Origin of the sequence: uncultured Ferrimonas sp., from assembly GCF_947489035.1 — a bacterium.
Classification (GTDB): domain Bacteria; phylum Pseudomonadota; class Gammaproteobacteria; order Enterobacterales; family Shewanellaceae; genus Ferrimonas.
Genome location: NZ_CANLCI010000005.1, coordinates 112,623 through 167,961, shown reverse-complemented (window position 1 = coordinate 167,961; position 55,339 = coordinate 112,623). Strand labels below are relative to the sequence as shown.

The 55,339-nt window shown below is 55.9% G+C and carries 55 protein-coding genes and 1 riboswitch (2 of these 56 only partly in view); of the genes, 18 read left to right on the top strand and 37 right to left on the bottom strand.

Annotated features, from left to right (window positions below; translation table 11 throughout):
* Positions 1 to 262, bottom strand: the 5' end (the start) of a protein-coding gene (locus Q0796_RS05265; RefSeq protein ID WP_298440861.1) for a hypothetical protein. Its footprint begins 551 nt before the window's first position; only the first 262 of its 813 coding nucleotides appear in the window; the start codon lies at positions 260 to 262; the stop codon falls past the left edge of the window.
* Between the two features lie 6 nt (positions 263 to 268).
* Positions 269 to 1,426, bottom strand: coding sequence for an HD-GYP domain-containing protein (locus tag Q0796_RS05260; RefSeq protein WP_298440858.1), 1,158 nt, complete (start codon positions 1,424 to 1,426; stop codon positions 269 to 271).
* 114 nt (positions 1,427 to 1,540) lie between these two features.
* Here Q0796_RS05260 and Q0796_RS05255 point away from each other — a divergent pair, with 114 nt between their 5' ends.
* Together Q0796_RS05255 and Q0796_RS05250 are read left to right on the top strand one after the other, a co-directional pair.
* The gene (locus Q0796_RS05255; RefSeq protein ID WP_298440857.1) at positions 1,541 to 2,125 is read left to right on the top strand and encodes a YhgN family NAAT transporter; all 585 of its coding nucleotides are present in this window, start codon (positions 1,541 to 1,543) and stop codon (positions 2,123 to 2,125) included.
* 106 nt (positions 2,126 to 2,231) lie between these two features.
* Positions 2,232 to 3,155: a diguanylate cyclase gene (locus Q0796_RS05250; protein WP_298440855.1), complete on the top strand. Its 924-nt coding sequence runs from the start codon at positions 2,232 to 2,234 to the stop codon at positions 3,153 to 3,155.
* On the opposite strand, the gene Q0796_RS05245 is transcribed toward Q0796_RS05250, so the two are convergent.
* Positions 3,145 to 3,498 (bottom strand): DUF1145 domain-containing protein, encoded by a 354-nt coding sequence (locus tag Q0796_RS05245; RefSeq protein ID WP_298440853.1) that lies wholly within the window; start codon positions 3,496 to 3,498, stop codon positions 3,145 to 3,147. The two genes, Q0796_RS05250 and Q0796_RS05245, sit on opposite strands and share 11 nt — an antisense overlap.
* Positions 3,499 to 3,500: 2 nt before the next feature.
* Positions 3,501 to 4,106, bottom strand: coding sequence for a 16S rRNA (guanine(966)-N(2))-methyltransferase RsmD (rsmD, locus tag Q0796_RS05240; RefSeq protein ID WP_298440851.1), 606 nt, complete (start codon positions 4,104 to 4,106; stop codon positions 3,501 to 3,503).
* A 115-nt stretch (positions 4,107 to 4,221) separates the two neighbouring features.
* On the opposite strand from rsmD, the gene ftsY reads away from it, so the two are divergent.
* The 5 genes from ftsY to Q0796_RS05215 all read left to right on the top strand — a co-directional run bounded on the left by ftsY (position 4,222) and on the right by Q0796_RS05215 (position 8,756).
* The gene (ftsY, locus tag Q0796_RS05235; protein ID WP_298440850.1) at positions 4,222 to 5,793 is read left to right on the top strand and encodes a signal recognition particle-docking protein FtsY; all 1,572 of its coding nucleotides are present in this window, start codon (positions 4,222 to 4,224) and stop codon (positions 5,791 to 5,793) included.
* Positions 5,794 to 5,801: 8 nt separating this feature from the next.
* Positions 5,802 to 6,470 carry a cell division ATP-binding protein FtsE gene (gene ftsE, locus Q0796_RS05230; RefSeq protein WP_298440848.1) on the top strand — a complete coding sequence of 223 codons (669 nt, stop codon included), beginning with the start codon at positions 5,802 to 5,804 and terminating at the stop codon, positions 6,468 to 6,470.
* Positions 6,467 to 7,414: a permease-like cell division protein FtsX gene (ftsX, locus tag Q0796_RS05225; protein ID WP_298440847.1), complete on the top strand. Its 948-nt coding sequence runs from the start codon at positions 6,467 to 6,469 to the stop codon at positions 7,412 to 7,414. Before ftsE ends, ftsX begins: the two co-directional genes overlap by 4 nt.
* Positions 7,415 to 7,654: 240 nt before the next feature.
* Positions 7,655 to 8,518, top strand: a complete 864-nt coding sequence (gene rpoH / locus Q0796_RS05220; protein WP_298440845.1) for an RNA polymerase sigma factor RpoH — start codon at positions 7,655 to 7,657, stop codon at positions 8,516 to 8,518.
* Positions 8,519 to 8,522: 4 nt separating this feature from the next.
* Positions 8,523 to 8,756, top strand: coding sequence for a YkgJ family cysteine cluster protein (locus Q0796_RS05215; protein WP_298440843.1), 234 nt, complete (start codon positions 8,523 to 8,525; stop codon positions 8,754 to 8,756).
* A 4-nt stretch (positions 8,757 to 8,760) separates the two neighbouring features.
* Here Q0796_RS05215 and Q0796_RS05210 read toward each other — a convergent pair whose 3' ends face one another.
* Genes Q0796_RS05210 through gpmI form a run of 4 tightly spaced genes read right to left on the bottom strand, consistent with a single transcriptional unit; the run spans position 8,761 to position 13,423 of the window.
* Positions 8,761 to 9,453: a divergent polysaccharide deacetylase family protein gene (locus Q0796_RS05210; RefSeq protein ID WP_298440841.1), complete on the bottom strand. Its 693-nt coding sequence runs from the start codon at positions 9,451 to 9,453 to the stop codon at positions 8,761 to 8,763.
* Between the two features lie 58 nt (positions 9,454 to 9,511).
* Complete coding sequence (locus Q0796_RS05205) at positions 9,512 to 10,702, bottom strand: S41 family peptidase (RefSeq protein ID WP_298440840.1); 1,191 nt, start codon at positions 10,700 to 10,702, stop codon at positions 9,512 to 9,514.
* A gap of 37 nt (positions 10,703 to 10,739) precedes the next feature.
* Positions 10,740 to 11,888 (bottom strand): peptidoglycan DD-metalloendopeptidase family protein, encoded by a 1,149-nt coding sequence (locus Q0796_RS05200; protein ID WP_298440839.1) that lies wholly within the window; start codon positions 11,886 to 11,888, stop codon positions 10,740 to 10,742.
* On the bottom strand, positions 11,888 to 13,423 hold the full coding sequence (gene gpmI / locus Q0796_RS05195) for a 2,3-bisphosphoglycerate-independent phosphoglycerate mutase (RefSeq protein ID WP_298440838.1): 1,536 nt from the start codon (positions 13,421 to 13,423) through the stop codon (positions 11,888 to 11,890). Before gpmI ends, Q0796_RS05200 begins: the two co-directional genes overlap by 1 nt.
* A gap of 236 nt (positions 13,424 to 13,659) precedes the next feature.
* Here gpmI and Q0796_RS05190 point away from each other — a divergent pair, with 236 nt between their 5' ends.
* From Q0796_RS05190 to Q0796_RS05175, 4 genes are all read left to right on the top strand, one after another.
* Positions 13,660 to 14,094, top strand: coding sequence for a rhodanese-like domain-containing protein (locus tag Q0796_RS05190; RefSeq protein ID WP_298440836.1), 435 nt, complete (start codon positions 13,660 to 13,662; stop codon positions 14,092 to 14,094).
* Between the two features lie 136 nt (positions 14,095 to 14,230).
* Complete coding sequence (secB, locus tag Q0796_RS05185; RefSeq protein ID WP_298440834.1) at positions 14,231 to 14,704, top strand: protein-export chaperone SecB; 474 nt, start codon at positions 14,231 to 14,233, stop codon at positions 14,702 to 14,704.
* A gap of 17 nt (positions 14,705 to 14,721) precedes the next feature.
* Positions 14,722 to 15,726 (top strand): NAD(P)H-dependent glycerol-3-phosphate dehydrogenase, encoded by a 1,005-nt coding sequence (gpsA, locus tag Q0796_RS05180; RefSeq protein WP_298440832.1) that lies wholly within the window; start codon positions 14,722 to 14,724, stop codon positions 15,724 to 15,726.
* A gap of 178 nt (positions 15,727 to 15,904) precedes the next feature.
* Positions 15,905 to 17,086: an NAD(P)/FAD-dependent oxidoreductase gene (locus tag Q0796_RS05175; protein WP_298440830.1), complete on the top strand. Its 1,182-nt coding sequence runs from the start codon at positions 15,905 to 15,907 to the stop codon at positions 17,084 to 17,086.
* Positions 17,087 to 17,168: 82 nt separating this feature from the next.
* Here the strand turns inward: Q0796_RS05175 and Q0796_RS05170 are convergent, their stop codons facing one another.
* On the bottom strand, positions 17,169 to 18,095 hold the full coding sequence (locus tag Q0796_RS05170; RefSeq protein ID WP_298440828.1) for a hypothetical protein: 927 nt from the start codon (positions 18,093 to 18,095) through the stop codon (positions 17,169 to 17,171).
* A gap of 62 nt (positions 18,096 to 18,157) precedes the next feature.
* On the opposite strand from Q0796_RS05170, the gene Q0796_RS05165 reads away from it, so the two are divergent.
* Complete coding sequence (locus Q0796_RS05165; protein WP_298440827.1) at positions 18,158 to 20,650, top strand: GGDEF domain-containing phosphodiesterase; 2,493 nt, start codon at positions 18,158 to 18,160, stop codon at positions 20,648 to 20,650.
* On the opposite strand, the gene Q0796_RS05160 is transcribed toward Q0796_RS05165, so the two are convergent.
* From Q0796_RS05160 to Q0796_RS05125, 8 genes are all read right to left on the bottom strand, one after another.
* The gene (locus Q0796_RS05160; protein ID WP_298440825.1) at positions 20,562 to 21,530 is read right to left on the bottom strand and encodes an alpha/beta fold hydrolase; all 969 of its coding nucleotides are present in this window, start codon (positions 21,528 to 21,530) and stop codon (positions 20,562 to 20,564) included. The genes Q0796_RS05165 and Q0796_RS05160 overlap by 89 nt on opposite strands.
* The gene (locus tag Q0796_RS05155) at positions 21,530 to 21,832 is read right to left on the bottom strand and encodes a DUF1244 domain-containing protein (protein WP_298440823.1); all 303 of its coding nucleotides are present in this window, start codon (positions 21,830 to 21,832) and stop codon (positions 21,530 to 21,532) included. Before Q0796_RS05155 ends, Q0796_RS05160 begins: the two co-directional genes overlap by 1 nt.
* Positions 21,825 to 23,567 carry a DUF885 domain-containing protein gene (locus tag Q0796_RS05150; protein ID WP_298440821.1) on the bottom strand — a complete coding sequence of 581 codons (1,743 nt, stop codon included), beginning with the start codon at positions 23,565 to 23,567 and terminating at the stop codon, positions 21,825 to 21,827. Before Q0796_RS05150 ends, Q0796_RS05155 begins: the two co-directional genes overlap by 8 nt.
* Positions 23,568 to 23,719: 152 nt before the next feature.
* Positions 23,720 to 25,105, bottom strand: coding sequence for an oxygen-independent coproporphyrinogen III oxidase (gene hemN / locus Q0796_RS05145; protein ID WP_298440819.1), 1,386 nt, complete (start codon positions 25,103 to 25,105; stop codon positions 23,720 to 23,722).
* A gap of 150 nt (positions 25,106 to 25,255) precedes the next feature.
* Positions 25,256 to 25,723 carry a DUF2489 domain-containing protein gene (locus Q0796_RS05140; RefSeq protein WP_298440817.1) on the bottom strand — a complete coding sequence of 156 codons (468 nt, stop codon included), beginning with the start codon at positions 25,721 to 25,723 and terminating at the stop codon, positions 25,256 to 25,258.
* A 21-nt stretch (positions 25,724 to 25,744) separates the two neighbouring features.
* Positions 25,745 to 26,281 carry a Der GTPase-activating protein YihI gene (yihI, locus tag Q0796_RS05135; protein WP_298440815.1) on the bottom strand — a complete coding sequence of 179 codons (537 nt, stop codon included), beginning with the start codon at positions 26,279 to 26,281 and terminating at the stop codon, positions 25,745 to 25,747.
* Positions 26,282 to 26,319: 38 nt separating this feature from the next.
* Positions 26,320 to 26,955 carry a class I SAM-dependent methyltransferase gene (locus Q0796_RS05130; protein WP_298440814.1) on the bottom strand — a complete coding sequence of 212 codons (636 nt, stop codon included), beginning with the start codon at positions 26,953 to 26,955 and terminating at the stop codon, positions 26,320 to 26,322.
* Positions 26,956 to 27,700: 745 nt separating this feature from the next.
* On the bottom strand, positions 27,701 to 28,327 hold the full coding sequence (locus Q0796_RS05125) for a c-type cytochrome (protein ID WP_298440812.1): 627 nt from the start codon (positions 28,325 to 28,327) through the stop codon (positions 27,701 to 27,703).
* 175 nt (positions 28,328 to 28,502) lie between these two features.
* Here Q0796_RS05125 and yihA point away from each other — a divergent pair, with 175 nt between their 5' ends.
* Positions 28,503 to 29,138: a ribosome biogenesis GTP-binding protein YihA/YsxC gene (gene yihA / locus Q0796_RS05120; RefSeq protein ID WP_298440810.1), complete on the top strand. Its 636-nt coding sequence runs from the start codon at positions 28,503 to 28,505 to the stop codon at positions 29,136 to 29,138.
* Positions 29,139 to 29,599: 461 nt separating this feature from the next.
* Here the strand turns inward: yihA and polA are convergent, their stop codons facing one another.
* A complete protein-coding gene (gene polA, locus Q0796_RS05115; RefSeq protein WP_298440808.1) occupies positions 29,600 to 32,350 on the bottom strand; it encodes a DNA polymerase I in 2,751 nt (916 codons plus the stop codon).
* A 432-nt stretch (positions 32,351 to 32,782) separates the two neighbouring features.
* Between polA and elbB the strand changes: the two genes are divergently transcribed.
* A complete protein-coding gene (gene elbB, locus Q0796_RS05110; protein ID WP_298440806.1) occupies positions 32,783 to 33,433 on the top strand; it encodes an isoprenoid biosynthesis glyoxalase ElbB in 651 nt (216 codons plus the stop codon).
* Between the two features lie 609 nt (positions 33,434 to 34,042).
* Here elbB and Q0796_RS05105 read toward each other — a convergent pair.
* From Q0796_RS05105 to Q0796_RS05095, 3 genes are read right to left on the bottom strand one after another with little or no spacing between them, the layout of a single operon-like run.
* Positions 34,043 to 34,504 carry a GNAT family N-acetyltransferase gene (locus Q0796_RS05105; protein ID WP_298440804.1) on the bottom strand — a complete coding sequence of 154 codons (462 nt, stop codon included), beginning with the start codon at positions 34,502 to 34,504 and terminating at the stop codon, positions 34,043 to 34,045.
* A gap of 5 nt (positions 34,505 to 34,509) precedes the next feature.
* Positions 34,510 to 35,151: an HD domain-containing protein gene (locus Q0796_RS05100; protein WP_298440803.1), complete on the bottom strand. Its 642-nt coding sequence runs from the start codon at positions 35,149 to 35,151 to the stop codon at positions 34,510 to 34,512.
* A complete protein-coding gene (locus Q0796_RS05095; RefSeq protein ID WP_298440801.1) occupies positions 35,151 to 35,813 on the bottom strand; it encodes a 7-cyano-7-deazaguanine/7-aminomethyl-7-deazaguanine transporter in 663 nt (220 codons plus the stop codon). Before Q0796_RS05095 ends, Q0796_RS05100 begins: the two co-directional genes overlap by 1 nt.
* 287 nt (positions 35,814 to 36,100) lie before the next feature.
* On the opposite strand from Q0796_RS05095, the gene moeA reads away from it, so the two are divergent.
* From moeA to Q0796_RS05080, 3 genes are all read left to right on the top strand, one after another.
* Entirely contained in the window at positions 36,101 to 37,312 is a 1,212-nt protein-coding gene (gene moeA, locus Q0796_RS05090) for a molybdopterin molybdotransferase MoeA (RefSeq protein ID WP_298440876.1), read from the top strand.
* Positions 37,312 to 38,070: a molybdopterin-synthase adenylyltransferase MoeB gene (gene moeB / locus Q0796_RS05085; RefSeq protein WP_298440798.1), complete on the top strand. Its 759-nt coding sequence runs from the start codon at positions 37,312 to 37,314 to the stop codon at positions 38,068 to 38,070. The genes moeA and moeB overlap by 1 nt, the downstream gene beginning before the upstream one ends.
* Positions 38,071 to 38,307: 237 nt before the next feature.
* Positions 38,308 to 38,556, top strand: a complete 249-nt coding sequence (locus tag Q0796_RS05080) for a GlsB/YeaQ/YmgE family stress response membrane protein (RefSeq protein ID WP_298440797.1) — start codon at positions 38,308 to 38,310, stop codon at positions 38,554 to 38,556.
* Between the two features lie 12 nt (positions 38,557 to 38,568).
* Here Q0796_RS05080 and Q0796_RS05075 read toward each other — a convergent pair whose 3' ends face one another.
* The 7 genes from Q0796_RS05075 to moaA form a co-directional block, all read right to left on the bottom strand.
* On the bottom strand, positions 38,569 to 39,279 hold the full coding sequence (locus Q0796_RS05075) for a hypothetical protein (RefSeq protein ID WP_298440796.1): 711 nt from the start codon (positions 39,277 to 39,279) through the stop codon (positions 38,569 to 38,571).
* 45 nt (positions 39,280 to 39,324) lie between these two features.
* Positions 39,325 to 39,999, bottom strand: a complete 675-nt coding sequence (locus tag Q0796_RS05070) for a TIGR01621 family pseudouridine synthase (RefSeq protein ID WP_298440794.1) — start codon at positions 39,997 to 39,999, stop codon at positions 39,325 to 39,327.
* A gap of 117 nt (positions 40,000 to 40,116) precedes the next feature.
* Positions 40,117 to 40,563, bottom strand: coding sequence for a molybdopterin synthase catalytic subunit MoaE (gene moaE / locus Q0796_RS05065; RefSeq protein ID WP_298440792.1), 447 nt, complete (start codon positions 40,561 to 40,563; stop codon positions 40,117 to 40,119).
* Between the two features lies 1 nt (position 40,564).
* Positions 40,565 to 40,813, bottom strand: a complete 249-nt coding sequence (gene moaD, locus Q0796_RS05060) for a molybdopterin synthase sulfur carrier subunit (RefSeq protein ID WP_298440791.1) — start codon at positions 40,811 to 40,813, stop codon at positions 40,565 to 40,567.
* 3 nt (positions 40,814 to 40,816) lie between these two features.
* Positions 40,817 to 41,290, bottom strand: a complete 474-nt coding sequence (gene moaC / locus Q0796_RS05055) for a cyclic pyranopterin monophosphate synthase MoaC (protein WP_298440790.1) — start codon at positions 41,288 to 41,290, stop codon at positions 40,817 to 40,819.
* Positions 41,287 to 41,811: a molybdenum cofactor biosynthesis protein B gene (gene moaB, locus Q0796_RS05050; RefSeq protein WP_298440789.1), complete on the bottom strand. Its 525-nt coding sequence runs from the start codon at positions 41,809 to 41,811 to the stop codon at positions 41,287 to 41,289. Before moaB ends, moaC begins: the two co-directional genes overlap by 4 nt.
* A 29-nt stretch (positions 41,812 to 41,840) precedes the next feature.
* Complete coding sequence (moaA, locus tag Q0796_RS05045; protein WP_298440787.1) at positions 41,841 to 42,821, bottom strand: GTP 3',8-cyclase MoaA; 981 nt, start codon at positions 42,819 to 42,821, stop codon at positions 41,841 to 41,843.
* Positions 42,809 to 42,951, bottom strand: a riboswitch (molybdenum cofactor riboswitch). It overlaps the preceding gene by 13 nt.
* A 199-nt stretch (positions 42,952 to 43,150) precedes the next feature.
* Between moaA and Q0796_RS05040 the strand changes: the two genes are divergently transcribed.
* On the top strand, positions 43,151 to 44,788 hold the full coding sequence (locus tag Q0796_RS05040) for an electron transfer flavoprotein-ubiquinone oxidoreductase (protein ID WP_298440785.1): 1,638 nt from the start codon (positions 43,151 to 43,153) through the stop codon (positions 44,786 to 44,788).
* Between the two features lie 89 nt (positions 44,789 to 44,877).
* On the opposite strand, the gene Q0796_RS05035 is transcribed toward Q0796_RS05040, so the two are convergent.
* The 9 genes from Q0796_RS05035 to glnL all read right to left on the bottom strand — a co-directional run.
* Positions 44,878 to 45,867 carry a GGDEF domain-containing protein gene (locus tag Q0796_RS05035; protein ID WP_298440783.1) on the bottom strand — a complete coding sequence of 330 codons (990 nt, stop codon included), beginning with the start codon at positions 45,865 to 45,867 and terminating at the stop codon, positions 44,878 to 44,880.
* 34 nt (positions 45,868 to 45,901) lie between these two features.
* Positions 45,902 to 46,747: a PfkB family carbohydrate kinase gene (locus tag Q0796_RS05030; RefSeq protein WP_298440781.1), complete on the bottom strand. Its 846-nt coding sequence runs from the start codon at positions 46,745 to 46,747 to the stop codon at positions 45,902 to 45,904.
* A 100-nt stretch (positions 46,748 to 46,847) separates the two neighbouring features.
* Positions 46,848 to 48,200 (bottom strand): coproporphyrinogen III oxidase family protein, encoded by a 1,353-nt coding sequence (locus Q0796_RS05025; protein ID WP_298440779.1) that lies wholly within the window; start codon positions 48,198 to 48,200, stop codon positions 46,848 to 46,850.
* A gap of 378 nt (positions 48,201 to 48,578) precedes the next feature.
* Entirely contained in the window at positions 48,579 to 49,502 is a 924-nt protein-coding gene (locus Q0796_RS05020) for a formate dehydrogenase subunit gamma (RefSeq protein ID WP_298440875.1), read from the bottom strand.
* Between the two features lie 122 nt (positions 49,503 to 49,624).
* Positions 49,625 to 50,200, bottom strand: a complete 576-nt coding sequence (fdh3B, locus tag Q0796_RS05015; protein ID WP_298440778.1) for a formate dehydrogenase FDH3 subunit beta — start codon at positions 50,198 to 50,200, stop codon at positions 49,625 to 49,627.
* A gap of 22 nt (positions 50,201 to 50,222) precedes the next feature.
* Positions 50,223 to 53,087: a formate dehydrogenase subunit alpha gene (locus Q0796_RS05010; protein ID WP_298440776.1), complete on the bottom strand. Its 2,865-nt coding sequence runs from the start codon at positions 53,085 to 53,087 to the stop codon at positions 50,223 to 50,225.
* A gap of 15 nt (positions 53,088 to 53,102) precedes the next feature.
* Positions 53,103 to 53,297 carry a formate dehydrogenase gene (locus Q0796_RS05005; protein WP_298440774.1) on the bottom strand — a complete coding sequence of 65 codons (195 nt, stop codon included), beginning with the start codon at positions 53,295 to 53,297 and terminating at the stop codon, positions 53,103 to 53,105.
* A gap of 556 nt (positions 53,298 to 53,853) precedes the next feature.
* Positions 53,854 to 55,266 carry a nitrogen regulation protein NR(I) gene (gene glnG, locus Q0796_RS05000; RefSeq protein ID WP_298440773.1) on the bottom strand — a complete coding sequence of 471 codons (1,413 nt, stop codon included), beginning with the start codon at positions 55,264 to 55,266 and terminating at the stop codon, positions 53,854 to 53,856.
* On the bottom strand, positions 55,263 to 55,339 hold the 3' end of the coding sequence (gene glnL / locus Q0796_RS04995) for a nitrogen regulation protein NR(II) (protein ID WP_298440772.1). 970 nt of this gene lie beyond the right edge of the window; the window shows 77 of its 1,047 coding nt (coding positions 971–1,047); its start codon lies beyond the right edge, outside the window; it ends in the stop codon at positions 55,263 to 55,265. The genes glnG and glnL overlap by 4 nt, the downstream gene beginning before the upstream one ends.

Sequence of the window (55,339 nt, the reverse complement as noted above, 5' to 3'; positions counted from 1 at the left end):
TGACGTTGTGGGTGTAGTTCGACACCTTGCTGAACAGCTTTTCGGCAATGGTGGGACCGGCGATCCCCAGTAGCACGAACGGCACCATAGACCAGCCGGCTTCACGCCACAGCTCGGGCAGAATGTCGAACAGCACCAAGCCACCAAGGGCAACCAGTACAAAGGCACTGATCCCATGTAGAAAACGCGGGCGCTGACGCAAGCCGTGGTACAACAACGGCCCGCAAGCCAGCACTAAAATACTGGCGATTAAATAATGCATATTGGGTTACACGTAGTTTTTGGGATTGAGGCGAAACTCTTCCGGCTTAACGGCGCGGACAATTTTTTCGCTATTGCTGGAGCTGGACAGATCCAACTCCTCCACCATGATGTGGGTACCGATGTGGGTATTGTAGATAACCTTCACTAACGGCAACAATGGATTTGCTTTGGATTCCAGCACAATGGCAATCACGCCATTAGAGAGCTCGACAAAGCTGCCCGGTGGGTAAACCCCAATGCAGTTAATGAATTGGTGCAGCAGCTCGTTATCTAACTGGTGTGGCGCCATATCAAGCAAGCGTTTTAGCGCCTGCGGCCCGGTTAAGCCGCGGCGATACACCCGATCGGCGGTCATGGCGTCGTAGATGTCACAGATGGTGATCATGCGGCCATAACGGCTGATCTGATCCCCGCGCAGCCCCGAAGGGTAGCCACTGCCGTCGAGTTTTTCGTGGTGCTGGGCAGCCACGTCCAAACTGATTTTGTTGATCCCTGGGGTGGCTTTAATGATCTCACGGCTGTGCATCGCGTGGGATTTCATGATGGTGAACTCGGCATCGGTTAATTTGCCGGGCTTGTTGAGGATCTTTTCAGGGATCTTGATCTTGCCGATGTCGTGCAATAACGAGCCAACACACAGGTGGTGCAGCTCTTCGCCAGACAACCCCAAATGACGACCAAACATCACCATTAAAATGGCCACGCCGATGGAGTGTTCCAACAGGTAGTCGTCTTTGTCTTTAATCAGACGTAAACAACTTAAAGCGCTGTCGTTACGGAATACGCTGTCGATGAATTTATCGGCGGTGTCATCCACCTCTTCCAAGTCGATGGTGTCGCCTTGGTAGAGGCTTTCCATCGTTCGCTGTTGCAGCTGCCGCGCTTCATCGTAGAGCTTTTGCGCCCGGGGCAGTTCCTGTTTTATTGGCGCAGGTTTGATCTGGCGCTTAACCTTAGCTTTTTCTTCGGTTTTAGGGTGCAAACTCACGCTTGAACGGTCAAAATCCACCATCACCGATTCCACCCCCCGTTGCTGCATTACGCGCAAGATTTGGGGGTTACGAATAAGTCCTTGTTGACGAATGCCGAGTAGATCGTGGCCTGGAATGTCGACTATGTACATTCCTAGGGTGACTTGGCTGATCGGGATAGGCTTAATCATTTAACAATTCGGGTGGCAAAACTTCGGTAGTGACTGACCGTCATATGGTCGCGCATTTTCCGACATGAGCCAATCAAAACCTGCTTTAAACTCGATTCATTGGAGATTTTTTACATGGAAACCTTTTCAGCGGCAGTGATGTTGTTCTTGATCATGGATCCGCTGGGTAATTTGCCCATCTTTATGTCAGTGTTGCGTCACGTTGAACCCAAACGTCGCCGCAAAGTGCTGATCCGCGAGCTGGTGCTGGCATTGGTGATCATGTCGCTGTTCCTTTATACCGGCGAGTCTCTGCTGAGTTTCTTGAACCTGCGCGCCGAGAGCGTATCGATTGCCGGTGGCATCATTTTGTTCCTGATCGCCATTAAGATGATCTTCCCTAGCGAAGGCGGAGTGATGGGACACGATGGCGGCCAAGAGCCCTTCATTGTGCCCTTGGCCATCCCCCTGATCGCCGGACCCTCGGTCTTGGCGGCGTTATTGCTGTTATCCCACACCGATCCAACCCGGATGACCGATTGGAGCATCGCCCTGTTTGCTGCCTGGGCAGCCAGTTCGGCTATTTTGCTGTTCTCTGGCGTGTGCCACCGCATCTTGGGCGAGCGAGGCTTGATCGCCATCGAACGCCTGATGGGGATGATCTTGGTGATGTTGTCGGTGCAGATGTTCCTGGATGGGGTAGCCAAGTACCTTGCCTAAGGATCCCATCGGTTTAGGTCGCCCTTACTATACTCATACGTTAGTGAGCCAGCGGCACCGATAATCGGGTGTACTCGCCGTTGGTCAGACGGCGAGGAACACTTTCATGGATTCGTTTATCGCGCTAGAACAGCACGCCAGACAGTGGCAGCGGTTGTTGGATACCCTAGCGCTTGCCACTCGTATGCCCGGCGCCTATGTCGCCCGATGTTGCAGTGTCGAACTGCACGTACTTGCCACCAGCAGCGATTGCCCCGTTCATACCGACTGCGGCGCGCGCCTTCCTATTTTTAACCTCTATTGCGAACAGGTGATGCGCCAAGGGCAACCGGTGATCATCGAAGATGGCAGCACCGATCCCAATTGGTCTGGCAGCCGTGAACAGCAAGCGGGGATCTTCAGCTTTATTGGTTACCCAATCCACGCCCCCGATGGCAGCGTCTTTGGCACCTTGGGCTTGTACGATGCTCAGCCTCGGCGGGTCAAGTCCGCTTGGCGTGAGCTGATGCGGGCGGTGGTCACCATCATCGAACGAGAGCTCAAACAGTATGAAGACCGGCAACTGTTGTTGCTGGAAAACCGCACCGATGCCTTAACGGGGCTCAGCAACCAGCAAGGCTTACGCATGGCGCAGGAATCCTTGCGGATCTGGGGCCAAAGCTTGTGCGAGCACTTTGTCGAACGCAGTGCGATCGGGGTGGTGTGGCTGAAGGTTGAAGGGTTGAATCGCATTGCCGAACAATTTGAGCCGGGGCTCACCGACATTATCTTGCAGCACATCGCGTTGCAGCTGAAGCAGGGGATCCGCAAACACGATTTAGCCGTACGCTGGCGCGACGACCAATTTCTGCTATTGCTGCCCGCGATCAGCGCCAGCGAGCTGCAAAATCGAGGGGAAGGGGTGCGGCAACGGTTGCAAGAGCAAGCGGTGCAAACTCAGCAAGGGCCGCTGTTGTTGTCGTTATCCGTGGCCACCGCCGTATGGGATGGCCACGGCGAACTGCCGCTGACTTTAGCGGCTACCGGGTAAAGCGTTCGTGGTCGCTTGGGCTGCGGTTGTCGGCACTGGTGTCGCTATCGGCACGGTGCTCTGGCTTAGCCGCCGCTGCTGCCAACATTTTTTCCGTGTGATTCCAGCTTAAAATGGCAAACACGCCAAACAGCAACATGTCTTGGTACACCAGCCACGTTAACGGCTTACCTTGGCGGAAGCGAAAGCCGGCACAGCAGGCAATGTGGCCAACAACCGTGGCTTGAAACAGCAACTGCATCAGTTGTTCGTACGGATCGGGCCACGGCCAAATAAAGTTAGCCAGCAACACAAACCACACCACCGCCATGGTGGTTTTTAAGAGATAGAGCAGGGTTTTCATCGTTATCCTTTCCGATATAAACGGCTGATCACTTGGCCGCTTTTCTTTTCCCGGTGCAGTTGCCAATCGGCCGGCACCGCCAGTTCACTGAGCTCCGCCTCGGACTCAACGTAGATCCAGCATTGTGGTGCCAAATAGCCGTTGGTCGCTAAGGCAGCAATGGTGCTGTTATACAGATCTTGTCGAAACGGAGGATCGACAAACACCACATCATAAGCCGCAGTGGCGGTTTGGTTTAAAAAGGTCAGGGAATTGCCTTGGATCACCTCGGCGTGGGTTACCCCTAAGTCAGCCACATTACGCTTAAGCTGCTTTGCTGCTGCGCCATCAAGCTCAAGCAGGGTGGCGTGGGCGGCGTAGCGCGACAGCGCTTCTAAGCCGAGTGCGCCAGAGCCACTGAAACAATCCAACACGCGGGCGCCGTCAATGTCGTTCATTAGCCAGTTAAACAGGGTTTCACGAACCCGATCGGTAGTGGGACGCAGCCCCTCCACATTGGCCACCGGCAACTTACGACCCCGCCATTGGCCGGCAATAATGCGGATCTGGCCGCTGCCCTTGGTGGCAGCGGTAGCACTTTTGTTACTTGGACGGCGTACTCTCGCCATGATGACCTCGGATCCTGACCTATTTCTGGGTAGACTATGCCCCCAGAAAATCCGCTATTTTAGCAGGGCGAGGGCCAATGTGGGCAGCCTCGACCAAGGTTAAGGACTCAAAAACATGGCCAAGGGCTTCTTTTCTTGGTTCCGTCGCGACAAAAAAGGCGCGGAGCAACCGGCAGCAGCACCAGCTGAGGCAGAACAAACAGAACAATCGGTAGCGGCGCAACAGACCGAGACCGAATCAACCGATCCCGTGCAGGCTGAACAGCTTGACGCCCAGCGCATCGCCGAGGAAGCCGAAGCTAAGCGTATCGCCGCGGAAGCCGAAGCCGAGCGTATTGCCGCGGAAGCCGAAGCTAAGCGTATCGCCGAGGAAGCCGAAGCTAAGCGTATCGCCGAGGAAGCCGAAGCTAAGCGTATCGCCGCGGAAGCCGAAGCTAAGCGTATCGCCGCGGAAGCCGAAGCTAAGCGTATCGCCGAGGAAGCCGAAGCCAAGCGTATCGCCGAGGAAGCCGAAGCCAAGCGTATTGCCGAGGAAGCCAAAGCTAAGCGTATCGCCGCGGAAGCCGAAGCCAAGCGTATTGCCGCGGAAGCCGAAGCTAAGCGTATCGCCGAGGAAGCCGAAGCCGAGCGCATCGCCGCGGAAGCCGAAGCTAAGCGTATTGCCGAGGAAGCCGAAGCTAAGCGTATTGCCGCGGAAGCCGAAGCTAAGCGTATTGCCGCGGAAGCCGAAGCGGTTGATCAACACACCGCCGCGCGCCCAGAAAAGCAGGGTTTCTTTGCCCGCTTAAAGGCGGGGTTACGTCGCACCAGTGCCAACATTGGTGGTGGCTTTGTGGCGCTGTTCCGTGGCAAGCAGATTGATGAAGATCTGTTTGAAGAGCTGGAAACCCAATTGCTGATGGCCGATGTAGGGGTGGAAACCACCACACGGATCATCAACAGCCTGACCAAGCGCGCTGAGTTTGGCGAGCTGAAAGATTCTGATGCGCTGTTTAAGTACCTGCGTGAAGAGTTAGCGCAAACCTTGGCGCCGGTGGATAAGCCGCTGGTTATCGACAACGCCGATGGGCCGATGGTGATCCTGATGGTTGGCGTTAACGGCGTGGGCAAAACCACCACCATTGGTAAGTTAGCGAAGCAGTTCCAAGCCGAAGGCAAAAGCGTCATGTTGGCCGCGGGCGATACCTTCCGTGCCGCTGCAGTGGAGCAGCTGCAGGTGTGGGGCGAACGCAACGACATTAACGTGATCGCCCAGCATACCGGTGCCGACAGCGCTTCGGTGATCTTCGATGCCCTGCAAGCCGCCAAGGCGCGTAACGTTGATGTACTGATTGCCGATACCGCTGGCCGCTTACAAAACAAAGCGCACCTGATGGAAGAGCTGAAAAAGATCGTTCGAGTGATGAAAAAACTGGACGAAAACGCCCCCCATGAAGTGATGCTGACCTTAGACGCCAGCACCGGCCAAAACGCCATTAGCCAAGCGCAGCTGTTTAACGAAGCGGTGGGCTTAACCGGCCTGACTCTGACCAAACTGGACGGCACCGCCAAAGGGGGGGTGATCTTTGCCCTTGCCGACAAGTTCGACATTCCCGTACGTTACATTGGGGTGGGCGAAGGCATTGATGATCTGCGCCCGTTTGACGCCGATACCTTTATCGACGCCTTATTTAGCGAACAGGAATAGATGCGCCAATGATCCGGTTTGAGCAGGTCAGTAAAATTTACGCAGGGGGCCAAACGGCCCTCGATAACGTCGACTTTCATCTGCAACGGGGTGAAATGGCGTTTCTTACTGGCCACAGTGGTGCCGGTAAAAGCACCTTGCTCAAGCTGATCACCGCGATTGAGCGGCCGACCATGGGTCGAGTGGTGGTCAACGATGCCGACATCGGCAAGTTAAGCCGCAGCCAAGTGCCTTATCTGCGCCGCGACATCGGCATCATCTTTCAAGATCACAACCTGCTGATGGATCGCAGCGTGTTCGACAACGTGGCCTTGCCGCTGCAAATCGAAGGCTTTAGCGAGCGTGAGATCAACAAGCGGGTGCTGGCGGCGTTAGACATGGTCAATCTGGGCGATAAGGTTGAATTTGCGCCGATGCAGTTATCCGGTGGTGAACAACAGCGGGTGGGCATTGCGCGCGCGGTGGTGGCTCGGCCCGCCTTGTTGCTGGCGGACGAACCCACCGGCAACTTGGATCCGGCCTTGTCGATGGAGATCTTACGGCTGTTTGAAACCTTTAATCGCGCCGGCACCACGGTCTTGATTGCCACCCACGATTTGGGGCTGATTGCGCGGATGCGCTACCGCACCTTAACGTTGGGGCAGGGGCAACTGCTGAACTCTGAGGCGGTGGCATGAAACGCAGAAAACTTTCGGCCGGTCGCCGCTTTACGGGGTTCTTTGCCCAGCACGCGAAGCAATTGGTGGCCAGCCTCGGAGAGCTGTGGCGCACGCCGGTGACCTCGCTGATGACCATGCTGGTGCTGGGCTTCAGCTTAAGTTTGCCAACGCTGTTGCTGGCGTTGTCGAACAGCGCCGTTAAGGTTGAACAACAGTGGCAAAGCAGCGCCCAGATCAATCTGTTTTTGCAGATGGATCTGGTGGAAGCCAGCGAGCAACAGCTGCTGGGTACGCTGCGCGGCATGGCACAATTGAGCAGTGTGGAATACCAAAGTGCCGAGCAGGCGCTGCAGGAGTTTCAAGCCAACAGCCGCTTTGCTGGCGCCTTGCAATATTTAGACGATAACCCGCTGCCGGCGGTGATTAAGGTGGTGCCATCACGGCAGCACCGCAGTGGTCAGGCCGTGCGCGCCTTGCAGCAGCAGCTGCAAGCCTTGCCTCAAGTCAGCCTCGCCCGCTTGGACTTGGACTGGTTAGAGCGATTGCAGGCGTTATCCAATACTGCCCGCACCACGGGATCGGCGCTGAGCCTGTTGTTGATTTTGGCGGTGGTGCTGATCACCGCCAATACCATCCGCTTGGGGATCATGCAGCGTTTTCACGAGATTAAAGTGATGAAACTGGTGGGGGCGACCGAAGCCTTTATTCGGCGGCCGTTCCTGTACAGCGGCTTATGGCTGGGGCTGATGTCGTCTTTGTTGGCGTTGGTGCTGGTGAATGCGTTGCTGATTTGGCTGGATGGGGCGATGGCGCAACTGCTTAGCCTGTACGACAGCCAGCTGCGGTTAGACGGCTTAACCGGCAGCCAAGTGGCCACCATGATGTTCAGTGCCTGTGGCTTAGGCTGGTTGGGGGCGTATCTGTCGGTACGACGCCATCTGCGCGCCATCGAACCGCAATGATCCCATCTGGCCCCAGCATCTTGGTTGGGGCCTGATCTTTGTTTGGCTGTTTTGGTTCGGATCCACTTACTGATCCTGACGTTATTGCCGCCATTTGCCACACCTTTCCTTACCGCCAGCGCCATTCGCCGAGTGAACCTTCGTATCACAGCTGGGTCTATGGTTGTCCCAGCAGCGATAACATTAACTTGCAACAGGCAGTCTGCTAAACTGCGACCCTTGCAGACGTAGAGGTAGATAATGAGCGATCCCAAACCGAACATGGCACTTATGGTTGTCCCCCAGGGACACGGCAGCTTGGAGAGTTATATCCAAGCGGTCAATGCCATCCCCATGCTGTCGGTAGAGGAGGAGCAATACCTCGCACGCCAAGTGGTGGGTGGCGACATCGATTGCGCCAAGCAGTTGATCATGGCCCACCTGCGCTTTGTGGTGCACATCGCCCGGGGTTACTCAGGCTACGGTTTACCCCAAGCGGATCTGATCCAAGAGGGCAACATCGGCTTGATGAAGGCGGTAAAACGCTTTGATCCAGATGTAGGCGTGCGTTTGGTGTCGTTTGCGGTGCACTGGATCAAAGCCGAGATCCACGAATACGTCTTGAAGAACTGGCGCATTGTGAAGGTGGCCACCACCAAAGCGCAGCGCAAACTGTTCTTTAACCTACGCAAAGCCAAGAAACGCTTGGGTTGGTTCAGCCACGAAGAGGTGAACACCGTGGCGGAAGAGCTGGGTGTCTCTCCGAAAGAGGTGCTCGAGATGGAAGCGCGCTTGGCCGCCCAAGATGCCGCCTTTGATCTGGGCCCAGACAGCGACGACGATGAAGGCAGCAGCTATGCGCCAGCGTTGTTCCTGCAAGACGATAATTCCAACCACGCCGATGTGATTGAAGCCCAAGATTGGGAAGATCAATCCCAGCGCCGGTTGCTGGCGGCCATGAACACCTTGGACGATCGCTCCCGCGACATTCTTACCGCCCGTTGGTTGGATGAACCCAAGCAAACCCTGCATGAATTGGCTGCCCGTTACGGCGTTTCTGCCGAGCGCATTCGTCAGCTGGAAAAGAACGCCATCAAGAAACTTAAAATCGCGATGGAAGGCTAACGGCATGGAGTGCCGCTTAGGCTGCGGCGCTTGCTGCATCGCCCCCTCAATCAGCTCTCTCAATAAACCCGCCGGTGAGCGTTGTCGGCACCTGAATGCGGATAATCTGTGTGCGATTTTTGGTCAGCCAGAGCGACCTAAAGTGTGTGCGGATTTTAAGGCTTGCGCTTGGGTTTGCGGCAGCAGCAATGCGGTGGCGTTAACCAACCTGATTGAGTTAGAACAACTGACCAGCTAACGGCTTAGAGCCAATTCGATTTCGGCAGTGGGGTTGGCGCAAACGGCGCGCCGATCAACTGCGCTACCGGCACCACTTCCACCCCATCTTGTTGCTGCGCTAACTGCGGCAATTGCTGCTGCAAAAACGCCATAGTGTCAGGGTAGGGGTGACCGATCACCACCACCTTGCCATGCTTGCGGGCGATCCGCAGGGCTTGTTGCCACTGCTGTTGCAAGACGTCGATCCCCGGTGCCGGATCCAAAAATACATGCCGCTTGGCGCTGTGGATCCCATGGGCTTGAGCTTGCTGATGGGCTTGGCTGGAACTGATGGTCAGGCTATCAATAAAGAACAATGGTCGCTTCGCTAACTCCTCCATTACCCAGCCCATGCGTTCGCCATCGGGGGTAACCGCACTGCCCATATGATTATTGACCCCACTGACGAACGGAATGTCCGCTAACGCTTTCTTTACCCGATATTGCACCTGCCATTTGTCTAACTGGGTGTGGATGGCATAGGGGCCCGGGTTTTTGCTGCCAGCCGTGGCCATCGGCAGGTGCAACATCAGCTCGCGCTGCTGCTGCCACGCTTGCAGTGCCAAACGGCGGCCGTGCTTACTAAAGGGCAGAAATGAAAGGGTTACGTTGGTGGGCAAGGTTAAGGTGATGTCGTCGCCATTGCGTTCGCCCACATCGTCGATGATCAGCGCCATTTGTGCTGCGTTGGCGTTACCAAGCAGCGATAGTCCCAGCAGGGCTATCGCTGCGAAGTTACTGATTAAGCAGGTAATCGTATGCGGCAAACAGTTGCGGATCATCGGTCCATTGATTCGATAAACTCAGATTGGTCACTATATCGTCTTCTGTGGCCGCTGCCAAAGCCACGGGCAGATCGGGCTTAATGCCCTGTTGATCGATGAAGGTGCCGTTGGGGGTGGCGTACCGTGCGGTGGTGAGTTTTACGGCTCCGCCGTGGCCCATCAGTGGGATCAAACTTTGCACCGTGCCTTTGCCGTAAGAGCGTTCCCCCAGCAGTTTGGCTCGGCCTTGGTCCTGCAGCGCCCCCGCCACAATCTCGGCGGCGCTGGCGCTGCCTTGATTGATCAACACCACCACTGGCAGATCCCCAAACAGGTTGTATTCGGTGGCGTGGTAGTCGCTGTTGGCATCAAAAAAGCGGCCGTGGGTGGTGACAATGGTGCCTTGGCTTAAGAACATGTCGGCAATCTGCACCGCGCTGTCGAGTAAGCCTCCGGGGTTGTTACGCAGATCCAGCACCAACCCTTTTAGCTGCTGTTGTTGCAGCTGGCGGGCGGCTAGGCGCACTTCAAAGGCGGTGCGGCTGTTGAAGCTGGAGATTTTTAAGTAGCCAACCTCTTGCGCCAATAAGCGACTGGCGCTGGTGGCGATATCAATGGCGGAAGGGGCGACCTGAAACTGGATCGGCTCGGTGGCGTTGGGGCGTTGCAGCACCAGTTTTAATGAGCGGTCATTCAAGCTGGCTTGTTTGATGTAGGCGATCAAGGGATCCAAGTTATCGGCACTGGCGGTAAGTTCATCCACCTGCAGCAGCACATCGCCGGGCAGCACCCCAGCGGCAGCAGCAGAGGAGCCGTCCAGTGGGGTGATAATGCGAATTTGCCCCTCTTCTACCGCCACTTCTAAGCCGTAACCGTAATAGTGGCCGCGGTTGTTGTCGCGCAGTAACGCTAGGGTTTGAGGGCGTAGGTAACTGGAGTGGGGATCGAGCACTTCCAACATGCCTTTTAGGGCACCATCGAGCAGCTGCTGTTTATCTACCTCGTCGACGTAATAATCGTCCACCAGTTGTTGCACACTGCTGAGCAGTTGAAGGGTTTGCTCCGAAGTCGGCGCTGTCAATTCCGTCTGAAGGTCCTGCTCGGCCCACGCGAATGGGCTGAGGAACAGGATGCCGACCAGCAAGGTTGATAGGTGGCTCATGGCCCCTCCTTACTGATCACATGACGGGAGTCGGATCTTAGCTTTTTTTGAGGAAATGCTTGGGATCTACTGCGCGCCCCCGATGGCGTATTTCGAAGTATAGTCCGGGCTTATCAACGCCGCCGGAATTGCCGCTTAATGCCAACACTTCGCCGCTACTGACCGGTTCGCCAACGGATTTTAACAAGGCTTGGGCGTGGCCATAAAGGCTGAGGTACTCCTCGCCATGATCCACCACCACCACTAAGCCGAAGCCTCGCAGCCAATCGGCAAAAATCACCTGACCATCGCCAATCGCTTTCACTTCCCGGCCCGATGGGGCCGCCAACAACCAGCCATTCCACTTCAATTGGCCTTGGCGGTGGCTGCCAAATCCTTGCGCCAATCTGGCGGCCATTGGCCAAGGAAGCTGGCCTTTATCGGTTAAGCCAGGGTAACCGCTGGATTGGGTCAGCAGCTGCAGCGCTTGCTCGATGGCGGCGGCTAACACATCGCGGTTTTCCTGCATCCGGTTGAGTTGCTGTTGCTGTTGTTGCAGCTGGGCTTGCAGGTTTTTCAGGGCACGTTCGCGTTCGGCCAGATCTTTTTGCAACTGCTGTTGCTGGCGTTGGCGCTGTAGGTGCAGAGCCTCTTGTTGATCGCGCACCTGCTGTTGTTTAAGCGCCACTTGTGTGAGCTGTTGTTCGGTTACTTTAACCGCGTCGATGGCGTCAATGCGCGCCTGATTAAAGTATTGGTAGTAGACCATCATCCGCTCCAGTTGGGCGGGATCGTCGTTGCTCAGTAGCACCGCGGCACTGTCGTTGTTGCCGCTCATCCACGCGCTGCGAAGCTGCGTGGCAAGGGTGTCTTGTTGCGCTTGCCGGGTGCGTTCTAATTCGGTTTGTTGTTGCTGCAGTTTGCTGAGCTGTTGCTCTGCGGCGGCCAGCTTCGCGGCACTTTGGCGTAACGCCGAGGTGCTGCCGCCAACCGCTTTTTCTGAGCGACGCAGCGCCTTTAACTGCTTGTTCTTTTTCACCTGACCTTGAGACAGCGCCGTTTGTTGGCGCTGGATCTGTTTGGTCAGCTGCTGCAGTTGTTGCTGTTGCTGCTCAACGTTGTCGCTGGCGTAAGCCGGCAACGCCATAGGCAGCCACAGTGCCAATAAGGCACTGCAGCCAGCAGCAAAGGCGCGCTTAAGTCGCATCAGTTTTTCAGGCTAAGCAGTGATTGGCCGGTCATCTCTGCTGGGATCGGCGTGCCGATCAATTGCAGCATGGTTGGGGCGATATCAGACAGGGCACCGCCTTGGCGTACCTCGGCATCGCGGCCCACGTAGATGAACGGCACCGGCTCACTGGTGTGGGCGGTGTGTGCTTGGCCGGTGACGGCGTCTTGCATCTGTTCGGCGTTGCCGTGATCGGCGGTGATGATGCACTCGCCGCCGGTGCGCTGCAGCGCCGCAACCACTTCGCCAACACAACCATCAACCGCTTCACAGGCTTTCACCGCGGCATCAAAATCGCCGGTGTGGCCAACCATGTCGCCGTTCGGGTAGTTACAGATGATCACGTCGTATTCGCCGCCATCAATGGCGCCAATCAGCTTGCTGGTTAACTCGGCGCTGCTCATCTCTGGGGCCAGATCGTAGGTGGCAACTTTGGGTGAGTTGATCAGCTCGCGCTGTTCGCCGGCAAATTCCGCTTCGGTGCCGCCGTTGAAGAAAAACGTCACGTGGGCGTATTTTTCGGTTTCGCTGATCCGCAGTTGGGTTTTACCCGCGTTGGCCAGTACTTCCCCTAAGGTGTTGTTGAGCTCATTTGGCGGGAAGGCGCAGGCGGTGTCGATGTCCGCAGCGTATTGGGTCAGCATCACTACGCTGGCCAACGCTGGCGTTTTCGCGCGGGCAAAACCGGCAAAGTCTGCCTCGGTAAAGGCGCGGGTGATCTGGCGAGCGCGATCGGCGCGGAAGTTCATGAAGATCAGCGCATCGCCGTCGTTCATGGCCACACCATCACCAATAACCGATGGCGCAACGAATTCGTCGTTTTCATCACGCTGATAGGCCGCAGTCAGGGCCTCTTGGGCGCTGTTGTATTGCTGCTCGCCTTGGGCTTCGGTCAGCAGGCGGTAGGCTTTTTCTACTCGATCCCAGCGGTTGTCGCGATCCATGGCGTAGTAACGGCCAATGATGGAACCAAATTGACCGGCGCCCAGTTCGGCAAACAGCTGGTCAAACTCCGCGATGAAATCGGCGGCGCTGCGTGGTGGGGTGTCGCGGCCATCCAAGAAACCGTGCAGCACCACCTGCTTGGCGCCTTTGGCGACCGCCATTTTGATCATCGCTTTGATGTGATCTTGATGGCTGTGCACACCGCCGGGCGACAACAGCCCCATAATGTGTACCGCACCGTTGTTGGCGATGGCCGCATCAACCGCCGCCACTAGGGTTGGGTTGTGCTCAAATTCGCCGTCGTCGATGGCTTTACCAATGCGGGTGAGCTCTTGGTAGACCACGCGGCCAGCGCCGATGTTGATGTGGCCCACTTCAGAGTTGCCCATCTGCCCATCAGGCAGGCCCACATCCAAGCCAGAGCCGGAGATCAGGCCGCTGGCGGCGTTGTCCCACAGGGCATCGAGGTTCGGAGTATTGGCGGTTGTGATGGCGTTATCGGCGGTCGGTTCGCGGGAACCCCAACCATCGAGGATCAGCAGAGCGAGAGTTTTCTTGGCGGTGGTCATGGTAAGTCCTTGGGCAACATAGAAGTATCAACGGATACTTCGTTACAGGCGCAAAACCTTAGTGTATAACGAGCAAGCTCAGTTGAACCAGTTATCGACCAATCCATTAGTGTTACCCAAGTCGCAAAGTGAGTTTAAGTCGCGATGTGATGAGGATTTAACAGCAGTGGATCTGGGCATTGGGTATACTGACGCCCCTAATTCGCCCCAGTTTGACAGTAAAAACAGGCTTAATCATGCAAGAATTTATCGATTTTGTACTTCGTAACGCCCTGATGTGTGGCATCTGGTTGGCGCTACTGGTGATGGTAGTGATCTCTTTTGTTCAGGCCAAAATGAACAAGGTGGCCACCGTTACTCACGCTCAGGCCACCATGCTGATCAACCGTGAAGACGCCAAAGTGATCGACGTGCGCTCCCAAGACGAGTTCCGTAAGGGTCACATCGTTAACGCCATTCACACCGAATTGGCCGAGATTAAAAATAATCAGTTGGCTGCCGTTGAAAAGCTTAAGAACAGCCCCATTATTGTTGTGTGTAACGCTGGGATCAGTTCTAGCCAAGCTGCCAAGATGTTAGTGCAAGCTGGCTTTGACAAGGTGCATAACTTGCAGGGCGGCATGACCGAATGGAATGCTGCCAACTTGCCAACCGTACGCGGAAAACGTTAATTCCAGATTTATTTTTGTTTCGGTTTCGAGGTAGGGTATCTGCCTTGAAACAAGAGTCACCGCGGTTTTGGTCAACCTATGGACTAGATCGGCGACGGACTGCCCGAAAAACGACAACAATATTAAGGTTAAGACTATGTCTGAAGCAGCAACTAACGAACAAACCGCACCAGTTTTTCAAATTCAGCGCGTTTACACCAAAGACATCTCTTTCGAGACGCCTAACTCTCCGGCTATCTTCCAGAAGGAATGGAAGCCAGAAGTTAAACTGGATCTGGACACCCGCTCTAACAAGCTGGCTGACGATACCTACGAAGTGATCATTTCTATCACCGTAACGGTGAAGGTTGAAGAAGACACTGCGTTCCTGGCGGAAGTACAGCAGGCTGGTATCTTTACTGTAGCGAACCTGCCTGAGCCACAACTGGCCCACGCATTGGGTGCCGGTTGCCCGAACATCCTGTTCCCATACGCTCGCGAAGCCGTAGCAAGCCTGGTTAACCGTGGTACTTTCCCACCACTGAACCTGGCACCAGTAAACTTTGACGCCCTGTTTGCCCAGTACATGCAAAAGCGTCAAGCAGAAGCTGCTGAGCAAGCTGACGCATAATCAACCGGAGTTTTCCGTTGACTGAACAAGCCGAAATTACGGTTTTAGGGGCGGGGTCTTATGGCACCGCCCTTGCTATTTCATTAGCCCGCAATGGCCACCGCACTGTGCTGTGGGGTCATGAAGCGGATCATATGCAGCAGTTAGCTGCAGACCGTAGCAATGAACAATTTCTTCCTGGTGCTGCTTTCCCGGAACCGCTGGTTATTGAAGCGGATCTGAGCCAAGCGTTAGCGGCATCGAAAAACATTCTGGTGGTGGTGCCAAGCCATGTCTTTGGTGAGGTACTGAACCGCGCCAAGCCGCTGTTGCGTAACGACGCACGGTTGGTGTGGGCCACTAAAGGGCTAGAGCCAAAGACCGGCCGCTTACTGCAAGAAGTGGCGCGGGAAACCCTAGGGGATAACATTCCGCTGGCGGTCTTGTCTGGGCCAACCTTCGCTAAAGAGATGGCCGTAGGCATGCCAACCGCCATCTCTTTGGCCGCCACCGAGCAAGCCTTTGCCGATGACATCGCCAGCTTGCTGCATAACCCAAGCTGGATGCGGGTGTACATCAACCCCGATTTTGTCAGCATGCAGCTGGGCGGCGCGGTGAAAAACGTGATCGCCATTGCCGCGGGCATGTCCGATGGCATCGGGTTTGGTGCCAACGCCCGTACCGCTTTGATCACCCGTGGTTTGCAGGAGATGTGCCGTTTGGGCTGCTCCCTCGGCGCGGGCAAAGAGACCTTTATGGGCATGGCGGGGTTAGGGGATCTGGTGCTGACTTGCACCGACAACCAATCCCGCAACCGCCGTTTTGGCATGGCGTTGGGTCAGGGCAAGAACCCGGAACAAGCGATGGCTGACATTGGTCAGGTTGTTGAAGGCTTCCGTAACGCCGAAGAGGTGTTCCAATTGGCCGAGCGCCAAGGGGTGGAGATGCCAATTACCGAACAGCTGTATCAAGTGCTGTATCAAGGTAAGCCCGTAAAAGAAGCGGCGATGGCTTTGTTGGGCCGCGACATGAAACAGGAATGATGTTTCGAGCGATTATATTTCGAGTATAATGCTGGTCATATCAGGATAAAGGGGTGCTTCGGCACCCCTTTGTTGTTTTTGCTGGTTAAGCCATAGCCCTATTTTTTCGCGGCCATGAGCAAGGCTAACGCCGTGATCAAGCAATGTTTAGTAACACGAAATGAAAAGGTTAGGCGTAATGAAGTGCGATGTAGTGGTACTGGGTGCTGGCGCCGCTGGGCTGATGGCGGCGGCAACGGCCGCCCAGCGTGGCCGCAAAGTGGTGGTGCTGGATCACGCCAAACAGGCGGGTAAGAAGATCCTGATCAGCGGCGGTGGCCGCTGTAACTTCACCAATATGGAGGTGCTGCCAGGCAACTTCCTGTGCGCCAACCCGCATTTTGTTAAGTCGGCCTTAGCCCAGTACAGCAATTGGGATTTCATCTCGATGGTGTGCGAACACGGCATCGCCTACCACGAGCGCGATCACGGCCAACTGTTTTGTGATGATTCCGCCAAGGATATCGTCAAGATGTTGTTGAAAGAGTGCGATAAAGGCGGTGCCAGCGTGCGCTTACGCACCAGCATCAGCAGCGTCAGCCAAACCGACAGTGGCTTTGAAGTTGACACCAACGTTGGCGCTTTTGAGTGCCAATCGTTGATTGTTGCCACTGGGGGCTTATCAATGCCGAAGCTGGGGGCAAGCCCTTACGGCTATCAGTTGGCGCAACAGTTTGGTTTGTCGGTGCTGCCAACGCGTGCCGGTTTGGTGCCATTAACGCTGCAACCGGATGATAAAGCCCACTTCGAGCCATTGTCGGGCATTTCGTTAACCACCACCGTCAGCGCCCTGCAGGGGCCAAGTTTTACCGAGCAGCTGCTGTTTACTCACCGTGGTGTGTCTGGCCCTTCGGTGCTGCAAGCATCGAACTACCGCGGTGTTGGCGAAGCGGTGCGGGTTGATCTGCTGCCAAGCGATGACGCCATGGAAAAACTCACCCACGCCCGCGAGCAACATCCTAAGCGGTTGTTGCAAACGGTCTTGAGCGAATGGCTGCCCGCCCGCTTGGCCGAAGCGATGATCGCCAAGCAAGGTTGGGACAATGAGCAACTGTGTCAGTTGTCTAAACTGCGCATGGAGCAGATCGCCAGCACCCTCAATGGCTGGCAGTTAAAGCCCGCAGGGGATGAAGGCTACCGCACCGCGGAAGTGACCTTAGGCGGCGTTGATACCGATCAGATCTCGTCCAAAACCATGGAATGCAAAACCCTTCCTGGGCTCTACTTTGCTGGCGAAGTGATGGACGTTACCGGCTGGCTTGGGGGCTACAATTTTCAGTGGGCGTGGGCGTCTGGCTACGTAGCGGGCAGCAACGCATAAACTGCGTTGCACTGGGCGTAACCCCAAGCCGCAGACCGACAACACCGCAGCCATTGGTTGCGGTGTTGTTGTTTGGGCGGCATCACAACCGCAGTGGCAGCTGTTCATTGTGGTGGCTCAGCCGCACTTGCTCGCAGGGCATGGGCGAGATTTGGGGCTGATAGTGTTCGCCCAATACCAAGATGAGTTGCTGCTCGGCGTGGGCACGGGCAGCAAGGCGCGCGGCCGTATTAAAAAATTTACTCTCAAAACCGGAAAACTGCGGATGCTGCTGATGCAGTTGTTGCTGGCATTGGCGGCTGGCGGCCAGAGAGTTACTGAGGGTTTGTGCCCATTCCCGATCGATTAAGCTCGGCTGGTATTGGTTTACTTGCAGCAGATCGTGATAGAGGTAGCCGCTATTGAACCCGGCTTGGCGCAGTACTTCGGCTGGCCAAGTTAACAGTACGTGGGCTTCAAAATCATCGCGCAGGCCATTGTCGTTGCGGTCAACATCGACACTGCGGCTTTCGATGGGATCAACCAGCGGCAGCGAATACCCTAAGGCCGGGTGGTTGAACTGCCGCCACCGTGGGCTCTGCTCTGGTGCCGCCGTGGCTGCGGTGATCGGCTGGACAGCAACGTAATGCAGCCCCTGATATTGCACCACGGTGCCGAGCGGCTGCTGCTGAGGTTGCCATGGCACCGTGTGTTGCAGTGGCACCTGCAGCCAATCAAAGTTGTCTGCAGCGGGGGCTTGGCCCCAGGTTTCATCAATGGCAATCCACAGGTGTGCGTGCCAGCGCACCACGTTGCTGGGCTGGTACAGCTGCTGGGGATCGAAGCGGGGAAAGTGAGCCAAACTTTGGCTGTGGACGCAGGGGCAAAGCAAGAACAACACACAAGCAACCAAGGAACGCATGGGGCGAGATCTCATCGGATTGTAGGTGTTGCTGTAAACGGCAACGGCGCGGGTTTTGTCTAGCCGCGGTTGATTGTTGCCAGACACCTTATCCGCAATGCTGGTCACTCTTTTGGCGTTTGCTATATCAGGGTATGCTGTTGTACAGGAAGGATAATCAAGGTAAGTCTGTGCAAACAGGGATGAAAGCGATGATGCAGCGGTGGCAACCGTTGCCGAAAGTGTCGCTCATGGTGCTGCTACCGTTGTTGCTGCTGTTGTGCTTGTCATCAATGGTGGCGATGGACTTTGTGCAGGGGCGCGACATGATGCGCGATCACTTGCGTACAGCCCAACAGCACCTATTGCTGCAACGGGCGCGACAAGTGGAACAGCTGCTGGTGGCGTCGGGGCCGGCTCGAGCCGGTGAGGTTGCCGAGCAAAGCCTGCTGATGTGGGCGCAAGATGATGAGTTGTTGGAAGCGGCCATTATTGATCGAGAGCAGCGCATCTACTTTGGCTCCAGCTCGGCGTGGCGTGGTGGCCAAGCGCAAAATTTACTCGACGGTTATCAAACCGAACTCTCCCGCCAAGCGCTGTTGAGCGGCCATCACCTGATAGTGGCCAGCCCACAGCGAGCCAGCGTGCAAATTTACTACCCACTGGTGCAACTGAAACCCCATTTAGAGCCACGGCTGATCTACCTAGAACAAGACGTTACCGCGTTAAACGACATCAGCCAGGCGCTGTTTTTCCAGCGTCTGGGTCGAGTCTGGAGCTTGGGATTACTGTGGGTGGCCCTGCTGTGCTGGTGTGGCTATCGCACCTTATACCTGCCGCTGCGCCGTTTAACCGCCAGCACTCGTCGCTTTGGTGAGGCAGAGCTGAATAAGCCGGATCTCGGCCCCTTTAACGACATTGAACAGTTTTGGCGGCAGCTAGAGCAGAGCAACCAGCGGATACGGCAAGGCTATCTGCAGTTAGTGGAAAGCGAACAGCGCTGGCTGTACGCGATTGAAGGCATTAAAGCCGGGGTCTGGGATTGGCGCATCAACGACGGTCAGGTGTACCTGTCGCACCATTGGAAATCGATGCTGGGCTTTCGCGACGATGAATTGCTGTCCAGTTTCGATACTTGGGAGCAGCGGATCCACCCCGAAGACAAACCACGGATGATGGAGTTGATCCGGCAGCATCTGCAAGGCCACTCCGGCATCATGGAAAGCGTTGTGCGCTTGCGCCACCGCGATGGCCACTACGTGTGGGTGATGGATCGCGGCATGGTGGTGGACTGGGATGCTGACGGCAATGCCAGCCGCATGGTCGGCAGTCATCTGGACATCAGCGACGAGATGAACCGCAAGCTGCAAGGCGGCGACGACGGCCAAGCGCTGGCACGAATGGGGCTGTTGAACTGCCTTGTGCCCTTGGTGCAGAGCCGCGACAGCAGTGGTTACAGCGCCTTGTTCTACCTCGATTTGGATGATTTCAAACTGGTGAACGATGGCTACAGCCACAATGGCGGTGATCAGCTGTTGCGACAGGTGTTGGCGCGGTTGCAGAAACAGTTTCCGAAGGCGGATCTGATCCGCCGTGTCCATGGTGATGAATTTGCGGTGGTGATCAGCGGCATCGATCCCCATCAGCAGCCACTGCTGGCGCAGGTTGAGTACTTGGCGCAGCAGATGATGAAGTGCTTTGAACGCGCCTGGGTGATTGATGGGGTCGAGCTGCATGTGGGCAGCTGCATCGGCATCAGTTTGTTCCAGCCGGGGGTGCAGCTGCAAACCGAAACGCCGCTGTCGCAAGCGGAGTTGGCGGTGTATCAGTGCAAAGAAGAGGGGCGTGGCAGCTACCGCTTGTACAAAGCGGAGATGCAGAAAAAAACACGCCAACGCTACTGGCTGCGAGACGCGCTCAGTCGTGGCTTACAGCAGGGGGAATTAAGCCTGCACTACCAACCGGTGGTGGATAACAACGGCGAGATCCGCTCGGCGGAAGCGCTGCTGCGGTGGCGCCACCCCAGCCGCGGTGACATTGCCCCAGCGCATTTTCTGCCGGTGGCAGAGCGTTACGGTTTGGCCGAGCCCATTGCCGAACTGCAGCTGGCGGCAGCCTGTCGCGATCTGGCGGTGTTGCGCCGTTATGGCTTGAATGAGTTGATGATCAACGTGAGCCCACGGCAGCTGGCGTGGCCGCAATTCATGAGCCGCTTACAGCACCACCTTGAGGAGCAAGGGATCCCCAGCTCGATGTTGCTGTTGGAGCTGTCTGAACATTACTTGCCCCAGCTAACCCCAGAACTGCTGAGCGTACTGCAACAGCTGAATGGCATTGGTGTGCGGATCGCGCTGGATCACTTCGGCGCGGGTTATTTGATGCTGTCGCAACTGCAGCAGTTGCCGCTTTCCCGAATCAAGCTGGATGCCCGCTACCTGTGCCGCCAAGGGGATGCCAGTGGCGAGTCGCTGCTGCTGGCGCAGGCCAACATCGCGTCGGCGTTATCGCTCGAGTGGATGGCCAGTGGCGTAGACGACGAGAGTTGTTATCGACTGCTGCAGCAACACGGCTGCAGCAGCTTCCAAGGGTATCTGCTTAGTGCGCCACGCTCGCTGGACGATCTGCTGATGCAGTTGCGTCATCGTGGGCGTCAGGGGCAACAAACCACGCCATTAAACAATTAAGCAACGGCTGGCGGTAGTCGTCGTGCTCCATCAGCAGTTCGTGTCTGGCGCCAGCCACCTCTAACAGCGGGTGGTTACCGCGCTGGGCAAAGGCGCGGATCGCCTGATTATCAACGATGCTGTCGGCACCGGCTAACGCGATCTGCAGCGGGGTTTCGATGTTGACCTTGCTGAGCGTGTCGCAGGTGGCCAGCGCATGGCGGATCCAGTGCACGCTGGGGCTGCCCAGTTGCAGCTGTGGGGTTTGTTGATACAGCTGACGAAACTGCTGATATTGCTCGGCATCGTGGCTTAAATCGTTATCGGCAAAGGGGCGGTCTTGGTAATCGTGGCCACCCAGGGCGTAGCCGTTCGGGCGCAGCCGATGCCACAACGACAACAGCGGTTCAATCAGCCAGCGTGGCGCAGGCAGCTGCACCCCCAGCATGGGCGACGACAACAGCGCCCGATCAAACTGATTGGGGTATTGCTGTAAGTACAACGCGGCAATGGCCCCGCCCATGGAGTGCGCCAACAGATAGCGCTGCGGCGGGTTGGCTGGGTTGACGTAATCGCGCATGAAGGTGGCCATGTCGGCCACGTAATCCCGAAAGTGATGCACGTGGCCGATGTGGCGGTTAGCCAGCAACCGTCCGGACAACCCTTGCCCGCGGTGATCCCACAGATACAGATCGAAGCCACGTTGCTGCAGGTGCTGCACCAGCGGCCAGTATTTGAGGTAGCTTTCGATCCGGCCGCTGCACAACACTATGGCACCACGGTATGGCACCTGTGGGGCAGCTTTGACGATGCAGTAGTGGATCTCGACCCCTTTTACCCCAACAAAGTGGCCCTGTTGCGCCTGCTGCCATAAGGCAGTGCGAGTAACGCTGTTATCCATCATTGTTCGGTGCTGAGCTTATGCTGGCGGGCTTGGTACGCGGCCAACTGGGCCTCGGTCGCGTTGGGTTGGTGCTCGGCTTTCCACTGGCTGTAGGGCATGCGGTAGATCGCTTCCCGTGCGTCATCGTCGCTTAATTCCAGCCCGCGTTCATCGGCCTCGGCTTTGTACCACTTGGACAAACAGTTGCGGCAAAACCCCGCCAAGATCATCAGATCGATGTTTTGCACCTCTTTGTTGGCATCAAGGTGAGCCAGTAAACGGCGCAGTACTGCGGCTTCGACTTCGGTTTGCTTATCCATTGTGTGCTCCTAATTGCGCGGCAATCCACGCGTTAATTTGTTGCTCGAGCTGGCTCATCGGTAATGACCCGCCCTGCAAGACTTGGTCGTGAAACTGGCGCAGATCAAATTGCTGGCCCAGCGCCGATTGGGCTTCGGCACGTAAACGCCACAGGGTCAGTTCGCCAATTTTGTAGGACAGCGCCTGCCCCGGCCAACCGATGTAGCGGTCAATTTCGGTGGTGACGTTGTGCAGCGATAAGGCGGTGTTACTGGCAAGGTAATCAATCGCTTGTTGGCGGCTCCAACCCTTGGCGTGCATGCCGGTATCCACCACTAAGCGGCAGGCGCGCCACATCTCGTAAGTTAAGCGGCCAAAGTTGCTGTAGGGATCTTGGTAGAAGCCCCCTTCCAGCCCCAGCTTTTCACTGTACAGCCCCCAGCCTTCACCAAAGGCGCTGATGTAGTAGTTACGCCGCAGTGGGTGCAGATCCAGCTCTGACGCCAGTGCGATCTGCAAATGGTGGCCAGGCACCGCTTCGTGCAGGGTCAGCGCTTCCATCTCGTACAGCGGTCGTTTATCCAGCGCGTAGGTGTTGACCCAATAGTAGCCCGGCTTATCGTCACTGCTGCTGCCACTGTAACGGCCAGTGGTGTACTTTGGGGCGATCTCGGCCGGTACCGGTTTTACCCCATAGGGGGTGCGTGGCAGCAAACCAAAGAACAGCGGCAGCATCGCATCCGCTTGCTTCGAGAGGTGGGCGGCGTAGTACAGCAGTTCGTCGGCACTTTGGGGATAGAACTGGGGATCGCTGCGCAGAAAATGCAGAAACTCAGCGAAGCTGCCTTCGAACTTAAGCTGAGCAATCACCTGATCCATCTCGGCGCGGATCCGCGCGACTTCGGTTAAGCCCAGTTGATGCACCTGCTCGGCGGTCATCGGTAAGGTAGTGAAGTGACGCACGCGATTGGCGTAATAGCGTTGGCCATCGGCTAAGTCGCTGGCGCCAATGGTTTGCCGGGCTGCGGGATAGTACTGCTGCTGATAAAAATCGTAAAAGCGTTGGTAGCTTGGCAGCACCAATTCGGCCACCGCAGCCAATCCTTGCTGCTGCCAGCGTGCCTTATTTGGGAAGTCGGCGGCCAGATTGGCAAAGGGTTGGTAGTAAAGGCTGCTATCGGCGGGGGTGATAAAGGCGCTGATGCTGTCTTCAAAGCCGGTTAACACCGCTTGGGGCACGGTATTGCCGCTGTTTATTCCTTGCTGTAACCAATGGATTTGTTGCTCGAAGTAACGCGGTACCTGTTGTAAACGAGCCAAGTAGGCACGGGCGTCGGCTTCGGTTTTTAGGCTGTGGCCTCGGGCGATGCCGGCCAAATACGCATGAAAGCCGCCTTCGGCTGAAATGGGGCTGTAGTGTTCATGAAAGCGGTAGCTGTCGATGCCGTTTTGCAGCTGGTGACGCAAAATGGCCAGATCCGCCTGTTGGCTTAATGGCACAGTGGTGGCGTCGATGCCATTCACTTGGGCTAACAGCTGCGTTTGCGCTTGGTGGTGGGCGGCCAGTGCCGCGGGGCTAAGATCGGCTAATTCGCTGGCGGCGTTGCTGTCGCCATAATGCTGGGCAAGCTGCGGCTGGCTGCTCAGTTGCAGCTGCCAACTGGCGTCCATTAGCGTGCTGATTTGATTGCTGGGGGTAGGGGTGCTGACGCAGCCACTTAATAGGGCTGCCAGCAGAACAACGGCTGCTCTCATGTACCGGATCCTTGGCATGAAATGGAGATGTGCCAAGCAGTGTACGAAAGCGTTTCGCGGAACACAAAAGCGGTGCTGTTCGGCAGGCCGAACAGCAGAGACAACAACGGCGCCGATTAGGGCGCCGTTGTGGCAACAGAACGAAACGGCGTTTAGATCACGCGGCTAAATTGCTGCTGGCGGGCTTTTTCACGCATGTAGCGATCGAAGCACATGCAGATGTTGCGGATCAGCAGATTGCCTTGGGCGGTAACGCGGATGATGCTGCCATCCAGCTCAACCAGTTCGTCATCAACGAAGGTTTGCAGCAGCTTCAGATCGGCATCGAAATAGTCATCGAAATTGATGTCCCAATCGCGCTCGATCACGCTCTTGTCCATTTCGAAATGGCAGATCAGCTGTTTGATGACGGCGCGACGGATAAAGTCGTCCCGCTCCAGCGAGCAGCCTTTAACCAAGGCGGTGCCCTGTTCATCAATGGTGCTGTAGTAATCTTTTAGATCCACGGCGTTTTGCGCGTAGGCGTTGCCAATGCTCGAGATCGCAGAGGCGCCCAAGCCCAGCAGATCGGCGTCTGGTTGGGTGGTGTAGCCTTGGAAGTTGCGGTGCAACTTACCGGCGCGCTGCAGCTTGGCTAATTCGTCATCGGGCTTAGCAAAGTGATCCATGCCGATAAACTGGTAGCCGTCAGCCGTCAGGATGTTGATGCTGTTTTCCAACAGTTTCAGCTTCTGCTGTGGGGTTGGCAGATCTTCATCGTGGATCTTACGCTGGGCGGCAAAACGGTGCGGCAGGTGGGCGTAGTTGAATACGCTTAAGCGATCCGGTGCCAGCTCTTTAATCCGCTCCAAGGTTTCGTTGAAGCTTTCCGGCGTTTGATGCGGCAAGCCGTAGATCAGATCAACGTTGGTGGAGCTAAAGCCTTTCTCTTTGGCCGCTTTAAGCAGATCAAAGATAAATTGTTCGTCTTGCTCGCGGTTAACCGCTTGCTGCACTTTCTTATTGAAGTCCTGAACGCCGACCGAGATGCGGTTAAAGCCCACTTCCGCCAGTACGTCTAAGGTTGAGATCTCCACTTCACGAGGGTCAATCTCAATCGAAAATTCACCTTGCTCGGCAAAGTTAAATTCGTGCTTCAGTAACCCGGTTAAGCGGCGGATCTGAGCCGGGCTTAAGAAGGTCGGAGTGCCGCCGCCCCAGTGCATCTGGGTAACGGTTAAGTGCTTGAAGTGAGGGGCGCGGGCTTTGATTTCGCGCTCAAGGTAGTCCAGGTACTGATCCGCTTTGTGGGCGTGACGAGTAATGATCTTGTTGCAGCCGCAGTAGTAACACAGCTTGTGACAAAACGGCACATGGATGTAGAGCGACAGCGTCTCTTTATCAGAGCCGACAATGGCTTGCGCTAAATCTTGCTCGCTGAACTCTTTATGAAACTCTACCGCGGTTGGGTAGGAGGTGTAGCGTGGACCGGAGTAGTTATACTTCTCAATCAACGCTTGGTTCCAACTGATCTTGTCCTGCACTTGGGCTCTCCTCATGACTTCACGTTCGATTATGCCCCTTTTCGGAGGTATCGACACGCTTTGACGAAGGGGTTTGTTACCGTTCTTTACAAGGTGGGATCAAGCTCAACAAATCACAAGCCTAGCTGCGGCCTCGCCTTAAGCATCAGCTTGTGATTGGCGGAGTTATTGCTGTAACGACTTGGCGCTCCAGCTGGCGTCAGTCAGGATGGCCAGATCCGCTGCGATGGCGGGGCCTAACTTACTTTGCTGCAACTCAAGCTCGCGATCCAAGCGGCGACGCTCCTTTTTATCCAACGCTTTGCGCGCTTCCAAAATCGGTTGGTCGCTGATGGCATCGTACAGCGCGTGCAAGTGCGGAAACTGTGCGGCTAACTGTGCTTGCTCGGTGCCGGGAATGGCACGCAACAAATTGACTAAGCGCAAAGCCGCTTCGGCCGCTTGGCATTGTTCGGCTTCGGCCGCTTTGGCGATCTGCTGGATCTGATCCTGCAACAACAACTGACGCTCGCTGATTTTGGCGTCGCGTTGGCGCTGTTGCTCGGCCACTTGGCGCCACAGTTTGATGGCGTAGGCACTCAGGGCGGCAATGACGATCAGAGCCGCGAGCAGTAAACTTCCTTGTAGGGACATGATGGCCTCTCCTGCGCAGGCTTAGTCTTTAAATTGGTCGAGCAGATCGCTGCCTTGTTCGAACTGGTCAAACAGATCCTGTTCGCTGTCGGCCTTTGGTGCTGCTGCGGGGGCAGAGACTGGCTCTTGTGGCAGATCGTCGCTGATCCCCAAGATGTCCATCAACACCGCAATGCGCGCCAAGGTGCTATCCAGCCAGAATTGATCGGCTTGCGATAACAGTTCGCCGCCTTCCAATTTGTCCAGCAACTGGGTTAAGCGTGGGTTGCTTTCCAGTTGTGCCAGCTCTTTTTCTGGGCTCAGCTGTGGTTTGCTTGGTGCGGCTTGTGGCTTATCCACCACCAAGGCGATTGGCTTTTTGCTGCCTAAACGTGGGTCTTTCTTGATCACGTTGGCGCCAGTCACGGCATCTTGCACTTCTTTACCGCTGTAACGGCTGCCAGTGGCTTGGCCTTTGACGTTCTTTTTGCTCTTTTTAACATCGGCCTGCTTCTTTTCCCGAGGTGGGCGGGCAGGGCCGTTGGTGTTCACTTTTCGAGATCGTTTTGCTCGGGTCATGGGGGTCTGTCTCCGTTTGGGCGGGCGACTCTACCAGATTATGCTGATTTTTGCAGCAGAATGACGTCGCTACCGAGGATTTCTAGGCGCAAATCGTGTTGTTTGGCCAAATAGGCGAAGGTTGCTTCACTGAAGAAGCTGACGTGCGTTGGATCGTTCTTGTAATGCCAGCGGGCAAAGGCGTCTTTATTGCGGACCAATTTTGTCATGATCCCCAGATAACCCCCAGGCTGAAGTAACTGCAGTAACAGGTGCCATTCGCGTCTGGGCTGGTAAAAGTGCTCTATCGCTTCGGTGCAGGTGACAAAGTGGTACTGCTGCTTTAGCGGGCTGCGATCCGGTTGGAAGTAGGGATCGTACAGGGCCACCTCATGGCCAGCTTCCGCCATCATCAACGACAACGTTGGCCCAGGGCCACAACCAAAGTCTAAGCCCTGCTGCTGTAGCGGCAGTCGCTCTAACAGTGGCTCGGCTAAGCGATTTAAGAACTTACGGTAGCCTTGGTCGTCGGGATCATTTTGATGTTGGTCGTACACCTGCTTTTCGGCGCTGGCGGGCAGCAATGTGGCGGGATCAGCAAACACCAGCTGGCACTGTGGACATTGAAAATAATGGCGACGCTTATCTTGATGATAATGATGCGGTTTGGGGTGCTGGCACAGCGGGCAGAGCATGGACGTTCCTAGCAAGAGCGGTAGTAAGCCGAGTATATCAAGGAGCCAATAAAAAAGGCGACAGAATGCTCTGTCGCCTATTGGTGCCAAAAGACACTCCTCCAAATTTTTTACCAGGCATCCTTACCTGCTTAGAGACGTTCCCGGTCTTACATCCATTTATTGTTGTGTGCTTCCATGCAATAAATGTTGTTTTCGGTCATTCCTGACACTTTCTTATTCATCCTTAAGTGGATGTCGTCCTTTTCGTTACTCAGCCAGTCTGCGGCGAGCTCGTCATCCTGACGATAAACAAAACACTTCCGTGTTGTCCCAGTCCATGGGGGGCAGGCTCTTACGGCCTGTCTGTTGTCCTAACAGGTTGGCTTCCGGTGCTCACTTCCTGTGGGCCTGTCGCTTGCGCTTCAGTGTTGCCAACTCTTGTTTGAGCAACACTTTACCCACTTTGAACTGGATCGCAACTTTTTTTACACAGTGATTTAACTCACGAAAAATTGTTAAATATTCACCTTGTTGAAATGATTAGACTTTTGTCTAAACCCGGCCGCAAACAAATGCAAATGTCGTAACCTCAATGTGGTCGATCTCTTACAAAGCTAAAGCGATGTAAAAAGCATCAATTACCAAAGCTTGAGCAAAAACCTAGGCTTTACTTGGTGAATTTTGAACAATTCAGGTAAAACGCCTTGTTTGAAAAACAAAAAAGGAGGCCAATCGGCCTCCTTTTGCTGGCATTACAGTGCCATTATTTGGCGTTCAGGTACTGCGCTAATGCGGCGATGTCGTCGTCGCTCAGACGCTTAGATATGTCGCTCATCATGCCGTTCATGTCGTTGTTACGGGCACCGCTACGGAACTTCTGCAACTGACCTTTAATGTAGCCACCGTGTTGACCGGCTAAGGCTGGGTAGCCAGCCATCTCCATGCCTTGGCCCGTCACGCCGTGACAGGCGACACAAGCGGTAATCTGACGCTCTGGATCACCACCTAAGTAGAGTTTCTCACCTGCGGCGATAACCTCTGCATCGGCGGCGCTGCCAGCACTGACTTTTTGGCTAGCAAAGTACGCGGCGACGTCAGCCATGTCTTGCTCGGTTGCCAGCATCATTGCCATTGGGCTCATTACCGGATCATTACGACCCTCTTTGCCGCCGGTCATGGCTGCTTGTTTCAGATCTTTTAGCTGCTTCAGCAGGTAGCCTTCATGCTGGCCAGCCAGCTTTGGGTACAGATCGATAGGGCTGTTGCCATCGGCACCGTGACAGGCCACACAGGTGCCCGCTTTGGCTTGACCTGCGGCGGCATCGCCCGCGGCCATGGTTGGGGTGGAAAATGCCGCTGCTGCGGCCAGAACTACTGCAAACTTTTTCATAACGTTCCAACTTGTTGTATCGCGCGCGTTTGGATTCCCTGCTGCATCGCTCGCCTGATAAACTAGAGGGAGCATGCGCGGAGCATTTTACACAAAATTGGATCCAGATCGAATAGCCACGTAATTCTGAGACTTAGTTCCGGATTGGCTGAGATCTGGCTCATTGGAGAACACAGTGACTGATCAAATCGTTGATTTTCGCCGGGCGAGTTTCGTAACCAGCGCCCCTGATATTACCCATCTGCCTGAAGATGTGGGTATGGAGATCGCTTTTGCCGGTCGTTCTAATGCGGGTAAGTCCAGCGCATTAAATACCCTGACCGATCACAAAGGCTTGGCCCACACCAGTAAAACTCCGGGTCGTACCCAGCTGATTAACGTCTTTCGGTTGGACGATGAACGGCGCTTAATTGACCTGCCGGGATATGGCTTTGCCAAGGTGCCGCTGGAGATGAAACTGCAGTGGCAAGAGAAGCTGGCACAGTACTTAGAAGAGCGTCAGTGTCTGCGTGGCTTAGTGGTGATGATGGACGTGCGTCATCCACTGAAAGACTTAGATTCCAACATGATTGCTTGGGGGGTTGCGGCCGAAATGCCGGTACTGGTGCTGCTGACCAAAGCCGATAAACTGAAGCAGTCTGAAAAGAATAAAGTATTGAAAAAAGTAAAAGAAAACCTATCTGAGCTGGGTGGAGAGATCACCGTTCAGCTGTTTTCTTCTTTGAAAGGCACTGGCCGTGAACCGGCGTTGCGGGTGCTGAATGGTTGGTTCCAGCGTCACAGCGATATTGAAGCTGGGCTGGCGGAATAGGCAAAAAAAAGCCGGTGCTGAGAGTACTTAGCACCGGACCATTAAAAGCTAATATGGGGAGAAGCTTTCTAAAACGATAACAATATCAACCAACCCGAAGGGTGACTTGATGACGCTACTATAGCGCAACATTTCGTCGCTTTAAAGTTATTACTCTAAACCCGCACTGGCACTAATGGCTTTGCTTCGCTGTGGCAACCGCCGCGAAATTTAGGCACAAAAAAACCCCGATCTCCAATGGAGACCGGGGTGCCAATTCTTGGCGACCAACCCAAAGGGTCGATCAAAAACAGGTTTGAAAGATAGAACTGAAGTCCAAAGCGCGAACGCTCTTTGTTCAGTAATAGAACATCTTACCTCTGTACCCTACCCATCAAGCATAACGAAGCCCGCGTTGATGGGTAAAGTGGTTTCATTGGTGTATGAGTTGAAATGTGCTTTATCTCACAATCGAACCGGATTTAGTGGGCTTCGTCCCAATTGGCGCCAAGCCCGGCTTCCGCGATCAATGGCACCGCCAAATCGGCGGCCGCTTCCATCAATGCCACCAATTTAGGCTGATGTTTGGCCACCGCGGTTTCCTGCACTTCAAACACCAATTCATCGTGTACCTGCATCAGCAGTTTAATTTCAGCGGGATCTTGCTCGGCCAAATACTGGTGCACCGCTAACATCGCTTTCTTAATGATGTCGGCAGCGGTGCCCTGCATAGGGGCGTTAATGGCGGTTCGTTCTGCCGCTTGTTGGCGCATCTTATTGCGCGCGTTGATCTCCGGCAGGTGCAAACGACGGCCAAACAGGGTTTCCACGTATTGCTGAGCGTGGGCCTGTTCGCGCGTGTCGTCCATGTACTTCAATACGCCTGGGTATCGGGCAAAGTAGCGGTCGATATAATCCTGCGCTTCATAACGAGGAATGTTGAGCTGCTTGGCGAGGCCAAAGGCAGACATGCCGTAGATCAGGCCAAAGTTAACCGCTTTGGCTTTGCGGCGCATGTCGGTGGTGACGTCATCAAAGGCGGTATCAAACACTTCGGCTGCGGTGGCGCGGTGAATGTCTTTGCCTTGGGCAAAGGCGCTCAGCAAGCCATCATCGCCAGACAGGTGCGCCATGATCCGCAATTCGATTTGCGAGTAATCGATCGCCAGCAATTTGCAGCCCTCAGGGGCGATAAACGCTTGGCGAATACGGCGGCCCTCTTCGGTACGAATGGGGATGTTCTGCAAGTTTGGATCGCTGCTGGATAAGCGCCCAGTGGCGGTGACCGCTTGATGATAGCTGGTGTGGATGCGGCCACTTGGCTTGATCAGCTCCGGCAGCTTATCGGTGTAAGTGTTCTTCAGTTTGGCCAGCGAGCGATGCTCTAAGATGATTTTTGGCAGCGGATAATCCTGCGCCAATTCCTGCAGCACTTCCTCGGCGGTGGATGGCGCCCCTTTCGGGGTTTTCTTCAATACTGGGTACGCCAGTTTATCGAATAGGATCGCCTGCAACTGCTTGGGTGAGCTCAAGTTGAACACTTCACCGGCGATGTTGTGGGCGTCGCTTTCCAGTTCATCCAAGCGAACCGCGATGGCGCTGCTTTGTTGATGCAGCATATCGCCATCGACGATCACGCCGTTGCGTTCCATCGCTGACATGACCGTCACCAAGGGCAACTCGATGTCGTTGAACACCGCTTCGCAGCTTGGCTCGCTGGCCAGTAACGGCTGCAAGGTGTGGTGCAAGCGCAGGGTGATGTCGGCGTCTTCACTGGCGTAAGGGGCGGCTTGTTCCAGCTCAATCTGGTTGAAGGTTTTTTGCTTGGCGCCTTTGCCGGCAATCTCTTCAAATTTGATGGTCTTGTGGCCTAAGTATTTCAGCGCCAAGTCATCCATGTTGTGCTTGCCCGCCGTGGAGTTATAGCAGTAGCTCTCCAGCATGGTGTCGAAGGCGATCCCAGCTAAGGCGATGTCGTAATTGGCCAGCACCGACATGTCGTACTTCAGATTTTGACCGACTTTCTTCGGAGTGTGGTCTTCCAGCAATGGTTTTAACTTGGCCAAGGTGGTGGCCAGATCTAACTGCACTGGCGCGCCATCGTAATCGTGGCCCAAAGGCAGGTAAGCCGCTTCACCGGCTTTAACCGAGAACGACAAGCCCACCAATTTGGCGGTCATGTAATCGAGGCTGGTGGTTTCGGCATCGATGGCGTACAGCTCGGCGCCATTGAGCTTGGCTATCCATTGATCCAGCTGGGCTTCGGTCAAGATGGTGTGGTAGTCGGTGGCAATCGCCTCAACGGCGGCCACTTCGCCGGTGTGCACATCCACCTGTTGCGCGGCGGGGGCTGCCGCGCCACCTTCTAACACTTCCGCTAACAGGCGCCGGAACTCCATCTGCCCGTACAGCTCGGCCAGCTTGTCGTTGTCGGCGGCTTTGATGTTCAGATCGTCTGGTTTCTCGGTCAGCTCAACATCGATCTTAATGGTGGCCAGTTGGTACGACAGAAATGCCGCGTCTTTGTGCTCAGCCAGTTTCTTCGGCATGGTTTTGCTGCCACGGAAGCCCAGCGGCACCACGGCATCAATGTCTTGGTAGATGGTTGCTAAGCTGCCGATCCCTTGCAGCATCGCCAAGGCGGTTTTCTCGCCCACCCCTGGTAAGCCAGGAATGTTATCGACCTTATCGCCCATCATCGCCAGCAGATCGATGATCAGCTCTGGGCCAACCCCAAACTTCTCTTTTACGCCTGCGGGATCCAGCACCGTGTCGGTCATGGTGTTCACCAAGGTGATCTTGTCGGTCACCAGCTGCGCCATGTCCTTATCGCCGGTGCTGATCAACACATCGTAACCGGCGGCTTCGCCTTGACGAGCCAAGGTGCCAATCACGTCATCGGCTTCTACCCCGGATTCGACAATCATCGGCAAGCCCATCGCTTCAATGATGGCGTGCAGCGGCGCAATTTGGCTGCGCAAATCGTCGGGCATCGGTGGCCGCTGTGCCTTGTACTCTGAGTACATTTCGTCGCGGAAGGTTTTGCCTTTGGCGTCAAAAATCACCGCCATGTGGGTCGGCTTATATTGGCGCAACAGGCTGCGGAGCATGTTAACCACCCCGTATACCGCACCCGTTGGCTCGCCTTTGGAGTTGGTGAGATGCGGTGGCGCATGGAAGGCGCGATACAGATAGGAGGAGCCGTCGACGAGGATCAGAGGTTGGTCGGACATGGGGTCAGGACTGAGTTGATGAGTAAAGCGCTAGGATGCCACGACCACCGGATCCAAGCCAGTGATTGAACAGGCTTTACCGTTTCATCGTTTCCTGTGGATAACCTTGTGAACAGAGTCTGTGGATAACGATTTTTAAATTTGTGATCTGGATCGTCAGCCAGCATTGAAATCCAGTAACCACGGGGATTACCGGCGAAAACACTGAAATTTATGGCGTAAGGTAAAACGACAATGACAACTGTGGATATTGCTTGCCATCCGTGGCACATATGGACTAGCAAAAGGTGAAATTTCGCTGTTGTCCGTAAAGCTGGTGGCTAAGTTAGCACAAAAAAACAGCAGTTCCACCGTGGTTGTAACAAATCATTAAAACGATTTTTTCTAAGCACAGGGCAATGGCCTTTCTATCGGAATAACAAGGAGTCGAAGATGAAACGGATAGCAGTGATCTTAAGTGGCTGCGGGGTGTTTGATGGCAGCGAGATCCACGAAGCGGTATTAACGCTGTTGGCGCTGCATCGGGCTGGTGCCGCGGTGCAGTGCTTTGCCCCAGACCAAGATCAGCTGCATGTGGTGAATCACCTTAGCGGTGAAGTAACCCAAGAGCAGCGTAACGTGTTGGTGGAATCCGCCCGCATCGCCCGTGGCGACATTAAGCCGATCACCGAGCTGGATGTGGCTGAGTTTGACGGCCTGATCTTGCCCGGCGGCTTTGGTGCCGCCAAGAACCTGTGTGATTTTGCGGTGGCAGGCAGCGCCATGCAGATTGCCCCGCCGGTACGCCGTGCGTGCCAAGACTTTGTGGCGGCAGGCAAGCCCAGTGGCTACCTGTGCATAGCGCCGGTTTTGATCCCGCAGGTGGTGGGAGCCGGTGCCATTGGCACCATTGGCCATGATGCTGATACCGCAGCGGCTTTTAGCGAGATGGGCGGTAAGCACCAGATCTGTCCGGTGGCCGAGCTGGCGCTGGATAGCGAGCATAAAGTGGTGAGCTCGCCGGCTTATATGTTGGCGGGCAACATTGGCGAAGCCGCCGACAGCATTGATGCGCTGGTGACTCAGGTGATGGACTGGGCGTAAGGCGGTACTTGCTGCGGGTCATCTTTACGGTGGGTATTCGGCCATGGCAGCGGTTAACGGGATCGCAGCCCAAAAAAAGGCTGTGTACCAATGAGCTGTTGAACTTATTGTGGATGACCCGCTGCGGCATAACGGTCATTGCCGGGACCGCCCGGCGGCGGGCAAGGGACTCGTCCCTTTGCAATCCCGAGCGCCTCCGAGGTGACGACAACCCCTCGTTTTCGCCGCATTGCGTTGCAGCAACAGCCAGATGCGCCATCCATGGCGCATCGATGCCGTGCCGAATGGCGCAGTGCAAGGAGCGAAAGTTGAGCTGTGCTAAGGCAATGGGATCCCAAAGGGAGGATCCCCCCCTTTTTCTACGAGTTAGGGTGACGTCGCCACGGCGACATAACCACTTGAAAGCAGTGCCATCGAAGCTCGCCGCAGGCGACAATAGCTACCGCGCAGCAACGCCCACAGTTAACTAATACACAGCCAAAAAAAAGGCCAGCGTGGTGGCTGGCCTAAAACTTTCGTGAGCAATGCGCGTTCATGAGTGTGAGCGACTCATTGGATTGGAACGCAGAGCCAATATAAATGATAATCAGTCGCAAATGCAACTCGTTATCAATTGTTTTTGACTAACGGTGTCAATGCCTTACAGAAGTGGATCCGAAAATCGAGGCTGTCGTCGCTCTTAGGATCCACCGAAGTGATGTGGAAACCGTGGCGTAACAGCAGCTGCAACTTGCTGGCGTAGCGGTTGCGACTCTTCACCGTCAGCCGATCGAAGCCAAAGCGTTGTGCCCATTGTTGCAGTCCCTCTAACTGCAACGAGGCCAAGCCTAAGCCGCGAAATTCCGGCAATACGCCGCTCATCCACAAATAACATTCGTGGCTGGATTTGGCGTAAGAGACATAAAAACCAACCGGCTCGCCTTCCACTTCGGCAATTTGGATTAGGTGGGGGCTGTGCTGCAGCCGCCGTTGATATTCATCCACCCCATAGGGGGCGTCAAATTCCGGAATTTGCTGCGATAGCGCCACCACTTCGGCAATGCTGCCTTGGCGCCACTGACGACTGATCATCGGCTTTATTTTCCGAGTTCGTGCATCAGCTGATCCACGTACTGCTGCATAAAGGCCCAACGACGCTCGCCTTCGGCTTTGCCCGATGGGGTCGACATGGTGTGCGGCAGTTTCTTCAGCTTGATGAAGAAGTGATCCAGATTGAACTGGTTATCGTCCAGTTCGCGCTGGGTGGCTAATGGATCGGCCACATCGTAGAGATCGCGTCCCCATTGGCCACCCAGCATTAAGCAGCGCGAGAGGCCAATGGCGCCAAGGGCATCTAAGCGATCGGCGTCTTGCACCACTTGCGCTTCTAAGCTTTGGCAGGGGATCCCAGCAGACCAACTGTGGGCGGCAACCGCATGATGAATGGCATCAAGGTGTTGCTGCGGGTAGCCGTGCTCAGCCAGCAGCGCCACGGCTTTATCGGCGCTCAGTTGTGATGCTTGTTGGCGACGGGGATCGCGCTTATCAATCAGCACCACATCGTGCAACCACGCGGCCGGTAAGACAACGGCTAAGTCGGCACCTTCCGCTTCGGCCAGCTGCTTTGCTGCCACCACAACACGTTCGATGTGGCTTAGATCGTGGGCGCCATCGCTGCCAGCGGCGGCGGCCCAATCGCGGCAGCGTTGCTGCCACGTCGCATCAAAAGGATGGGTCATTAGATCTCCTGAGTACGGCTCGGATTCGAGATCAAGATTCTATCAGCCAGCAGCTTCAAAAGTACGCCGTAAGCAGGCAAAAACAGACAAAGGCTGATCAGCAGTTTGAAGCCGTAATCGACGCTGGCGATTTCGGTCCAGTGCTCGGCCATAAAGGGATCGGCGCTGGCGTAAAACGCCACCGAGAAGAACACCATGGTGTCGATCAGGTTGCCGAAAATGGTTGAGCCTGCCGGAGCCAGCCACCAGCGTTTATTGGCGCGCAGGCGAGCAAACACCTTAATGTCCATCAACTGGCCAAACAGGTAAGCGGCAAAGCTGGCAAAGGCGATCCGGGCGACAAAGGTATTGAACTCAGTGAGGCCACTGGCGCCAACAAAGTTACCTTCAAACCACAGCACCGAGATAACGTAGGAGATCAGCAGTGCGGGCACCATGGCGGCAAAGATGATTTTACGTGCTGACGTGGCACCAAACATCCGTACCGTCAGATCGGTGGCCAGATAAACAAATGGAAAACTGAACGCACCCCAAGTGGTGTGCAAGCCAAATAATTGAAATGGCAGCTGCACCAGATAGTTACTGGCGGCAATGATCAGAATATGAAAGCTGACTAAGATCAGCAACGCGCGCTGTTGTTGCGCCACGGAAAGTTGAAGCATGATATTACCTTTTTGCTTAACGGGGTGAGGGAACCCGAACGACGGTGGATCGCTGCGACGGCAGCGAGGGCGAAATTATAGGCACCAATGGATGCGGTGCAAGGGTTTTGCTGTTTCAACTGGCAGAAGTGGCGGTGCGGTCACGCCGCGTGAGCCAATTCACTGGGATTGGGATAAGGTGATGTGGGTCGGATAAATAGTTTACCGCAATGGCATAATTAGCCTCTTACCGAATTGATAAGGATCGATGAGCCGTGATTCAAGATTGTTGCAGTCAGCCAGGATTGATGTTGCCTAAAGACGCGCTGGTGCGCATGCGTGCCCAAGTGGCCCCAACAACCGACATCGAAATGGTCGATCTGGCGCAGTGCCACGGTCGCGTGTTGGCCGAAGATGTGGTGGCCGCCATCGATCTGCCGCCCTTTGCTAACTCCGCCATGGATGGTTACGCCATTCGCAGCGCCGAAGTGGCCGCGGGCACCACCATGACCATCGCCGGTAAAGCCTTTGCAGGGGTGCCATTCGAAGCCGAGTGCCCCGCGGGACAATGCGTGCGGATCATGACCGGGGCGTTGCTGCCGTCAGGCTTAGACACCATTGTGATGCAGGAGAACACCAGCAGCGATGGCGATCAGGTGACCTTTAACTTTGATTGTAAGCATGGCCAGTTTGTTCGTGGCCGTGGCAGCGAATTGGCGGCGGGCACTACGGTGCTCACCAAAGGCCAGCGGATCAGCCCCACTGAAATCGGCGTGCTGGCCACCGTTGGGGTGGCGCAAGTGAAGGTATACCGGCAATTAACCGTGGCGCTGTTCTCCACTGGCGATGAACTGAAAGCCCCGGGAGAGCCACTGCAAGCCGGCGAGATCTACGACTCCAACCGCCATGCCCTGCGCCACATGCTGGAGCAGATGCAGGTAAAGGTGATCGATCTGGGCGTGATCAGCGACGACATCGACAAAGTGCGTGCCGCCTTTGAGCAGGCCGATGCCTTGGCGGATGTGGTGGTAACTTCCGGCGGCGTTTCGGTGGGTGAAGCGGATTTCATCAAGATCATCTTGGATGAGATGGGTCAGGTTAATTTTTGGAAACTGGCGATCAAGCCGGGCAAACCGTTCGCCTTTGGCAGCTTACCGAACAGCTGGTTCTGTGGCTTGCCGGGCAATCCGGTGTCGTCGATGGTGACCTGCTACGAATTGGTGCAGCCGCTGCTGAGCCACTTAGGTGGGGAAGCGCAAAAAACGCCGCTGTTATTCAACGCCACCCTGACCACGGCGTTGAAAAAAGGCCCAGGCCGACAGGAGTATCAACGGGGGGTGTTAACCCAAGCCGCCGATGGCAGCTTGCAGGTGGCCGCCACGGGCGCCCAAAGCTCCGACATGACCACCTCGATGAGCCGCGCCAACTGCTTTATTGTGCTACCGAAAGAGAAGCAGGACCCACAAGCCGGTGAAACCGTCACCGTTGAGCCGTTCAGCGCCGTGTTGGGTGGCTTGTAATGGACGACATCCTTAGCGATCAGGAGCTGCTGCGCTACAACCGTCAAATTGTCATTCGCGCCTTTGACATCGACGGCCAAGAAGCGTTGAAACAGGCCCATGCGCTGATCATCGGCGCCGGTGGTTTAGGCTGCGCGGCGGCGCAATATTTGGTGACTGCCGGCATTGGCCAGATCACCTTGGTGGATTTTGACCACGTTGAGCTGTCGAACCTGCAGCGGCAGGTGCTGCACCGCGATGCGCGCATCAACATGAACAAAGCCGAATCCGCCGCCATCGAACTGCGCCAGCTCAATCCCCACGTGCGCATTGATGTGATTGATCGGCGTTTAGAGGAAGCCGAATTAGCGCAGCAGGTGGGCCGGCATCAGATCGTGCTCGACTGTACCGATAACGTCACCACCCGCGACCTGCTTAATCGCTGCTGCTTTGCCAGCAAAACGCCGCTGATCAGCGCCGCCGCCATTCGGATGGAAGGGTTGGTCACGGTGCTGGATTACGGCGACGACAAGCCTTGCTACCAGTGTTTCTCAGCCATGTTTGGCGATCAGCAGCTGTCTTGCGTGGAGTCGGGCATTCTCGCCCCAGTGGTGGGCATGGTTGGCTGTTTGCAAGCCACCGAAGCAGTGAAGCAGCTTAGTGGCATGGGCAAAACCCTGTCTGGGCGCATCTTGATGATCGACGCCATGACCATGGAGTTTCGCGAGATGAAATTGCCAAAGCGCCCCAATTGCCCGGTGTGCGGTTCGCAGGGGTAAATTGAGCCCGATACGGCGTTAGGCTACCTCAACGTGGCCCACCATCCATGCCGTCGGCAATCGGCCTTATCTCTGGCTCAATTTTCCGCCTGAGAAGGTGGTAGTAGTTGTAATTAAGTCGTGCCCCGCTAAGCAACGCCCGCTCTGTAGAGCGGGCGTTTGCGTTTCTGGCGCTTGGTGACGATCCGCGAACTATGCTTAAACCCGTTGCAACAATAACCACTTAGGAGTACTGCAATGGGGATTTTTTCTTGGATTATCTTGGGTTTGATCGCCGGCGCCTTGGCCAAATGGTTGATGCCCGGTAAAGACGATGGCGGCTGGTTTATGACCATGGTGCTGGGGATCGCCGGTGCCTTTGTCGGCGGTTGGCTGGGCTCCTTTGTTGGCCTTGGCAGCGTCAGCGGCATCAATCTTGGCAGCTTGATCACCGCCACGCTGGGCGCCTTTGTGCTGCTGTTTGTCTACAACCGCTTTGTGCGTTGATTGCCGCTAGTGCTAGTAGCGGCTGCAATTGTCGACGTTGTGCTGCTGATCGCAGCCTTCGCTGCAGCTGATTTGTTGGCTATGGCTCAGGCTAAAACAGCGATCAACGCAGGCTTCCCAGCGATGGCTGGTTTGCGCTAAGCACGCCTCAAAGGCGCTGTCATCGAAGGGATCGGCGCTCGGCTTGGGGCTGGGTTTGCGTTTGGGGGCAGCAGAATGGGTAAAGCGTTGATAATAATTTGGATCGGTATTCAATGCGGTGGTGCCGCCGCGCGCTTTAGGGGCATAGATGCCGTTGGTTCTGTTGCCCCCTAAGCGATGATCACTGCCATTATCAAACCCCCAATTATTGGCTTGGCAACGAACGCCTTTGGCTTGGCATTGGGCAACGGCGGCGTTGATCGCCGCTTGTTTGCTGGTGAAGCCGCAGGCAGCCCCCACCGATTGGCCGGGCGGTTTGCTGTCGGCGATGGCATACCATGCGCCCGCATTGGGGCACTGCACTATATACCAGCAATTAGCTTTTTGGCTGGACAAACAGGCAGGCTCAGTCACAAACCCATTCACTCTGAGGGTCTCGAGTGCCTTCGCCCGATTCGATCCCAGCCCGATTTGTAACTCGGTAAAACCGGTGATCTGCTTAGCGTGGATAATGACGGTTGCGGCAACCGGTGCAGCCGCCAATAGCCCTAAAAACACGCCGCTGAGAATGCGGATACGCATAACATCGCTTCCTGTGCAGGAAAGAGACATTGAGCGTAGCAAAGATCACCGCTGGCGCTGCGGCCACTGCGGTGGGATCGCTTGCCACTGGGCTAACAGCTGCGCCAATTGCGGCAGTTGGTAGTGCTCGCCAAGATGGGGCGCGGCGGTGAACTGATGCTGTTGGCCGCCGTGCTCAAAGCTCAGTTGATAGGCGTGCAGGTAGGTGCGATCCGCGGCTTGGCCACCATACAGGCTGTCGCCTAAAATCGGCGCGCCGATGGATTTTAGCGCCACTCGAATTTGGTGGGTTTTGCCTGACAGCGGCCGCAGCAAAAACGCCCGCAGCCCCGGCGTTACCGACGCGCTGATAAATTGGGTGATGGCGTAGTTGTCTTTCTCGCGGGTGAGCTTCCACTGGCTGCGCCGCGCCTTAGCCATGCCGCCTTCAATGGTGCCTTGTTTCTTCTTTGGCTTATCCTTCGACAGCGCCAAATAGCGTTTCTCGATGCGGTGCTCGGCAAACTGGGCACTGAGGTGAGCGGCGGCGGCACTGGAGCGCGCCAACAGCAATAAACCCGAGGTTGGGGTGTCGAGCCGATGCACGCTAAACAGCTTCTCGTTACGATCCGCTTCCACCTGCGCCACCACGCCGGCGCTGCCATCTTGGCTGTGGAAATGGACGCCGCAGGCTTTGTTGATGACGATGAAATCGGGCTGTTCGGCGACAAGTTGGTACATAGGCTCTCAATTGGGTTGGTTGAATAAGTTGCTGGAATGAGTAGGAAGAAAAAAGGCTCCCTAGTGGGAGCCCGATTATAGCGCTGCATCAACGGCAGCCGTTAACGTTCGTCGTCGTTAGCGTTGCCACTGCTCGGCGGCTTGAGCGTCGGCGTCTTTGGCGTCCACCCAAACGGTGCCGTTGTCGCTGGTCTCTTTCTTCCAGAACGGGGCGCGGGTTTTCAGAAAATCGATCAGGTATTCGCAGGCGGCAAAGGCGGCTTTGCGGTGGGCGCTGGAGACGCCAATAAAAACGATCTGATCGGTCAGCTGCAAATCGCCGACACGGTGGATGATGGTCACTTCATCCAGTGGCCAACGCTGGCGGGCTTCGGCTTCAATTTGGCCCAGCACCGCTTCGGTCATGCCTGGGTAGTGCTCTAGGGTCATGGCGCTGACGTTGCTGCTGTCACCAAAATCACGCACCTTGCCGACGAAGGTGACGACTGCGCCGCAGCCGGGATCGTGCGCTAAGCGGTCGTATTCGTTGGCAACACTGAAATCTTCCGTTTGAACCCGATTCATTCTAGCCTCCGGTAACCGGTGGGAAGAAGGCGATCTCGTCGCCGCTGTGCAGCGCCGTATCCCAACCCGACAGGGTTTGGTTTACCGCCACCAACACATTGGCGTCGCCCAAGGCCAGTTGCCACTTGGTGCCACGGCTCAGCAGTTGCTGCCGCAGCGCTTCGGCGGTAAGCCCTTCGCTGGCGGCAATCTCTAATTTATCGCAGCCGGTTACTTCGCGGATCTGGGCGAAAAATAGAACCTTAATCATCAGTTACACCTTGAAGTGGCCAGACTTGCCACCCTTTTTCTCAAGCAAACGCACGCCTTCAATCAGCATGTCTTTCTGCACCGCTTTGCACATGTCGTAGATGGTTAACGCGGCGGTTGTGGCGGCGGTTAACGCTTCCATCTCGACCCCAGTTTGGCCAGCCAATTTGCACAGGCTCTGAATGCGCACTTGGTTGTGCTCTGGTTCTGGGTACAGATCCACGGTCACCTTGGTCAGCATCAGCGGGTGGCACAGTGGGATCAGATCCGAGGTTTTTTTGGCGGCCATGATCCCAGCAATGCGCGCGGTGGCAAACACGTCGCCTTTGTGGTGCTCGCCGCTCATGATCATCGCTAAGGTGTCGGGCGCCATCTTGATGATCGCCTCGGCACGGGCTTCGCGTTCGGTGCTGCTTTTGGCGGTTACGTCCACCATGTGGGCTTCGCCGCTGTCGTTGATGTGAGTGAACTGGTTCATTTGTCGGTTGGCTTCAAGTGGGTAACGAAGTTGCACGGACGGTGAGTCGAATCCAGCTGCTCTTTGAGGATCTTGGTCCAACCGGTGCGACAGGCGCCGGTGGAGCCCGGCAGGCAGAAAATCGCGGTGCGGTTGGCCATGCCACCGATGGCGCGGGATTGCACGGTGCTGGTGCCCAGCTCCATAAAGGTGATGTGACGGAACAGCTCGCCAAAGCCTTCAATCTCTTTGTCGAACAGCGGCGCCACCGATTCTGGGGTGGAGTCGCGCTCGGTAAAGCCAGTGCCACCGGTTGAGATGATCACCTGCACGTGCTCGGACGCGATCCAGTCGGACATCACTGCGCGGATGGTGTACTTATCGTCTTTGATGATCTGACGCTCAACCACGTTGTGGCCTGCTTCGATCAGGTTATCCACCAGATATTGACCGGACTTGTCGTTTTCCAAGGTGCGGGTGTCAGACAGGGTCAAAACCGCCACGTTCAGTGGTACAAAGTTGGCTTGCGAAAGGTGTCCCATAATGGTGTCTCAGTCTCGTTATTGGTGGTTTAACCGCCGATGGAGGCCAGATGCGGAGTTGCCCCAGCGTCGCCATCGTGCAGATAGTGCGTTTCATGTTTGCCCAGCAGTGCCCGATGCAGGCGCTGCTCAAGCTCTGGAAGTTGATTGTCGCTGCCCAACAGATCCCGTAATTCGATGCCGGCTTCGGTAAACAGGCACAGGTGCAGTTTGCCGATAGAGGACACCCGTAAGCGGTTACAGGTTGCACAGAAATCCTTGGAGTAGGGCATGATTAAGCCGATGCGACCGGCGTAATCGCGGTGGCTGTAATTCAGTGCTGGGCCAGCGTCTTGATCGCTGGGATCCTGTTGCCAGCCTTGTTGCAGCAACTGCTGTTGGATCACCGTGCCGGGCAGGTGGTGCGCCTTGAAGTAATCGTGGTGCAAGCCGGTTTCCATCAACTCGATAAAGCGGATGTCCACTTTGCGATCGCGGATGTAGTTCAGAAACAGCGGCAGCTGATCGGCGTTGTGGCCGTTCAGCAGCACCGTGTTGATCTTCACTCGGCGGTAATCCAGCTCTAACGCCCGATCGATCCCCTTCATCACCAGATCAAAGCGGCTGTCGCCGGTGATCCGCGCAAAGGCGTTGCCATCAAGGCTGTCGACCGACACGTTGATCTGATCAAGGCCACAGCGCTGCCAGTCGGCGGCGTGTTCTGCCAAACGGTAGCCGTTGGTGGTGGTCGCAACGGTTTCGATTTTGGGGGTGTTTGCCGCCAATTCGAGGATCTGTTCAAAATCTTTGCGCAGGCTGGGCTCGCCACCGGTAATGCGAATTTTGCGGGTGCCACAGGCGGCAAAGGCGCGCATCACCCGTGACAATTCGTCCGGCGCGAGATGATGTGGCTTACCGCTGGGCTTATAGCCGTTGGGCAGACAATATTGGCACTTAAAGTTACAGGCGTCGGTAATGGATAAACGCAGGTAATGAAATCGGCGACCAAACCGATCTTGCAGTTGTTGCATGTGTCACCTTTCCAAATATCCGGGAGGCACAGCCGCTTTCGCGTCTGACCCTGGTGGCCCCAATGGCCACGGCTTATGTGCCTTATCAAGGAATGACTTAGGTCGCATAAGCTCGGTTCACAATAGAGGCAGTGTAAAGTATAGCCAGCGTTCATCACAATCCGCTTAGATCACACTTTCTCTGATGATGTGAGCGTTCCATAAGCAAAGCCGCAATTGCCATTGGCTGGCAGCATAGCCTCTGTGATCTTGGTCACTTTTTCAGTAAGCTCGGGTGATGACGAAGTGAGCAGTGGCCGTTGTGGTAACGGCGCAAGTGAGAGGTTGTTATGGAACGTGAGTCAATGGAATTTGACGTACTGGTGGTGGGTGCTGGCCCTGCCGGCCTAGCCAGTGCTATTCGCTTAAAGCAGCTTAATTCTGAGCTGAATGTGTGTGTGGTTGAGAAAGGCTCGGAAGTGGGCGCGCACATCTTATCGGGGGCGGTATTTGAAACCCGCGCCTTGGATGAGTTACTGCCCAACTGGCAAGAGTTAGATGCGCCATTAAAAACCGCAGTAAGCGGTGACGAAATCTACCTCCTTAAAGCCGGTGGCCAAACCAAACTCAACAACGCCTTTGTGCCGAAAACCATGCACAACGACGGCAACTACATCATCAGCTTGGGGAACTTGTGTCGCTGGCTGGCGGAACAAGCCGAAGGGTTGGGGGTCGAGATCTACCCGGGCTTTGCCGCAGCAGAATTGATCCAAGACGATGGCATCATTAAAGGGGTGATCACCGGCGACATGGGCGTGGGGCACGATGGCGAAGCCAAAGAGGGCCACATGCCCGGCATGGAACTGCGTGCCGGATACACCCTGTTTGCCGAGGGCTGTCGCGGCCACTTGGGCAAGCAGCTGATCGCCCAATTCGACTTGGATAAAGGCAAGTCGCCGCAGCATTACGGCTTGGGCATTAAAGAGGTGTGGCAAGCGCCCGAGGGCAAGCATCAACCGGGGCTGGTGATCCACACCGCCGGTTACCCGCTGACCGATCATGGTGCCAGTGGCGGCGGCTTCTTGTACCACGGCGATGATGGTCAGATCTTAGTGGGGCTGATCACCGATCTGAACTACGACAACCCGCACCTAAGCCCATTTGAAGAGTTTCAGCGCTTTAAAACCCACCCGCAGATCCGCCAATATCTGGAAGGCGGTGAACGCATCGCCTATGGTGCCCGTGCCATTGCCAAAGGTGGGCTTAACTCGTTGCCGACCATGCACTTTCCCGGTGGCCTGTTGATCGGGTGCGATGCCGGTACCTTGAACTTTGCCAAGATCAAAGGCAGCCACACCGCCATGAAAAGCGGCATGCTGGCGGCGGAAGTGGTGGCGGAATCGCTGCAGGGCAACGCCGCTGGCGGCTTGGATCTCACCAATTTTACCGATTACTTTAAGGCGTCGTGGTTGCATGACGAGCTGTACTGCAGCCGCAACTTCGGCCCCGCGCTGCACAAGTTTGGCACCATGGCCGGCGGGGCGTTTAACTACATTGAACAGAATTGGTTTGGCGGCAAATTGCCGGTGACCTTGCAAGACATGGGCTTTGATCATGACAGCCTGCAGCTCGCCGCTAACGCCGCCAAGATCAGCTACCCCAAGCCCGATGGCCAAGTCAGCTTTGATCGGTTGTCGTCGGTGTTTGTGTCGAACACCTTCCACGAGGAAGATCAGCCCTGTCATCTGCGCTTAACCGATAGCCAGATCCCCATCACCGTCAACTTGGCGCAGTTTGCTGAACCGGCCCAGCGTTACTGCCCTGCGGGGGTGTACGAGATCGTGGGGGCCCAAGAGCAGCAGCCGCAGTTGCAGATAAACTTTGCCAACTGCGTGCACTGTAAAACCTGCGACATTAAGGATCCCAGCCAGAACATCACTTGGGTGGTGCCAGAGGGCGGTAACGGCCCGAATTACCCCAACATGTAGTGGCTTAAGCCACTGACGGGGTTACCGCAAAAGAGCGCCTTAGGGCGCTCTTTTTGATCGGAACGGGCTGCGGCTGGCCCTGGTGCCGGCTAAGCCACTTTGATTTGATCCCGTCCCTCTACTTTGGCCTGCGCTAAGGTGCGTTTGGCGCGTTCCAGTAAGTGCTCGGCTTCTAAGCCTGGCTGCCACTGGCTTAGCCCTTGGGTTAGGGTGATTTTGCGGCTGATGGGCGAGCAGTGATGGCCGATGTTGGCCTGCTGCACTTGGGTTGAGATCTGCTGGGCAAGCCGTTCTGCACCTTTGCGATCGGTGGTGGGCAGTAACAGCGCAAAGGTGCCGCCTTGTAAGCGGGCGATCACGTCGGATTGGCGCTGGCTGGCGGCCTTGATCTGGCTGGCGACGGCGCGCAAACACAGATCCCCTTCGGCGTGCCCATAGTGATCGTTGTAGGCGCGGAAATAGTCGATGTCGAGAATGATCAAACTCAACGGGTTTTTACTGCGCTTGGCTTCCGACACACTTTGCTGCAAGCGTTGTTCGAAATAGCGCTTATTACGCAACTGGGTTAATCGATCCCGATTGCCGTTTCGCTGCTTTTGCCATTGCAGTCGCTGGTTTTGGCGCCGTTGCAGAGTGTTGAGGCGATGCAACAGCCCACTTTGGTAGCCAATCAAGGTGGCTACCAACAGCCACGCGGCGGCCCACAGCGGTTGCGGGTAAAACCACAGCCAAGACAACAACGACGGTAAAACCGTGAGTGCCAACATCAAGCGATTGCTGGCAAAGGCGGCAACCACCGGCAGCAACAGCAGCAGCGTCAGATTGGGGTGGGGTTGATGGGGCAGCGACAGCGCGATGGTGCCAGACACCATCGCGACACACAGCTGCGGGTGCTGCAGTACCGAGGCTTTGCCCAAACAAAATTGCGCCAACAGCGGCGCCATTACCGCCGCAAACAGCCACGGGGTTTGGCTGTTGCTGGCAAACGCCGCCAACCATTGCAGCCCTTGCACAGCAGCAACGGCGAGCAACAGCGCTGATTGCACCTTGTGCTGAAGTGATTGTTGCGATAACGCCATGTGCCCCATCCTTAGGTGCTGGCGTTAGTGCGGTTTAACGCCGTTGAAGATAGTGTTGCAGGGTTTCCGGTGGCAACGAGCTGTCGCCACTGACCGCAAACGCCGCCCATTGCGCCGCCTGCTGCATCGCTTCTGCTAAGGATAGACTCTGCAGCAGCGCATGGATCAAACCGCCTGCATAACAATCACCTGCGCCGGTACTGTCGATCACATTGGTGGCCACGGCGGGGCAGGATTGCTGGCCATCGGCGTGGTAGGCGATGGCGCCCTTGCTGCCTTGGGTTACGATGAAGGCGCGCAAGTTGTTACCGGCGATCTGTTGACCAAATTGCCACGGATCGTCCACCTGATGCTGAGCTAAATCGTCCACCGAGGTGATCAGGTAATCACAGGGGCGCTGCGCCAGATCCTTAGGCAGTTGCGCCACCACAAGGCAATCGGTGGCCATGGCCTGACGCATTAGGCTGGGCAGCCCTTCGGCAGACAGATTGACGTAGAGGGCGTTAAACGGAGTGGGATCGAAGTGTTGTGGCAGCAACAGCCGCGGCCGATTTGGGCGCAAAATGGTGCGCTCGCCGTTGGGCTCCATCAACAGCTGCAACGGTTGGGTGGCGCCCACATGGCGGTGTACCCAGTGGCAGTTAAAGCCCAGTTGCTGCGCTTGATCGATCAGCCAGTCGCCGCGTTGATCTTCCCCCACTTGGCTTAATAGGCTGATCTGATGCCCCGCCCACACTAAGCCTAAGCCGGTGTTGGCGGCACCACCGCCTAAGCGATAGCCCTGTTCTTCATAATGGATGCGAGCGCCGCTTTGCAACGGGCGGGAAAGGCGAAGGATTTGGTCGCAGTTGATGTTGGCGATGATCAGCGCGTGGGCCATGGTGGATCTCAGTTAACGTCGATAACCCCAATATTACGCCACTGTGACCGAAAAAAAACCGGCCTTCGCATGAAGGCCGGTTTTGTGGGCCGGCAATGGATTACATGTCTTCTTGTTTCAGTGGCTTACGCAGCTGAGCGCGCACGTTATCCATGCCGGTATAGAAGTTTTTCATCATCATCAGGCCGATCATTAGGCCGTTAGGGGTGGCTTGCAGCACATCGGGATTACTGGGATCGGTTTCGAAGCCGCCAATGCCGTGCATAAAGGCCATCTCTTTGGTTAGGGCGGTATAGACGTTGCTGCCGTACTTGTTTTTGAAGTACTGCTTGTCAAGACGACCGCCAAACACGCTCAGCAAGAAGCGGTACTGCAAGGTGGCGCTCTTGCTGTAGGTTTTGGTGGCTTCGACGCCCATCAGGCCGCTATTGATCTTCTCTTGATAACGGCGCAGCGAGAAGCTGTTTACGTACAGCTGATCGTGCAAGAACGAGAAACTGCCCGAGCCAAGCCCTAAGTAGTCGTCGCAGTTCACCACGTATTCGTCGAACGCTTCGCTGCTGCTTTTGCCGAACGACCACGAGGTCAGCTGTTCGTACTCGCCGCGCAATTCGTTCAGGATCAGCTCGTAGTCGCTGCGGATGTCTTGATTTTCGTTGGCCAACTGCGCCTTGGATACGCCTTTGCTTTGGGCGTGGCGCTTGGTCAGATCCGACACCATCAACGGGTAGGTGGTGATCTGGCGTGGGCCTAAGCGTTTCAAGGTAGCGATGTCGCTGGCCAGCACTTCAGGGGTTTGCCCTTCAAAGCCAAAGATCATGTCGCAGTTCAGAATGGGGAAGTTCTCTTTGGCGCGAGCCAGTTTTTCAAACACCACTTCCGGCTCGCCAAACTTCTTCAGGCGATCGGTCTTTTCTAAGATGCCGCGATCAAAGCTTTGCACCCCAACGGATAAGCGATCCACCAGCCCATGCAGCTGGGTGAACTCCATAGAGGTTAGGTGCAACGGATCCGATTCGCAGGAGACCTGCTTAATGGCAGGGAACAGGGTTTTGGCCAGTTCGATGGTGCGAGCCAGTTCATCCACCAGCACCGTGGTGGTGCCGCCGCCAACGTACAGTTCGTGGAAGTCGTAGCCAAGATCCTTGGCCATCTGCATCTCTTTGCGCAGCGCTTTGAAGTAGGCGCGGGCTTTCTCTTCCTTAAACAGGAAGCGGTGGAAGGTGCAGAAACTGCAAAGGGTGTGGCAAAACGGCACGTGGATATACAGGGTGTAGTTGTGGCCTGCCCGTGGCGCCGGAATGGCATCGCAAGCGCGAGTGTCCATGCACAGGTGCCGCTTGGTGTAGTGCTGCATCAGGTTTTCCATGCCACGCAGCATCCAATTTGGGGTGGTGATCTCGGCGGCATGATTAATGGCGGCGTTATTGATGGCGCGTTCGGCAATGGACATGGCGGGCTCTTATTCGTGCATGGGTTTAGTGCCGTGAGTCGTTGCCTTCTAAGGGCAATCATTGGCAGGGCAACATCAGCTTAAGAATTCCGGCCGGTGGCTGATAGGTGGACGTTGCGAGAATGTGACCATCGCCGAGGGTGGATCGACAAAAATGCGAGGCTGTCGGCATCACGGCATTGTTATCGAAGGTTTTTGTTCATGGTTGTGATCATTCCATGAGTTTGTTGCGTAACCGTACATTAGGCGCATAAAAAAGAGCCGCACTGCGGCTCTTAGCAGGTTTTGGGGCAAAAGTTAGAGGCTGGAGGCCTTAGCGGCAGTCACAAAAAAGCCCCAACCGAGGTTGGGGCTTGAATCGACCATTAAGGGATGAGCTTACTGATCTTTGTACTTTAAGGTGCCGTTGGCTTTGATCTCGTCGTACCACAGATCGTGGTGCTGCTTGGCCCAGTTTTCGTCACAGTAGCCGGAGATCATGTTCTCCATGCCGCCTTCAGACATCACCGTTGCCATGAAGATGTGCACCACCGCGAAGGCGGTGATCACGATCGCCATGATGCCGTGTACCGCCATTGCCATCAGGCTGAGGGTACGGCTTGGCTCAACCAGATCCGGGAACAGCAACACAACGCCGGTGGCGCAGATCACCGCGCCACCTAGGGCGAAGGTCCAGAACCACAGCTTTTCACCGGCGTTAGCAAAGCCCGCGTGCGGGTGCTTGCCTTTGAATGGGCCGAAGTTGATGTAACCACCCACCGCTAAGAACCACGCTAAATCGCACTTCTCTGGCAGCTGATGTTTAGCCCACAGTGTGCTCATTAGCGCCCAACCGGCGATGAATGGCAGCGCCATGTAATCGTGGATCGGTTTGGCCAGTGCCGCCATCGAGGCGAATGCCGCTTGCCCCAGCAAGGGTTCAATAATGAACTTGCCAGACAACAGCGTCAGACCGGTGATGATCAGCAGCAGACAAGGGATGGCGCCTAACCAGTGGCAGAACAAGTCGAACTTGCTCCAACGCGCCACCAGCTTGCCCGAGAAGCCATCGGACAGCTTGGAGATGCCGTTGACGGCGATAAACACCACAAACACGCCAATCATGCCGAACAGAGCGGCAAACATGGCGTAGCTGAGGTAGTTATTGCGTACTTCCAACAGGCGTGGATCGTAGCTGTTGATCGCTTGCTCGGCAAAAGGGGCGGTACCGGTGGTCCGACCCTCTGCGCCTTGCTTCAGTGCTTCCCATACGATCTCTGCTTGGTTGCCTGCTTGCGCTGGGGTCGACACATCGTCGGCCATGGCGAAGCCAGACAGCAGCAAAGCGGCAAGCATCAGCAGTGGCTTAACCAGTTTAAATGTCATGGTATTGCTCCATTAGAGCGGGCTCACCTAGGGTGAGCCCGGAATAGCATCAATGAGCCTTACTTAGACCAACCGGCGTTCTTGTGGCCACGGCCAACAACACGCTCGCGGTAGATGTCAGACACCATGCCTGCATCACCGGCCAGCAGTGCTTTGGTAGAACACAATTCGGCACACATTGGCAGTTTGCCTTCCGCCAGACGGTTAGCACCGTATTGGGCTTTCTCTTCAGCAGAGCCCGCTTCGGTGTTCGGGCCACCGGCACAGAAGGTGCACTTGTCCATCTTGCCTTTAGAGCCAAACGCAGACTGTTTCGGGAACTGCGGCGCGCCAAATGGGCAGGCGTACAAGCAGTAACCACAACCGATGCAACGGGACTTATCGTGCTGAACGATGCCGTCTTCGGTTTTGCTGAATACGTTGGCCGGACACACCTGCATACAAGGCGCATCGCTGCAGTGCATGCACGCCACAGAGATGGACGCTTCGCCTGGTTGACCGTCGTTGATGGTGACAACGCGACGACGCTGAATGCCCCACTCCAGTGCGGAGTCGTTTTCGTTCTTACAAGCGGTAACACAGCCGTTGCACTCGATGCAGCGCTTGGTGTCACACATAAATTTCATGGTAGCCATTGGGCTTATCTCCTAGTGAACCTTACGCTTTTACGATCTGACACAGAGACGATTTGGTCTCTTGCATCTGCGTGATCGGGTCGTAACCGTAGGTCAGAGCGGTGTTAGCGGATTCGCCAACAATGTACGGCTTGGTGCTGATGCCGCCAGACTCTGGGTAATCCAGATCGGCGCCGTGCATCACACCGGCGAAGTGGTAAGGCATCCAAGTTACGCCTGGCTTAACCCGTGGGGTAACCATCGCTTTCACTTTGATGCGGCCGCCTTCAGCGCCGGTCAGCCATACGGTGTCGCCATCTTGCAAGGCGCGATCAGCGGCATCGGCAGGGTTGATCTCAACGAACATCTCCTGCTGCAGCTCGGCCAACCACGGGTTAGAACGAGATTCTTCACCGCCACCTTCGTACTCAACCAGACGACCAGAGGTCAGCGCCAGTGGGTACTTCTTATCCAAGTCGTCGGCAATCACCTTGTCTTGAATCGACTTGTACAGGGTCGGCAGACGATGTACTTGCATGTCGTTGTAGGTTGGGTACTTGGCGATCAAGTCACGACGTGGGGTGTACAGCGGCTCGCGGTGTACTGGCATTGGATCTGGGAAGGTCCACACCTTACAACGGGCTTTGGCGTTACCGTAAGGCACACAACCGTGCTTCATTGCCACGCGGTGGATACCGCCAGACAAATCGGTCTTCCAGTTTTTGCCATCGGCTTCGGCTTTTTCTGCTTCGGTCAGCTCGTCCCACCAGCCCAGTTGCTTCAGCATGGCGGCGGTGAATTCTGGGTGACCATCACCCAACTCGTTGCCCACTGGCGCAGAGCCTTCAGCCAGCAGGTTTTCACCGTTGCGTTCCACCCCGAAACGAGCGCGGAAGTTACCGCCACCTTGCAGTACGTGTTCGCTGGTGTTGTACAGGATGTGAGTGCCTGGGTGCTTCTGCTCTGGGGTACCCCAACAAGGCCAAGGCAGACCGTAGGTCTCACCCTTAGCTGGGCCGCCCGGGGCTTGCAGGTTGTCGATGTTAAAGGTGCCCCAGTTGTCCGTGTGCATCTTGATGCGCTCTGGACCCTGACCGGACATACCGATGGTCCACATGCCGCGGTTAATTTCGCGGGTAACGTCTTCGACGTTAGGCATGTTGCCTTCAACTTTAATGCGCTTGGTGAACTGCTCGGCAAAGCCCAGCTTCTTGGCCAGCAGGTACATGATCTCCATGTCGTTCTTAGATTCGAACAGCGGCTCAATCACTTGATGACGCCACTGAGCAGAACGACCAGAGTTAGTTACCGAACCTTTGGCTTCAAACTGAGTACAGGCTGGCAGCAGGTAAACGCCGTCTTTACGACGGTGCATTACGCCGGCCATGGTTGGGTAAGGATCAACCACCACGACGGTGTCCATCTTATCCAACGCATCACGGACGTCGCGCTGACGGGTTTCGGTGTTTACTGACTGACCCCAGAAGAACGCCATGCGCACGTTGTCGCGCTGACCCAATTTGGTTTTGTCTTCCAGTACGCCATCGTGCCAACGAGAACATGGCAGACCCGGGGTGGTTTGCGGCTTCTTACCCAGGTATTCACCTTGGTCGAAACGGCCATCAACCCAGCTCTTGTCCAGATCCCAGACGTGGCTCCAGTGCTTCCACGCACCGGTAGACAGGCCGTAGTAACCTGGCAGGGTATCGAACAGCAGGCCCAAATCGGTGGCGCCCTGTACGTTATCGTGGCCACGGAAGATGTTGGTACCGCCGCCCACTTTGCCCATGTTGCCCAGCGCCAGCTGCAGCAAACAGTAAGCACGGGTGTTGGCGTTACCCACGGTGTGCTGAGTACCACCCATACACCAAACCACAGAACCCGGACGGTTATCCGCCATCAGCTTAGCGGCTTGGAAAATCACTTCTTCTTCAACGCCACACACCTGTGCCGCTTCAGCCAGAGGCCACTTAGCGGCTTCTTTGGCGATGTCTTCCATGCCCCAAACGCGTTGGTCGATGAAGGTTTGATCTTGCCAGTTGTTTTCAAAGATCACGTTCAACATGCCGTAAATAAACGGAATGTCGGTGCCTGGGCGAATGCCTGCGTGCAGATCGCTGTGCGCTGCGGTGCGAGAGAAACGCGGGTCAACCACGATGATCTTGGCGTTGTTGCGCTCTTTGGCCGTCAGGATGTGCTGCATGGCCACCGGGTGCGCTTCGGCTGGGTTAGAGCCGATAAAGAAGATCGCGTTGGCGTGACGGATGTCGTTAAACGAGTTGGTCATCGCGCCGTAACCCCAGGTGTTGGCTACGCCAGCAACGGTGGTGGAGTGACAGATCCGCGCGGAGTGATCGACGTTGTTGGTGCCCCACATGGCCGCAAATTTGCGGTACATGTAACAGCCTTCGTTGGAGAACTTAGCTGAGCCCATGAAGTACAAGGCGTCTGGGCCTGACTCTTCACGGATTTTCAGCATCTGATCGCCCACTTCGCTAATGGCTTGCTCCCAAGAGAGCTTCTTCCATTTGCCGCCTTCCAGCTTCATTGGGTATTTAACGCGTTTGGTTGAGTGGCCATGCTCTCGTAGCGCGGCACCTTTTGCACAGTGTCCGCCACGGTTGAAGGGATGGTCGAAGGCCGGCTCTTGTCCAGTCCAAACACCGTTTTGGACTTCAGCGTAAACACCACAACCCACAGCACAGGCGCTACAGATGGTGCGTTTTACTTCGATAGGGGCGTTCGCGTCTACGGTGGTAGAGGCGTTGGCTTTTTTGATCATGCCGGTGCCCAGCATCGAAGCAGCAGCGATGCCGCCCGTGGTTACACCTGCATTTTTCAGAAACTGACGACGGTTTAAGCCTAAACCGGTTGCGGTGGCAGCGGTCGTCTTACGAGTTAATTTCATCGCGTGATTACTCCGTTATTGGCCGCGTAGGGTCGCGTAGTAGCGACGTACGTGGTCGGTTTCGCGGTAGTTTGCGGATTGGTCAGCGGCGCTAGGCGCGGCGACTTTCGCTTGGGCTGGTGCCGCAGCGACGGCAGTGGCGGCGATCGGTGCGCTGACCAGCAGCTTCAACAGATCGCGACGATCACGCGCAGGGGAATTGGATTTCATCGTATCTCCTTGGGGATACCCGAGTTCGAACGTTCAGTTATGCAAAAATGTGCATAAATAAACTGCTGATTAACCATCCAGAAATGGAGGGATTACCCGCATTGTCCACGGCCATAGGGGATGAAAAGTGATCTAGATCGGTTTTTGTTGGGGTAGGGCGGTAAAGAAACGCCAAACTTGATCTGGATCAAGTTGCGGGGTGAATTGGTGGTGGTGCTGCAATGGAGCCGTGGTGGCTTTGTTGGTAAATCGTTATTTTGACGCGGGTTATTTAGTCCACTTTGCGACTATTTGGGGCTATTTGCGGTTTTTTGCCACTGCTTCTGTTGCCCTAAGGGAGTGATTGGAGGTTTTGGCTTATCGGTTCAATCAGTTGCCCTAATCGATGGAAACGATGCCTGATGGTTTGGGTCATTTTGTCCAAATGTGACCGCAAGCTGAGATTTGCCGCTGCTGTGGCCAAGCAAACAAAAGCAGCGGCAGGGATTTGTGATCTTAACGCAGCACTGCAATGAGCAGTGACTGCATCCTGCGTTTGGGCAGGTTAATTGAATGGTTATGCATCCATGTCGAGCTCTTTGAGTTTGCGGGTTAAGGTGTTGCGACCCCAGCCCAGCAGCTTGGCGGCGTCTTGCTTGTGGCCGCCACTGTGGCGTAGGGCCACGGTGAGCATGGTGCGTTCAAAGGCGGGCAGCGCCTGCTTGAGCACATTGGAGTCGCCATTGGCCAACGTTGATTCAAGCCAGCTGGCCAGTTCGTCGGTCCACGGCAAAGGCGCGTTGCCATGGGGACTGGCACTGGGGCTGGCGGAGGTAACCTCAATGTCCGGTGGCAAATCTTGCGGCAAGATCTCCTGCCCCGACGCCATCACCGTCATCCAACGACAGGCGTTCTCCAACTGACGGACGTTGCCGGGCCAGCTAAAGCACTGCAACACCTGCATGGCGTCGTTACTTATCCGCTTGGGCTCGCCGCCCAGCTCTTTGGCGGCGCTGCGTAAGAAGTGCAGCGCCAGCGCCGGAATGTCTTCGCTGCGTTCACACAGTGGCGGCAGCTGCACGCGGATGACGTTAAGGCGATGGAACAGATCCTCACGAAACTGCCCCTGTTTGACCCGGCTTTCCAGATCTTGGTGGGTAGCGGCGACGATGCGTACATCCACCTTGACCGGCGCGTGGCCGCCAACCCGATAAAACTGGCCATCGGCCAACACCCGCAACAACCGAGTTTGCACGTCCAGCGGCATGTCGCCGATCTCATCTAAGAATAGAGTGCCGCCATTGGCTTGCTCGAAGCGGCCGGTGCGCTGGCCACCGGCGCCGGTAAAGGCGCCTTTTTCATGGCCAAACAGTTCGGATTCGATCAGATCTTTGGGGATGGCGGCCATGTTCAGCGCCACAAACGGGTGCGCCGCCCGCGGGCTGTGTTTGTGCAGAGCGCTGGCGACCAACTCTTTACCGGTGCCGGATTGGCCGTTGATCAACACGCTGATGGAGGAGCGCGCTAAGCGGCCGATGGCGCGAAACACCTCTTGCATCGCGGGCGCTTCACCGATGATCTCGGGCAATGGCGCTTGTTTAACGCGCTTGGCGGGCTGGCGCGCCAAGCTGTGCTCTAGGGCGCGGCGGATCAGCGTCAGGGCTTCATCAATATCAAACGGTTTAGGCAGGTATTCAAAGGCCCCGGCTTGGTAGGCGCCTACGGCACTGTCTAAGTCGGAGTGGGCGGTCATGATGATCACCGGCAGTTCCGGTTGGGTTTGCTTGATCCGCTGCAGCAGCGTTAAGCCATCGGTGCCGGGCATGCGGATGTCCGAGATGATCGCCTGGGGTTGGGCGCTCAGCAGCGCCTCGCTTAAGGAATCGGCAGAGGCGAAACTGGCGCTGCTGATCTCGGCGCGTTTTAAGGCGCGCTCGAGCACCCAGCGAATGGAGCTGTCGTCGTCGAGGATCCAAACTTGTTCGCTCACAGGCTCTCCTTAAATCGCAGCGGCAGATAGAGGGTAAATTCGGTGTGGCCGGGCCAGCTATCAACGTCGATCC

What these genes read in the sequence shown, in the direction of transcription:
- Q0796_RS05155 (WP_298440823.1), bottom strand. Translation starts at nt 21,832, where the DNA reads ATGGATAAGCAAACCGAAGTCGAAGCCGCAGTACTGCGCCGTTTACTG.
- gpmI (WP_298440838.1), bottom strand. Translation starts at nt 13,423, where the DNA reads ATGACCACCGCCAAGAAAACTCTCGCTCTGCTGATCCTCGATGGTTGG.
- Q0796_RS05025 (WP_298440779.1), bottom strand. Translation starts at nt 48,200, where the DNA reads ATGTCCATTGCCGAACGCGCCATCAATAACGCCGCCATTAATCATGCC.
- polA (WP_298440808.1), bottom strand. Translation starts at nt 32,350, where the DNA reads ATGTCCGACCAACCTCTGATCCTCGTCGACGGCTCCTCCTATCTGTAT.
- Q0796_RS05080 (WP_298440797.1), top strand. Translation starts at nt 38,308, where the DNA reads ATGGGGATTTTTTCTTGGATTATCTTGGGTTTGATCGCCGGCGCCTTG.
- moeA (WP_298440876.1), top strand. Translation starts at nt 36,101, where the DNA reads ATGTTGCCTAAAGACGCGCTGGTGCGCATGCGTGCCCAAGTGGCCCCA.
- Q0796_RS05255 (WP_298440857.1), top strand. Translation starts at nt 1,541, where the DNA reads ATGGAAACCTTTTCAGCGGCAGTGATGTTGTTCTTGATCATGGATCCG.
- elbB (WP_298440806.1), top strand. Translation starts at nt 32,783, where the DNA reads ATGAAACGGATAGCAGTGATCTTAAGTGGCTGCGGGGTGTTTGATGGC.
- Q0796_RS05130 (WP_298440814.1), bottom strand. Translation starts at nt 26,955, where the DNA reads ATGCTCTGCCCGCTGTGCCAGCACCCCAAACCGCATCATTATCATCAA.
- Q0796_RS05070 (WP_298440794.1), bottom strand. Translation starts at nt 39,999, where the DNA reads ATGTACCAACTTGTCGCCGAACAGCCCGATTTCATCGTCATCAACAAA.
- ftsY (WP_298440850.1), top strand. Translation starts at nt 4,222, where the DNA reads ATGGCCAAGGGCTTCTTTTCTTGGTTCCGTCGCGACAAAAAAGGCGCG.
- Q0796_RS05175 (WP_298440830.1), top strand. Translation starts at nt 15,905, where the DNA reads ATGAAGTGCGATGTAGTGGTACTGGGTGCTGGCGCCGCTGGGCTGATG.
- Q0796_RS05260 (WP_298440858.1), bottom strand. Translation starts at nt 1,426, where the DNA reads ATGATTAAGCCTATCCCGATCAGCCAAGTCACCCTAGGAATGTACATA.
- Q0796_RS05035 (WP_298440783.1), bottom strand. Translation starts at nt 45,867, where the DNA reads ATGGCGTTATCGCAACAATCACTTCAGCACAAGGTGCAATCAGCGCTG.
- Q0796_RS05205 (WP_298440840.1), bottom strand. Translation starts at nt 10,702, where the DNA reads ATGAGCCACCTATCAACCTTGCTGGTCGGCATCCTGTTCCTCAGCCCA.
- Q0796_RS05105 (WP_298440804.1), bottom strand. Translation starts at nt 34,504, where the DNA reads ATGATCAGTCGTCAGTGGCGCCAAGGCAGCATTGCCGAAGTGGTGGCG.
- hemN (WP_298440819.1), bottom strand. Translation starts at nt 25,105, where the DNA reads ATGAGGAGAGCCCAAGTGCAGGACAAGATCAGTTGGAACCAAGCGTTG.
- secB (WP_298440834.1), top strand. Translation starts at nt 14,231, where the DNA reads ATGTCTGAAGCAGCAACTAACGAACAAACCGCACCAGTTTTTCAAATT.
- Q0796_RS05250 (WP_298440855.1), top strand. Translation starts at nt 2,232, where the DNA reads ATGGATTCGTTTATCGCGCTAGAACAGCACGCCAGACAGTGGCAGCGG.
- ftsX (WP_298440847.1), top strand. Translation starts at nt 6,467, where the DNA reads ATGAAACGCAGAAAACTTTCGGCCGGTCGCCGCTTTACGGGGTTCTTT.
- Q0796_RS05030 (WP_298440781.1), bottom strand. Translation starts at nt 46,747, where the DNA reads ATGGCCCACGCGCTGATCATCGCCAACATCAACTGCGACCAAATCCTT.
- moeB (WP_298440798.1), top strand. Translation starts at nt 37,312, where the DNA reads ATGGACGACATCCTTAGCGATCAGGAGCTGCTGCGCTACAACCGTCAA.
- Q0796_RS05140 (WP_298440817.1), bottom strand. Translation starts at nt 25,723, where the DNA reads ATGTCCCTACAAGGAAGTTTACTGCTCGCGGCTCTGATCGTCATTGCC.
- moaA (WP_298440787.1), bottom strand. Translation starts at nt 42,821, where the DNA reads ATGCAACAACTGCAAGATCGGTTTGGTCGCCGATTTCATTACCTGCGT.
- Q0796_RS05190 (WP_298440836.1), top strand. Translation starts at nt 13,660, where the DNA reads ATGCAAGAATTTATCGATTTTGTACTTCGTAACGCCCTGATGTGTGGC.
- Q0796_RS05020 (WP_298440875.1), bottom strand. Translation starts at nt 49,502, where the DNA reads ATGGCCGACGATGTGTCGACCCCAGCGCAAGCAGGCAACCAAGCAGAG.
- rpoH (WP_298440845.1), top strand. Translation starts at nt 7,655, where the DNA reads ATGAGCGATCCCAAACCGAACATGGCACTTATGGTTGTCCCCCAGGGA.
- moaE (WP_298440792.1), bottom strand. Translation starts at nt 40,563, where the DNA reads ATGAATCGGGTTCAAACGGAAGATTTCAGTGTTGCCAACGAATACGAC.
- Q0796_RS05150 (WP_298440821.1), bottom strand. Translation starts at nt 23,567, where the DNA reads ATGAGAGCAGCCGTTGTTCTGCTGGCAGCCCTATTAAGTGGCTGCGTC.
- Q0796_RS05210 (WP_298440841.1), bottom strand. Translation starts at nt 9,453, where the DNA reads ATGGCGCTGATCATCGACGATGTGGGCGAACGCAATGGCGACGACATC.
- Q0796_RS05095 (WP_298440801.1), bottom strand. Translation starts at nt 35,813, where the DNA reads ATGCTTCAACTTTCCGTGGCGCAACAACAGCGCGCGTTGCTGATCTTA.
- Q0796_RS05215 (WP_298440843.1), top strand. Translation starts at nt 8,523, where the DNA reads ATGGAGTGCCGCTTAGGCTGCGGCGCTTGCTGCATCGCCCCCTCAATC.
- Q0796_RS05200 (WP_298440839.1), bottom strand. Translation starts at nt 11,888, where the DNA reads ATGCGACTTAAGCGCGCCTTTGCTGCTGGCTGCAGTGCCTTATTGGCA.
- Q0796_RS05040 (WP_298440785.1), top strand. Translation starts at nt 43,151, where the DNA reads ATGGAACGTGAGTCAATGGAATTTGACGTACTGGTGGTGGGTGCTGGC.
- Q0796_RS05075 (WP_298440796.1), bottom strand. Translation starts at nt 39,279, where the DNA reads ATGCGTATCCGCATTCTCAGCGGCGTGTTTTTAGGGCTATTGGCGGCT.
- Q0796_RS05010 (WP_298440776.1), bottom strand. Translation starts at nt 53,087, where the DNA reads ATGAAATTAACTCGTAAGACGACCGCTGCCACCGCAACCGGTTTAGGC.
- moaC (WP_298440790.1), bottom strand. Translation starts at nt 41,290, where the DNA reads ATGAACCAGTTCACTCACATCAACGACAGCGGCGAAGCCCACATGGTG.
- Q0796_RS05005 (WP_298440774.1), bottom strand. Translation starts at nt 53,297, where the DNA reads ATGAAATCCAATTCCCCTGCGCGTGATCGTCGCGATCTGTTGAAGCTG.
- rsmD (WP_298440851.1), bottom strand. Translation starts at nt 4,106, where the DNA reads ATGGCGAGAGTACGCCGTCCAAGTAACAAAAGTGCTACCGCTGCCACC.
- yihI (WP_298440815.1), bottom strand. Translation starts at nt 26,281, where the DNA reads ATGACCCGAGCAAAACGATCTCGAAAAGTGAACACCAACGGCCCTGCC.
- moaB (WP_298440789.1), bottom strand. Translation starts at nt 41,811, where the DNA reads ATGGGACACCTTTCGCAAGCCAACTTTGTACCACTGAACGTGGCGGTT.
- ftsE (WP_298440848.1), top strand. Translation starts at nt 5,802, where the DNA reads ATGATCCGGTTTGAGCAGGTCAGTAAAATTTACGCAGGGGGCCAAACG.
- fdh3B (WP_298440778.1), bottom strand. Translation starts at nt 50,200, where the DNA reads ATGGCTACCATGAAATTTATGTGTGACACCAAGCGCTGCATCGAGTGC.
- Q0796_RS05125 (WP_298440812.1), bottom strand. Translation starts at nt 28,327, where the DNA reads ATGAAAAAGTTTGCAGTAGTTCTGGCCGCAGCAGCGGCATTTTCCACC.
- moaD (WP_298440791.1), bottom strand. Translation starts at nt 40,813, where the DNA reads ATGATTAAGGTTCTATTTTTCGCCCAGATCCGCGAAGTAACCGGCTGC.
- Q0796_RS05160 (WP_298440825.1), bottom strand. Translation starts at nt 21,530, where the DNA reads ATGGATAACAGCGTTACTCGCACTGCCTTATGGCAGCAGGCGCAACAG.
- Q0796_RS05245 (WP_298440853.1), bottom strand. Translation starts at nt 3,498, where the DNA reads ATGAAAACCCTGCTCTATCTCTTAAAAACCACCATGGCGGTGGTGTGG.
- Q0796_RS05100 (WP_298440803.1), bottom strand. Translation starts at nt 35,151, where the DNA reads ATGACCCATCCTTTTGATGCGACGTGGCAGCAACGCTGCCGCGATTGG.